This is a genomic window from Actinacidiphila epipremni (assembly GCF_012034175.1).
Classification (GTDB): domain Bacteria; phylum Actinomycetota; class Actinomycetes; order Streptomycetales; family Streptomycetaceae; genus Actinacidiphila; species Actinacidiphila epipremni.
On record NZ_JAATEJ010000017.1, the window covers coordinates 112,270 to 167,813 of the forward strand.

Below are 55,544 nucleotides of genomic sequence, written 5' to 3' on the forward strand. Positions count from 1 at the left end.
TGCCGGCCCGAACCGCCCCCTCCAGGGCTGATGGCTCCTGACCGAGTGTCAGTGATGCGTGCCTGGAGGTGAGCCGGTGGGGTTTCCCGCAACCGTCCCGCTCTCCTCGCCTCGGGCCGCGACGAGAACGGATGCCGTGAGATGAACTGCTACGAATGCGACGCCCAAGGGCACAGCACCCCGGCGGTGGCCGTCTGCCGGACCTGCGGGGCGGCGACCTGCGCCGCCCACGGCCAGAGCTCCCCGCTGCTGCTGGACCGCGCGAACGGCCTCGGCGTCGCCACGCTGCGGCGCCCCGCGCGCCAGATCCACTGCGCGACCTGCGCCTCCGCCCGGACCGCCGGCTAGGACCGGCCCCGGCGACCGGCCCCCCACGACGCCCCCAATGGCGGCGCCCCCGCCGGTGCCTCCCTCACCCGTACGGCGCAGGCACCGCCCACGGCCCCGGGCCCGGGCTCACGCCGGGCTGCCCTTCGCGCCGCCCGATGACGCCCGGCGCTGGTTCAGCCGCCCCGACGCGCGGTCGTTCAGCGCGGCGGCCCACGACCTGGCCCTGCGCAGCACCGGGTGCAGCCCGCGGTCCGCCGCCGCCTCCACATCCCGGCCCGCGGCCTGTGCGGCGGCCTCGCCGTCCGGGGGAGCGGTGGGCAGGGCGCGGGCGGCCAGGGCGCCGACGCGCGCGGTGAGCCGGGGCGCCACACCGTGGCCGAGGTCCGCGGCCCGCGCCGCGGGGGTGAGCACGACCCGGATCCTGCGGCGCTCCAGCGAGCTGACGACCCGCTCGGCAGCCCGGCGCGCGTCCATCGACAGCAGCGGGCTGCCCGCCGCCGCCGAGAACCAGCCGAACTCCTTCTCCCGCTGCCCGCCGAACTCGGCCGCCAGATGTGAGCCGGTCCGCATCAGCCCCGGATGCACCGCGGTCACGCTCACACCGCTGCCGGCCAGCTCCGCGTGCAGCCCCTCGGCCAGGGCGGCGACCGCGGACTTCGCGCACGAGTACGGCAGCAGGTGCGGAGCCGCGACCAGCCCGCCCACCGAGCCGATCAGCCCCAGCCGGCCGCCCGCCGGGCTGCGCCGCAACCACGGCAGGGCCTCCAGGCTGGTGTGCACCGCGCCCATGAAGATCGTCTCGGCCGCCGCCGCGAAGTCCTCGGGGCCGAGCGCGTCCAGCGGCGCCACCTGGATGATCCCGGCGTTCGCCACCGCCACGTCGAGGCCGCCGTGGGCGGCTGCCGCCTCCCGCATCAGGGCCGTCACCTGCCCGCGGTCGGTGACATCGCACCGCACCGCCCGCACCGACCCCTCGGGGTGGTCGCGCAGCAGCTGCCCGCGGGCCCGCTCCAGCTCCTCCTCGTCCCGCGCGGCGATCGTCACCGCGCAGCCCCGGGCGAGCAGCCGGTCGGCGACGAGCAGCCCGAGGCCGCGCGAGCCGCCGGTCACCACGGCGGAAAGCCCCTTCAGGCTCCGGTCCCCCTTCGGGGCGAACAGGCCGTCCATGACCACTCCTCTCCGTCACGCGTCCGCCACGTCCCCGGCGACCGCTCCGTCACGCCTGCGCCAGGCCCGAGGCGACCGCTCCGTCACACCTGCGCCACGTCCGTGGCCACCGCTCCGTCACGCGTACGCCGGGTCCTCCACGACCGCGCGGCGCACCCGCTCGCAGGTCGCCGACAGCAGCCGCGAGACGTGCATCTGCGAGATGCCGAGCGCGTCGGCGATCTCGGCCTGCTTCATGTCCTGGAAGTACCGCATGAACAGGATCTGCCGCTCCCGCCGCGGCAGCGCGTACATCTGCGGCCGGACCGCCTCGCGGTCCACCACCGCCTGGTACGCGTCGTCGGTCTGGCCGAGCGCGTCCTGGAGCACCGCGTCGGCGCCCGGTCCCAGCGGCGCGTCGAGGGACAGCGCCGAATAGCCCTGGAGGGCACCGAGCCCGGCCCGTACGTCGTCGTGCGACAGCCCCGTGCGCTCGGCGATCGCCTCAACCGGCGCGCGGTCGCCGATCTCCTGGCACACCGCGCGCACCTTCGCCCGCGCCTCCTGGACACCGCGCGGCACATGCACACTCCAGGAGCAGTCCCGGAAGTGCCGCTTGAGCTCGCCGTCGATGGTCGGCACCGCGTAGGTGGCGAACGCCTTGCCCTGGTCGGGGTCGAACCGGTTCACCGCCTTGACCAGGCCGAGCGCGGCGACCTGCCGCAGGTCCTCCAGCGACTCCCCGCGGTCGCGGTAGCGGCGGGCGAGCCGGTCCGACATCGGCATCCACGCCCGCACCAGGCGGTCGCACAGCGCATGGCGCTCCGGCGCGGACTGCGCCGACCGCAGCCGGCGGAACAACTCGTCGGAGTCGGCGGGCTCGTCGTGCCGGCGGCTGCGGCGGGCACCTGCGGTACGTACGGCAGACGGGGACATGGCACTCGCTTCACCAGGAGGTTGCGGGGGAGGCGGCACTCTCGGTCGCAGGCCGGGCGGAACGTCCGACGTCACCGCCGTGCCTGCTGTCCCAAGCACAATCCCGCGCCTGCCCTGCCTCACCTGCCCCAAACCGCCGACAGCGCGAAGACCGCCCGAATGGCCGTACGCCCGGCGGGGCCGGGTTGCGCCGGTCCGCCGGTTTGGCCGCGCCGGGAGCGGTTACCCGCCCCGGGACACCGATGTCCCCGCGACCTACGGGAGACGTAGACGTACCGGAGACGTACCAGAACCGAGGAGCGAACGATGAGTTCTGCCACAAGCGAGCGGACCCAGGCCGCCCGGCTGCCCGACGGGGACGTGATCGCCGTCCTGCTCACGCAGCACGCGAGGATCCGCGACCTGTTCGCCACCGTCCAGAACACCCGCGGCGACACGCGCAAGAAGGCCTTCGACGAACTGCGCGCGACGCTCGCCGTCCACGAGGTGGCCGAGGAGCTGGTCGTGCGGCCGGTCGCCAAGGACACCGCGGGCAAGCGGGAGGCGGACGCCCGCAACCACGAGGAGGCCGAGGCCGCCGAGGTGCTCAAGCGGCTGGAGAAGATGGACGTCGACAGCGCGGAGTTCGCGAGCGCGCTGGCGGAGTTCGAGAAGGCCGTCGGCGACCACGCCGACCACGAGGAGACCGAGGAGTTCCCGGCGATCATGCGGGACTGCTCGCAGGAGCAGCGCCGCACCATGGGCGAGCGGCTGCAGGCCATCGAGCGGATGGCGCCCACGCATCCGCACCCCACCGCCGCAGGCAAGCCCGCCGCCCTCGCCCTGACCGGGCCCTTCGCCTCGATGATGGACAAGGTCCGCGACGCCGTGAGCCGCTGAGCCCCCCGCGCGGCCGGCCCGCGCCGGCCCCGCGTACGGGAGAACGGCACGGCGCGTACGTCCGCCGCCTGGCGGGTACCCGGAGCACGCGGCAGCGGTGAGCCGCGCCGCACGGCCCCGACGACACGGCGGCCCTGGGGCAGGCCGCACAGGGAGTACGCCATGCAGCACAACGAGATGATCGGAAAAGTCCAGGCACTCGCCGGGCTGCCCGACCGCGGGTCGGCCGAGCGCGCCACCGGCGCGGTGCTGCGCACGCTCGGCGAGCGGATCGCCCCGGGACTGGCCGAGCACGTCGCCGCGCAACTGCCCCCCGACCTCGGGGCGCACCTGCGGGCGGCGGCCCGGGACGCCGCGTACGACGGCCGCGCCCGGTCGGCGGGGGAGCGGTTCGGCCTGACGTCCTTCGCCGGCCGGGTCTCCGGCCGCGCCGAGGTGCCGGACGACACGGCCGTACGCGACAGCACCGCCGTCCTGGAGGTCCTGGACGGGGCGCTGTCGCCGGAGCTGATGGACAAGGTCGCCGCCGACCTCTCGGCCGACCTCGGGGAGTTGCTGCCCTCCGGGCGGGCGGCCGGCCCGGCCTGACCGCCGCCCCCGCGGCCCCAGGAGCGCCGCCGACCTGGCCGTACGCGCCCGTCCGGGGGAAATGCCGGGGCCGGGGATTCCCGGCGGGTATCCGGGGCACCCGGCAACGGCCGGTCTCCCCCCGACCGGCCGGTCCGTTCCGCGCCCGCGCTGCCAGGGCGCGGAACCGCGGCCTTCCGCCCCCGCGGCCCCTCGCTCGCGAGCGGTCGCGGGGGCTTCCACGCGTCCACGACCACCGTGTTCACGAACCACGAGGAGCAGCCCGTGAGCGGCACCGCCCACCAGCGCAACGACATCCCCGGAGCACCCGGAGCCGAGCCGCCGACCGTGGAGGAGCCGACGTCGCCGCGCGAGCCCCTGCCACCCAAGCCCGACCAGAGCGGCCCGGCGACCGTGAGCCCCACCGGGCAGCCCACCGGCGCCGACCAGGCCGACGTCGCCCAGCGCGGCGGGTACCTGACGACGGCCCAGGGCGCCCGGCTGTACGACACCGACCACTCGCTCAAGGCCGGGCCGCGCGGCCCGGTGCTGCTCCAGGACCACCACCTGCGGGAGAAGATCACCCACTTCGACCACGAGCGCATCCCCGAGCGCGTGGTGCACGCCCGCGGCGCCGCCGCCCACGGCGTCTTCGAGTCCTACGGCACCGCCGCCCGCATCACCCGCGCCGCCTTCCTCGCCGAGGGCGCCCGCACCCCGGTCTTCGTGCGGTTCTCCACCGTGCTGGGCTCGCGCGGCTCGGCCGACACCGTGCGCGACACCCGCGGCTTCGCCACGAAGTTCTACACCGACGAGGGCGTCTTCGACCTGGTCGGCAACAACATCCCGGTGTTCTTCATCCAGGACGCCATCAAGTTCCCCGACGTCATCCACGCCGGCAAGCCGCATCCGGACCGGGAGATCCCGCAGGCGCAGAGCGCCCACGACACGTTCTGGGACTTCGTCACCCTGCACACCGAGGCGACCTTCCACACCCTCTGGAACATGTCCGACCGTGGCATCCCGCGCTCCTTCCGGATGATGGAGGGCTTCGGCGTCCACACCTTCCGGCTGGTGGACGCCGAGGGCGCCACCACGCTGGTGAAGTTCCACTGGAAGCCGCGGCTCGGCGTGCACTCCCTGGTGTGGGAGGAGGCGCAGATCACCTCCGGCGTCGACCCGGACTTCCACCGCCGCGACCTCGCCGACGCCATCGAGGCCGGCGCGCACCCGCAGTGGGAGCTCGGCGTGCAGACCTTCCCCGACAACGAGGAGCAGATGTTCGAGGGCATCGACCTGCTCGACCCGACGAAGATCGTGCCCGAGGAACTGGCCCCGGTGCAGCCGGTCGGCCTGCTCACCCTCGACGCCAACCCGTCGAACTACTTCGCCGAGACCGAGCAGGTCGCCTTCCACGTCGGCAACCTCGTCCCCGGTATCGACGTCACCAACGACGCGCTCATGCAGGGCCGGCTGTTCAGCTACATCGACACCCAGATCACCCGGCTCGGCGGCCCCAACTTCCCGCAGCTGCCCATCAACCGCACCCACGCGCCGGTCAACGACATGCTGCGCGACGGCATGCACCAGACCGCCGTGCACCGCGGTGTCGCCCCCTACCGGCCCAACTCGCTCGACGGCGGCTGCCCCTTCCTGGCCGGCGCCGGCACCGGCGCCTACATCGAGGCGCCCGTGGAGGTCCCGGCCGCCCGCAAGGTCCGCGACGCCGCCGCGTCCTTCGACGACCACTACAGCCAGGCCCGGCTGTTCTGGCGCAGCATGAGCGCCCCCGAACGCGAGCACATCGCCGCCGCGTACACCTTCGAGCTGGGCAAGTGCTACGAGAACGCGATCAAGGAGCGCGGCCTGAAGGTGCTGGCGAACATCGACGGCGAGCTGTGCCGCACCGTCGCCGCCGAGCTCGGCCTGCCCGTGCCCGAGCCGACCGTCGAGCTCGCCGACCCCGACCCGAGCCCGGCGCTGTCGCAGATCGGCAAGCAGTGGCCGGTGGACGGCCGGGTCGTCGGCATCGTCGTCACCGACCCCGCGCAGGACGTCTCCGAGGCCCGGCAGGCGGTCCTGGCGGCCGGCATGGTGCCGCTGGTGATCGCGCCCACGGGCGGCGAGGGCGTGCAGCGCACCTTCGCCACCGCGCGCTCGATCGAATACGACGCCCTGGTGCTCGCCGGGGCCCCGCAGCCGGCCGCCGACGGGTACGGGGCGCGCGACGCGAAGGTCTCCGACGACGCCGAGGCCGTCACGGACATCGACTCGCGGGTCCTGCTGCTGGTCACCGAGGCGTTCCGGCACGGCAAGGCCATCGCCGCGTACGGCGGCGGCGACGCGGTGCTCGAAGCGGTCGGCTTCACCTCCGCCGACGCCGGTGTCGTCGGCGCGGCCGGCGGCGGCGACGCCGTGGAGCAGCTGGTCGGGCTGCTGCGCGGCCACCGGGTCTGGGACCGCTTCCCGCCGGCCCTCGGCGGCTGACCGCCCGGCACCCCGCAGCGGCGCCGCGCCCCCGTCCCACCATCCGGGACGGGGGCGCGGCTTCTGCGTGCCCAGGACCCGTCCTAGCACGTCACGGCGGGTTCCGCGCAGCCCGGCGGGCCGATGGGATGGACAGCCGGCTTCAAGGTGTAAACGCAGCTGAGCCGGGAAATCGGATGAGAGCGCACCTTGTCGGGACCACGGCGGGTGCGGCTCGCACCGCCAGGACGCCGGCGGTGCCCCCGTACCGTCAGGACCGCGGCGGTGCGTCCACCGTCGGGAAGACGGCGGTGCCCCGTACCGCCCCATGGCGCGGCGGTGCGCGTCCCCGTGCGCACACCTTTCCGCACACCTTTCCGCACATTCCTGCGTACACCTTCCCGCACACCGTCAGGACCGCGGCGGTGTCACTCCGGCCGGCCCCTCGCGCGCGTGCCCACACCGCGCCGAGCACCGGGCCCCCGCCGGAGGTCTGCCCGATCACGTTCGAAAGGGCCGTTCCATGTCCTTCGACCCGCCCTCCTGCCCGTGGAGCAGCGTCCTGGTGACCGGTGGCGCCGGCTTCCTCGGCTCCCACCTGTGCGAGCGCCTGCTGGACCAGGGCGCCTCGGTCGACTGCGCGGACAACTTCCTGACCGGCTCGCACGCCAACCTGGCCCACCTCGCCGGCCGGCCCGGCTTCCGGGTGCTGGAGTGCGACCTCGCGCGGCCCGGCGCGGACGCCGAGCTGCCGGGACCGTACGACCTGGTGCTGCACTTCGCGTGCCCGGCCTCGCCCGCCGACTACCTGGCGCACCCGCTGGAGACCCTGGACGTCGGCAGCCTCGGCACCCGCAACGCGCTGCGGGTGGCCGAACGCGACGGCGCCCGGTTCGTGCTCGCCTCCACCTCCGAGGTGTACGGCGACCCGCAGGAGCACCCGCAGACCGAGGGCTACTGGGGCAATGTCAACCCGGTCGGCCCGCGCAGCGTGTACGACGAGGCGAAGCGGTTCGGTGAGGCGCTGACCACCGCCCACGCCAGGGCCCGCGGCACCGACACCGGCATCGTCAGGCTGTTCAACTCCTACGGCCCCCGCATGCGCGCCCGCGACGGCCGGGTCGTGCCCACCTTCGTGTGCCAGGCGCTCGCCGGCGAGCCGCTGACCGTCAGCGGCGACGGCTCCCAGACCCGCTCGCTGTGCTACGTCGACGACACCGTCGACGGCGTGCTGACCGTCGCCGCCTCCCGCGCGGTGCGCCCGGTCAACATCGGCGGCACCGAGGAGGTCACCGTCCTCGACCTCGCCCGCCGGATCATCGAGCTGACCGGCTCGCCGTCCACCGTGGAGTTCACCGAGCGCCCCGAGGACGACCCGGGGCGCCGGCTGCCCGACATCACCACCGCCCGCGAACTGCTGGGCTGGCAGCCGCACGTGCCGTGGTCGGAGGGCATCAAGCGCACCATCGAGCACTTCGCCGCCAAGCCGCCGGCGACCGCCTGACCCCGCACCGCAGATCCCCGCACCGCCTGACCCCGCACCGCAGATCCCCGCACCCCTTCAGGAAGGGAGCACCCGCGCATGCGCGTCCTGGGCATCAACGCGATCTTCCACGACCCGTCCGCCGCCCTCGTCGTGGACGGGCACCCGGTCGCCGCCGCCGAGGAGGAACGGTTCAGCCGCCGCAAGCACGGCAAGCGGCCCGTGCCGTTCTCCGCGTGGGAACTGCCCGGCGCCGCCGCCCGCTGGTGCCTGGAGCACGCCGGGATCACCCCCGCCGACCTGGACGCCGTCGCCTACTCCTACGACCCCGCGCTCGCCCTGCCCGCCGGGGAACTGGGCCTGGCGGACCCGTACGACACGATCCGGCAGGACTACGCGCGGCTGGCGCCCGGCTTCCTCGCCGAGGAGCTGCCGGGCCTGGACCCCGGCAAGGTCCGCTTCGTCCCGCACCACGTCGCGCACGCCGCCTCCGCGGGACCCGCCTCGCCCTACCCCGACTGCGCCGTCCTCGTCCTCGACGGGCGCGGCGAGAGCGCCTCGCACCTGGCCGGCCACTACCGCGAGCGCGCCCTGGACGTCCTGCACACCCAGCCGCTGCCCGACTCGCTCGGGCTGTTCTACGAGGACCTGACGCAGCACCTGGGCTTCCTGCGCAGCAGCGACGAGTTCAAGGTGATGGCCCTGGCCTCCTACGGCACGCCCCGCTACGCCGCCGACCTGCGCGCCTTCGTCCACCCCACCGGCGACGGCGGATTCCGCGCCCGGCCCGTGCCGTGGGCCGGGCTCGTCCCCGCGCGCGAGCCCGGCCGGCCCTGGACGCAGGCGCACGCCGACCTCGCCGCGAGCGCCCAGCAGTGCCTGGAGGAGACGCTGCTCGACCTCGCCCGGCACCTGCACGGCCGCACCCGCGAGCCGGTGCTCGCGATGGCCGGCGGTGTCGCGCTCAACTGCGTGGCCAACACCCGCATCTGGCGCGAGACCCCGTTCGAGCGGGTGTGGGTGCAGCCGGCCGCCGGCGACGCCGGCACCGCGCTGGGCGCCGCCCTGCACGTCGCGGGCGAGAAGGAGCCCACCACCGCCATGCCGACCGCCGCGCTCGGCCGCGGCTGGAGCGACGCCGAGCTGCGCACCGCCCTGGAGACCGCCCGGCTGCCGTACGAGGAGCCCGCCGACATCGCCGAGACCGTCGCCGAGGCGCTGGCCAGGGACGAGGTCGTCGCCTGGTACCAGGGCCGCAGCGAGTACGGGCCGCGCGCCCTGGGCCACCGCTCGCTGCTGGCCCACCCCGGCCGCGAGGAGAACCTGGCCCGGCTCAACGCCGTCAAGGGCCGCGAGGAGTTCCGCCCGGTCGCCCCCATGGTGCTCGCCGAACGCGCCGCCGAGATCTTCGACGGGCCGCTGCCCAGCCCGCACATGCTGTTCGTGCACGGCGTACGCGACGGCTGGCACGCGCGCATCCCCGCCGTCGTCCACGTCGACGGCACCGCCCGCATCCAGACCGTCGCCGGCTCCGACGAACCCCTCGTCGCCCGCATGCTCGCCGCGTTCGAGCGCCGCACCGGGCTGCCCGTCGTGGTCAACACCAGCCTCAACACCGCCGGGCGGCCCATGGTCGACAGCCCGCGCGACGCCCTGGAGTGCTTCGGCTCCGCCCCGGTGGACCTGCTCGCCCTCGGCCCGTTCGTGCTGCGCCGCGACGCCGCCTTCGCCGGGCCGGAAAGGGCCGCGGAAGCGAGCCGCGCGACGGAAGGGGAGCGGTCATGAGCCGCAAGGGCAAAGGCAAGGGCAGGCGCAACACCGCCGGCCACCGCAACGCCGCCGGCAACGGCCGCGGGCCCGGCATCCCCTGGGCCGGCGACTACACCGTCGTCATCCCCACCCTCGGCCGCCCGTGCCTGGCCGACTGCCTCGCCGCGCTCGACGCCTGCCGCGGCCCGCGCCCCCGCGAGGTCGTGGTCGTCGCCGACGTCCCGCCCGCCGGGATACCGCAGGTCGAGGCGGCCGTACGCGGCAGCGCCGGCGGCCTCGCCGACCGCGTCCGCGTGGTGTGCGGCGGCGGACGCGGCCCCGCCGCCGCCCGCAACACCGGCGCCCGCGACGCCAGGACCCCGTGGATCGCCTTCCTCGACGACGACGTCCGCGTCACCGCCGCATGGGCCGAGGACCTCGCCGCCGACCTCGCCGCCGCGGGCCCCGGCACCGGCGGCGTCCAGGGCCGGCTGCACGTCCCGCTGCCCGCCGACCGCCGCCCCACCGACTGGGAGCGCGGCACCGCGGGACTGGAGCACGCCGCCTGGGCCACCGCCGACATGGCCTACCGCACCGCCGCGCTGCGCCAGACCGGCGGCTTCGACGAGCGCTTCCCGCGCGCCTTCCGGGAGGACGCCGACCTCGCGCTGCGGGTGCTGGACGCCGGCTGGCGCCTGGAGCGCGGCACCCGCCGCACCGTCCACCCGGTACGCCCCACCGGCCGCTGGACGTCGCTGCGCGTCCAGCGCGGCAACGCCGACGACGCCCTCATGACCCGGCTGCACGGCCGCGACTGGTGGACCCGCGCCCGCGCCCCGCGCGGACGCCTCCCCGGCCACGCCGCCGTCGGCCTGGCCGCGGCCTGCGCCCTGCTGCTCGCCGCCGCCGGCCGCCCCCGGCCCGCCGCGGCCCTGGCCGGGCTGTGGGCGGCCGGCACCGCCGAATTCGCCTGGCGGCGCATCGCGCCCGGGCCCCGTACCAAGGACGAGGTCGCCACCATGCTGCTGACCAGCGCCGCCATCCCGCCGGCCGCCCTCGCGCACTGGGCCGCCGGGTACGTACGGCACCGCCGTGCGGGCGCCTGGAGCGCCGGCGGGACCGGCGCCACCGGCCGCCGCGGGCCGCGCACCGCCGCCGGGCCGCCGGCCCGGGCCGAGGCCGCACCCGAGGGCGCGTCATGACCGCGCCCGCCACCGGCGCCCCCACGCCCCGGCTCGCCGACCCGCAGGTGCGCGCGGTGCTGCTGGACCGCGACGGCACCCTCGTCCACGACGTGCCCTACAACGGCGACCCCGAGCGCGTACGCCCCATGCCCGGCGCCGCCGAGGCGATATGCGAACTGCGGGCCGCCGGGCTGCTGCTCGGCGTGGTCAGCAACCAGTCCGGCATCGGGCGCGGCCTGCTGACCGCCCGCCAGGTCGCCCGCGTCAACGCCCGGGTCGACGCGCTGCTCGGCCCGTTCGACGTGTGGGAGGTCTGCCCGCACCTGCCCGGCGACGGCTGCGCGTGCCGCAAGCCCCGCCCCGGGCTCGTCCTGCGGGCCGCCCGCGGCCTCGGCGTCGGCCCCGACCGGTGCGTGGTCGTCGGCGACATCGGCGCCGACCTCGGCTGCGCCCGCGCCGCCGGCGCCCGCGCCGGCCTGGTCCCCACCCCCGTCACCCGCCCCGAGGAGTACGCCGGCGAGCCCACCGCCCCCGACCTGCTCACCGCCGCACGGCGGATACTCGCCGGGGGATGGGCTGCATGACCCTCCCCCCGCCCACCGCCGCGCCGGCCACCCTCACCGCGCCGGGCGAGCCGCCGCGCGCCGTGCCCGCCGGCGCCCGGGTGCTCGTCACCCGGCTGGACAGCTTCGGCGATGTCCTGCTCGCCGGGCCCGCGCTGCGCGCCGTCGCCGAGCACGCCGGCCATGTCACCCTGCTGTGCGGGCCGCAGGGCCGGGCCGCCGCCGACCTGCTGCCCGGCGTCGACGACGTGCTCACCTGGGCCGCGCCCTGGGAGGGCACCGCACCGCCTGACGTCGCCGAGTCCGGCTTCGCCGACCTCACCGCCGACCTGCGCGCGGCCGGCTACGACGCCGCGCTGGTCCTGACCTCCTTCCACCAGAGCCCGCTGCCCACCGCGCTGATGCTGCGGCTGGCCGGCGTGCCCTACATCGGCGCCGACAGCGTCGACCACCCGGGCCGGCTGCTCGACGTACGCCACCGGCGCGCCGAGGGCCGGCACGAGGCCGAGGCCGCGCTCGACACCGCCGCCGCCATGGGCTTCACCCCCGGCCGCTTCGACGACGGGCGGCTGCGCGTCCTGCCGCTGCCCGCCACCGGCCACCTCACCGGCCGCGGCCCCTACGTCGTCGTGCACCCCGGCGCGAGCGCCCCCGCCCGCACCTGGCCCGCCGAGCGCTGGCGCGAGACCGTCGCGCTGCTCGCCGACAACGACCACCGCGTCGTCGTCACCGGCGGCCCCGCCGAGGCCGCGCTCACCCGGCAGGTCGCCGGCACCGACGCCGTCGACCTCGGCGGCCGGACCGACGCCCGGCAGCTGGCCGGCGTACTGCTCATGGCCGACGCCGTGGTGTGCGGCAACACCGGCCCCGCCCACCTGGCCGCCGCCGTCGGCAGCCCCGTCGCCTCGCTGTTCGCCCCCGTCGTCCCCGCCGAGCGCTGGCGCCCGTACGGCGTGCCCCTGGTACTGCTCGGCGACCAGCAGGCGGCCTGCGCCGGCACCCGCGCCCGGCACTGCCCCCTCGCCGGGCACCCCTGCCTGAACGGCGTCACCGCCGAGGACGTGCTGCGCGCCGTCCGCAAGCTCATCGAGGAGGCCCGGTGAAGATCCTGGTCTGGCACGTCCACGGCTCCTGGCTGACCGCCTTCCTCCAGGGCCCGCACGACTACCTGCTGCCGGTCACCCCCGACCGCGGCCCCGACGGCCTCGGCCGCGCCCGCACCTGGGACTGGCCCGCGACCGCCCGCGAGACCACCCCCGAGCAGCTGCGCACCGCCGGCATCGACCTCGTCGTGCTGCAGCGCCCGCACGAGATCGCCCTCACCGAGCAGTGGACCGGCCGCCGCCCCGGCCGGGACCTGGCCGCCGTGTACGTCGAGCACAACAGCCCGGACGCCACCCCCACCGGCACCCGCCACCCGCTCGCCGGCCGCGACGACATCCCGCTCGTCCACGTCACCCACTTCAACCGGCTCATGTGGGACAACGGCCGCGCCCCCACCGCCGTCATCGAGCACGGCATCCCCGACCCCGGCCCGCGCTGCACCGGGGAACTGCCGCGCGCCGCCGTCGTCGTCAACGACCCCGTACGGCGCGGCCGGGTGACCGGCACCGACCTGCTGCCCGGCTTCGCCGCCCATGTGCCGCTCGACGTGTTCGGCATGAACACCGGCCGCCTGGCCGCGGACGGCGACCGGATCCGCACCCACGACCTGCCGCAGCACGCGCTCCACCGCGAGATGGCCCGCCGCCGGCTGTACCTGCACCCGGTGCGCTGGACCTCGCTCGGCCTGTCGCTGCTCGAAGCGATGCTGCTGGCCATGCCCGTGGTGGCACTGGACACCACCGAGGTCCGCGAGGCCGTCCCCGACGGCGCCGGCACCGTGTCCAACCGCCCCGACGTGCTGCACGCCGCCGTCCGCGACCTGGCCGCGGACCGGGACCGCGCCCGCCGCACCGGCGAGCAGGCCAGGGCGGCGGCACTGGCCCGCTACGGGCTGCCGAGGTTCCTGGACGACTGGGAGCTGATGATCAAGGAGGTCAAGCGATGAACAGGACCACCACCGTCGCGCCGCTGCGCGTGGCCATGGTCTCCGAGCACGCCAGCCCGCTCGCGGCACTCGGCGGACCCGACGCCGGCGGGCAGAACGTGTACGTGGCCCGGCTCGCCGCGCGCCTGGCCGCCCTCGGCCACGAGGTCGTCGTGCACACCCGCCGCGACGACCCCGACCTGCCCGACCGGGTCGCGACCCCCGAGGGCTTCACCGTCGCCCATGTGCCGGCCGGCCCGCCCGAGCCGGTCCCCAAGGACGACCTCGCCGGCTACATGCCCGCCTTCGGCGACCACCTCGCCGCGCAATGGGCCGCCGACCGGCCGGACGTGGCCCACGCCCACTTCTGGATGTCCGGCACCGCCGCGCTGCGCGGCGCCCGCGGCCTCGACGTGCCCGTCGTGCAGACCTACCACGCCCTCGGCACCGTCAAGCGCCGCCACCAGGGCGCGGCCGACACCAGCCCGCCGCAGCGCATCGCCACCGAGGCCGAGATCGGCCGCCGCTGCCGCCGGGTGCTGGCCACCTGCGCCGACGAGGCCGCCGAACTCGCCGCGATGGGCGTGCCAGAGGAGCGGGTCCGCATCGTGCCCTGCGGCGTCGACCCCGAGCACTTCACCCCCTCCGCCGGGCGCGCGGGCCCGCGCCCGCTGCGGCTGCTGTCGGTGGGCCGGCTGGTGCCCCGCAAGGGCTTCGACCGGGTGATCCGGGCCCTGGCGTCCGTGCCCGGCGTCGAACTGGTCATCGCCGGCGGCCCCGCCCCCGACGCGCTGCACACCGACCCCGCGGGCGAGCGGCTGCGCAAGCTCGCCGCGGAACACGGCATCGCCGACCGGGTGCGGCTGCTCGGCGCCGTCCCGCACGCCGACATGCCCGTCCTGATGTCCGAGGCCGACCTGCTGCTGTCCACGCCGGTCTACGAGCCGTTCGGCATCGCGCCGCTGGAGGCGATGGCCTGCGGCACGCCCGTCGTCGCCACCGCCGTCGGCGGCCAGCTCGACACCGTCGTCGACGGCGTCACCGGGCAGCTGCTGCCGCCCGACGCCGGCGACGACGTCCTCGCCGACGCGATCCGCACGCTGCTCGCCGACCCCGCCCGCCGGGCACGCTACGGCGCCGCCGGGCGCGAGCGGGTGCTGCGCCAGTTCACCTGGGCGGCAGTCGCCGAGCGGATCGCCCGCACCTACGCCGAGGTCCTTTCCCTCGCCCCGATGGGAGCCGCCCGATGAAGACGGAGACCGACCTGCGGCACTGCGACGACCTGACGGCCGCGCTCGCCGACTTCCGCACCTCGTGCGGCACCGTCCACGGCTGGGGCACCGAGCTCGCCGCCCGCCTCACCGCGGGCGCCCGGCTGCTGGCCGCGGGCAACGGCGGCAGCGCCGCCCAGGCCCAGCACCTGACCGCCGAACTCGTCGGCCGCTACCGCGACGAGCGCCCCGCGTACTCCGCGCTCGCGCTGCACGCCGACACCTCCTCCACCACCGCGATCGCCAACGACTACGGCGTCCAGGAGGTCTTCGCCCGCCAGGTCGCCGCGCACGGCCGCCCCGGCGACGTCCTGATGCTGCTGTCCACGAGCGGCGCGAGCGCCAACCTGCTGGCCGCGGCCGGCGCCGCCCGCACCGCCGGCCTCGACGTCTGGGCCCTCACCGGCCCCGACCCGAACCCCCTGGCCGCCGCCGCGGACAGCGCCCTGTGCGTGCGCGCGCAGACCTCGGCGACGGTGCAGGAGCTGCACCTGGTGGCGGTGCACATGCTCTGCGAGGCGTTCGACCAGGCGGTGGGGGAGTACGCGCCGGCGCTCCTGCGAGGCGCCGGGCGCAAGCGGCCGGAGCCCGGGGCGGACGGGGGCGGACGGTGAGCCGGCCGCTGGTCGTCGTCGGGGACGCGCTGCTCGACCAGGACCTCGGCGGGCGGTCCGAGCGGCTGGCGCCCGACGCGCCCGTACCCGTCGTCGAGGACCTGCAGCGCACCCACCGGCCCGGCGGTGCCGCGCTCGCCGCGTGCCTGGCCGCCGCGGACGGGCGGGACGTCACCCTCGTCACCGCGCTCGGCGGGGACGAGGCGTCCGGGGTGCTGCGCGAACTGCTCGGCGGGCGGGTGCGGCTCGTCGAACTGCCGCTGGACGGGGCGCTGTCCCGCAAGACGCGGGTCCTGGCGGGCGGGCGCCCGCTGGTCCGGCTCGACGACGGCGACGGCCGCGCGGCAGAACCGGGCCGCGCCCAGGCCGCGGCCGTCGCCGCACTCGACAGCGCCTGCGCCGTACTCGTCGCCGACTACGGGCGGGGCACCGCCGACCGGCTGCGGGACGCACTCGCCCGCACCGCGGCCGGCCGCCCCCTCGTGTGGGACCCGCACCCGCGCGGCGGCCCGCCGGTCGCCGGCACCGCGCTGGCCACACCCTCCGCGGCCGAGGCCCGCGACTTCGCGGCGAAGCTGCGCACCGAGGCGGGCGAGGCCGAGGACACCGCCGGCACCCGGCGCGCTTCCGAGGACGCCCGCGCCCTCGTCCACGCCTGGCGCACCGGCTCGGTCGCCGTCACCGTCGGCGAGCGCGGCGCGCTGCTCTCGCACGGCGCCGAGCCCCTGCTGGTGCCCGCCCCCTGGCGCGCCGACGGCGACCCCTGCGGCGCCGGCGACCGGTTCGCCGCCGCGGCCACCGGCCTGCTCGCCGACGGGGCGCTGCCCGAGGCCGCCGTCCAGGGCGCGGTGTGGGCCGCCACCCGCTACGTCGACGACGGCGGCGCCGCGGCCCTGCGCCTGGCCGGCGCCGCCGCGCCGCCGCGCCCGGCCCAGCCCGTCGACGCCCGCGAACTCGCCGAGCGGGTACGGGCCCGCGGCGGCACCGTCGTCGCCGCCGGGGGCTGCTTCGACCTGCTGCACGCCGGCCATGTGGCGCTGCTGGAGAACGCCCGCCGGGCCGGCGACTGCCTGGTGGTCTGCCTCAACTCCGACGCCTCCGTCGCCCGCCGCAAGGGCCCCACCCGCCCCCTCGTCCCCGCCGCCGACCGCGCCCGCGTCCTCAGCGCCCTCGGCTGCGTCGACGCCGTGGCCGTCTTCGACGAGGACGCCCCCGACAACCTCCTGCGCGCCCTGCGCCCCGACATCTGGGCCAAGGGCTCCGACTACGGCCTCGCCGACCTCCCCGAAGCCGCCCTCGTCGAGAGCTGGGGCGGTCGCGTCATGCTCTTCCCCTACCTCGACGGCCGCTCCACCACCGGCCTCACCGCCCGCGCCGCCCAGGCCACCTCCCCATGAGCGCAACCCTTGCGTCGCCGCCCGCCCAACGGGGCCCGGCCCCGAAGGCCCGGCCGGGGGTCCCCCCGATCAGCGCCGGGGGCCGCGGAGACCACCTGGCCCCGAGGCGGGACGGCCAGGGCGACGGTGAGCCGCCGAACCCTCCCCCCACGGGAGTCCGGCGTAGTGGTTCGGTGCCGCGCGGGCCGGCAGGATCAGCACCGGCCGGGGAGACGGGGCCGCGGGGCGGCGGTGGACGGCCCTGCGTATTGGTGTTGCGGGCACTCGGACTGGGGGACCTGCTGGCCGGGGTGCCGGCGCTCCGGGGGCTGCGGCGGGCGTTCCCGGCGCATGAGGTGGTCCTTGCGGCGCCCGGCGGGTTGCGGGAGGCGGTGGCGGCGGTCGACGCCGTGGACCGGCTCTTCCCTGCGGAGGCTCCCGCGCGCGGGGTGCCGTCGCTGCGGGCATGGACGGAGGCGCCGCCCGACGTCGCGGTGGACCTGCACGGCAACGGTCCCGCCAGCCGTGACGCGCTCGCGGCGCTGCGGCCCGGGCGACTGCTGGCGTTCGCCGGGCCGCACGCCCCCGGCGAACCTCAACCGCGCTGGCGGCCCGACGAGCACGAACGGGCCCGCTGGTGCCGCCTGCTGGAGGTGTACGGCATCGCGGCCGACCCCGCGGACCTGCGGCTGCCCCCGCCGGCCGAGCCGTCCCCGGCACCGGGCGCCGTGGTCGTCCACCCGGGGGCGAACGCCGCCGCGCGCCGCTGGCCCGCGGAGCGCTACGCCGCCGTCGTGGCAGAACTCCGCGCCTCGGGACGCGACGTCGTCATCAGCGGCGGACCCGGCGACGAGGAGCAGGTCGCCGACCTCGCCGCCCGCACCGGCGTCCCCGTGCACCAGAACCTGCCCTACCAGCGGTTCGCCGCCCTGATCGCCCACGCCAGTGCCCTGCTCAGCGCCGACACCGGCCCCGCCCACCTGGCCGTCGCCTACGCCACCCCGTCCGTAACGCTGTTCGGGCCCGTCGCCCCCGCCCTCTGGGGACCACCGCCCGACGCCCGACACCTGGCCCTCCACCACCCGTCCCCACCCGCCGACCCCAACGCCCCCACACCCGACCCCACCCTCCTCCGCATCACCCCCAACGAGGTAACCACCGCACTCACCACCCTGCCCCCACCCACCCCCGCCCCCCACCCACCGCCCCCAACCTCCCAAACCGGCACCTGAACGCCGCCCCCACGAGGCCCCCCACCCGTCATCGCGGACTCCCACCCCCACCAGCGGCCAGCCACCCGACGACATCAGCAGGGATCGGACCCCCGCCCACCCCCACCGGCGGTCAGAGGCCCGACAAGAGCGGGTACCCCACCCACCCCCACCCCCACCGGCGGTCAGACGCCCGGCGAGAGCGGGAGGGACCGGGCCCCCACCCACCCCCGCCCCCACCGGCGGTCAGACGCCCGGCGAGAGCGGGAGGGACCGGACCCACCCACCCCCACCCCCACCAGCGGCCAGAGGCCCGACGAGAGCGGGAGGGACCGGACCCACCCACCCCCACCCCCACCCCCCACCGGCGGTCAGAGGTCCGACGAGAGCGGGAGGGGCTGATTCGGGGGGTGCCCCCGCAGGACTGCGCACGACAAGAGGTCACCGGGGACGCAGCGAGGTCATGGTGCGCAGTCCGAGGAGGTGCCCCCCGAAGCGGCCCCGACCCCACCACCACCCCCCGCACGGCAGACACCCGAACCCTCACCCTCAAGTCGAGAGTGAGGGTGAGACTCCACTCCAGCAGCGCAACCCCGCAGCCCACCTCACCACTCCCGCCCCAACCGCGCCGCCGCCTCCAACATCAGCGCATGCACAAACGCCTGCGGCACATTCCCCCGCATCTCCCGCTGCGCCGTGTCGTACTCCTCCGCATACAGCCCCGCCGGACCGCACGCCGCCCGATTGCGCTCGAACCACCGGTGAGCCGCCGCCGTCCTGCCCCGCTGGTGCTCGGCCATCGCGACCACGAAGCCGCACATCACGAAAGCCCCCTCGGCATGCGCGAGCGGCCGGTCGTCGTGCCGGAAGCGGTACGCGAAGTGATCATCCGTCAGCTCCGCCAGATACGCCTCCAGCGTCGCCGCGCTGCGCGGGTCGCCGGCCGGGACGGCACCGCGCAGCGCCGGGAACAGCAGCGCCGCGTCCGTACGCGGATCGCCGGGCGCTCGCTGCCAGCGGCCCGACGGGTGCAGCCCGCCCCGGTCGGTCGCGGCGACGATCGCGTCCGCGAGCGCTTCCCAGCGGGCCGACTGCCGGGCGGGCGCGGCGCCGGAGCCGGCGAGCGCCCGCAGGCCGGCCGCGCACACCAGCCGGCTGTGCGTCCACCGCGCCGGCGCGAGCTCCCAGATCCCCGCGTCCGGCTCCCGCCAGCGCCGCTCCACCGCCTCCGCCGCGGTGAGCGCGGCCCGCCACGCGTCGGCGTCGAGCCGGTCGTGCCGGGCCGCCGCGGCGAACAGCAGCAGGCACTCGCCGAAGGCGTCCAGCTGGAACTGCCCGCTCACCTGGTTGCCCACCAGGTCGAAGCCGCCCGGATAACCGGGCAGCTCCAGCCGCCGCTGGTCCGGGATCGGCCGCCCGTCCACGGTGTACGCCGGCCGCAGCCCCGCCCCGTCGCCGGCCAGCCGCGCGGTGACGAACCGCACCGCGTCGTCCAGCAGCGGGTACCCGCCCGCGGCGGCCACCGCCTGGCCGGCGTAGCACTGGTCGCGCACCCACACGTAGCGGTAGTCGTAGTTGCGGCCCTCCTCGGCCCGCTCGGGCAGGCTCGTGGTCGCCGCCGCGACCATGCCGCCCGCCGAGCCGGTGAGCCCGCGCATCACCGCGTACGCGTGCCGGGCGTCCCGCGGCGCCAGTACGTCGCTGAGCTCCGGCACCGCCTCCCGCCACGCGGTGCTGGTCGCCTCCCACGCCTGCCCGGGGTCCGGCGGGGCGTCCTCCAGGGGCCGGTCGGAGATCTCCAGCACGAGGTTGTACGTCGCCCCGGCCCGGGCCGTCAGCTCCAGCTCAAGGCGCCGGCCGCCGCCGGTGGGGCGCGCCCGCCCCACCGCGCCCGACCAGCGCAGCCACAGCCCGCCGGCCCTGCCGTGCCAGACCCCGTGCCCGTCCTGCCGCAGCTCCCGCCGCAGCTCCCGCAGCGGCCCACCGCCGAAGTCCGCGGCCGGCTCCAGCAGCACGCGCAGCGGCGCCGGCCGCTCCGCCGGCAGCACCTGGCGCAGCAGCACCGTGCGGTGCGGGTCGCCGGGGAAGGCCAGCGCCTCCCGGCACTCGACGACGCCGTGGTCCTGCGTGACCCAGCGGCTGTGCCAGATGAGCGAGCGGTCCTCGTAGTAGCCGCCCCACACGTACCGGCCCGCGGGCGCGAGCGCGTAACCGCCCCGGCCGCCGATCAGCGAGGAGAAGACCGCGCCGGAGTCCCAGCGCGGCGCGCACATCCACACGTACTCGCCCCGCGGCCCGAGCAGCGCACCGCGCTCCCCGTCGGCGACCAGCGCATAATCCCGCAGCGTCCGCGGCTCGAACGGCCCCGGCCCGCCCGCCTGCCGCTCGCCCCCCTGGGCCCCCTCGCCCCCCTCGGCCGGCTCGTCCGCGCCGCCGCCGCTCCCGCTACCGCCGCCCACCGCGCTCCTTCCGCAGCGCGTCCAGCCGGCGCCGGGCCGGCCCCAGGGACCGCCCGCGCGGCGCGCCGCGCCAGGGGTCGGCCTTGAGCAGGTCCGCCGCCGTCGTGAGCGTCCAGCGGCGCGCCGTCAGCTCCGGGTCCGCCACGTCGTCCCACGTCACCGGCGCCGCGATCGGCGCCCCCGGCTTGGAGCGCACCGCATAGGGCGCCACCGACGTCTGCCCGTAGCCGTTGCGCTGCACGTCCAGGTAGAGCCGCCCGCGGCGGGCGTCCTTGCGGGTCTGCGTGGTGAGCGTGTCCGGGTGCCGGGCGGCCAGCAGGTCCGCGGCGTCCCGCGCGAAGGCCCGTACGTCGTCCACGTGCGCCTTGCCGTCCAGCGCGATCAGCACGTGCAGGCCCCGCGACCCGGTCGTCATCACCGTGGACGGCAGCTCCAGCTCCGCCAGCAGCCCGCGCACCCGCAGCGCCGCCTCCCGTACCGGCGCGAAGTCGCCGTCCGGCGGGTCGAGGTCGATGACCAGCCGGTCGGGGTGGTCGGCGCGGTCCGCGCGGGACAGGAAGCGGTGCAGCGTCACGCACGCCTGGTCGGCGAGGTAGACCAGCGTCGCGGTGTCGTCGCAGATCGTGTAGGTGACCGTGCCGCCCTCCTTGGGCAGCTCCGCCCGGTGCACCCACTCCGGGGTGTGCTCGGGCGTGTCCTTCTGCATGAAGCCGTGGTCCTGGATGCCGCCGGGGTGCCGCTCCAGCATCAGCGGCCGGCCCCGCAGCTGCGGCAGCATGCGGCCGGCCGCCTCGCGGTAGTACGCCGCGAGGTCCGCCTTCGTCAGGCCGTCGTCGGGGAAGAGCACCTTGCCGGGCCGGTTGATCCGCACGCTGCGGCCACCGGCCCGTACCGTCTCGTGCGGCGGGTCGCTGCTCATCGCTCAGCGCCTCCTCGGGGTCTTCTCGCGGGTCACCTCGGCGGCCGGCTTGTCCTCGCGCAGGCCCAGGTAGCGGGGGTGGCGCAGCCGGCCGTCGCGGGTCCACTCGGTGAAGGCGACCTGCGCGACCAGCTCGGGCCGCACCCAGTGGGCGCCGCCCTCGCGCACCGGCTCCCCGAACGGCGAGCGGGCCTCCTCCAGCGCGTCCAGCCGCCCGCGCAGCTCCCGCAGGGTGCGCGTGTCGTAGCCGGTGCCGACCTTGCCGGCGTACCGCAGCCGGCCGCCCTCGTGGTAGCCGAGCAGCAGCGCGCCGAAGCCGATCCGGCTGCCGGCCGGCTCGGTGAAGCCGCCCACCACCAGCTCCTGCCCGGCCGCGCACTTCAGCTTCAGCCAGTTCGGCGACCTGCGGTGCGCGTACGGCGCCGACGCCCGCTTGGCGATCAGCCCCTCCCAGCCCCAGCCGCACGCCTGGTCCAGCAGCTCCTGCCCGCCGTGGTTGCGGTGCGGGGTGAAGCGCAGCGGCGCGGTGAAGTCCAGCGCGTCGCGCAGCAGTGCCTTGCGGGTGCGCTGCGGCAGCCCGGTGGTGTCCACCCCGCCCAGCCGCAGCAGGTCGAACAGGTAGTAGGTGACGGTGACGCCGCTGGCCCGTACCGCCGCCGGGTTGGTCAGGCCGCTGCGCTGCTGGAGCAGCGCGAAGTCGGTACGTCCGCGGTGCAGCGCCACGACCTCGCCGTCCACGACGAAGTCCCGGCACGCCTGCCCGGCCAGCGCGCCGGCCGCCTCGGGGTAGGTGGCGTTCAGCCGCTGCCCGGTGCGCGACCACAGCTCGACGTGCCCGGCCGCGTCACGCGAGGCCAGCATGCGGATGCCGTCCAGCTTGCGCTCGAAGATCCAGCCCTCGCCGAAGCTGCGCACATCGCTGGGCTGCGCGAGCATCGGCGCCCCCGGATCGGGCCCGGCCGGCCGCAGCAGGCCGCGCTCGCGCACGCCGAGCCGGTCCAGCAGGCGGGGGCTCACGAAGCGGGCCCGTCACTGGACCAGGTGGCCGCCTCGCCGGCCTCGGCCGCCGCCCGGATCTGCGCCAGCGTCCGCCCGCTGAGCGCGGACCTCGCCCGCCGCGGGTCGGGCGTGGCGCGCCGGTCGGCCTGCCCGTCCGCGCGCTTGACCAGCAGCCACGCCTCCCGCTCGCCCTCCCGGCCGCGGATCCGGGTCAGCGAGTAGCCGCCGTGCAGCTTGTGGCCGGCCAGCCGGAAGGACACATGGCCCTTCTCGACCGCGTCGGCGACCGTCACCGGCCGGCCGCGCCGGTCCTCGGTGACGTTCTGGTACGTGCCCTCGTCCCACACGATGACCGCGCCGGCGCCGTACTCGCCCGCCGCGATGGTGCCCTCGAAGTCGCGGTAGTCCAGCGGGTGGTCCTCGGTGGGCATCGCGAGCCGCTTGTCGTGCGGGTCGTCGGAGGGGCCCTTGGGGATCGCCCAGGACTTGAGCACCCCGTCCGCTTCGAGGCGGAAGTCGAAGTGCATGGACGAGGCGTCGTGGATCTGCACCACGAAGGACGGCCTGCCGCCCTTCCCGCTGCCCGCCTCGCCGTCCCCCCGGGGTTCGCGCGTCCTGGAGAAGTCCCGCCGGCGGTGGTATTCGCCCAGCGCTTCCTTGGCGGCCATGGCCCGGCTCCTCTCGTCGTGCTCCCGGGTGGCTTCCCCGGCGCGTACCCGGACCGCCCGCGGCTATCCCTGCGGCCGGCCCGCCCCGGGACCGGCCCCGGAGCGTGGGCCGTCCGGGTGAGCTGCGGCGGTCGCCGCGCGCCGGGCAGGAATGCGGCGGTGCCCATCGGGTAGTCGGCGGACAGAGCGTCGGCTCACGCAAGGACAGGAGGCCCGTATGAGCGGCACACCGTCGTCCGAGCGGCCCGCGGCAGCGCTCTTCGACGTCGACGGGACGCTGATGGACACCGTCCACCTGCACACCGTCGCGTGGTGGGAGGCGCTGCGGCAGAGCGGCAGGACCGTGGCGTCGGCCGACATCCAGCGGGCCGTCGGCATGGGCAGCGACCATCTGCTCGACGCGCTGGCCGGCGAGGACCGCGACCGCGCGGGGGACCAGGGCCTGAAGGCCGCGCACGACACCCTCTACGCCGAGTTCTGGTCGCGGCTGGCCCCGCTGGAGCGGGCCGCCGACCTGGTACGGGCCTGCGCCGGCCGCGGCCTGCGGGTCGTGCTGGCCTCCTCCGCCTCCGGGCGGGAGGCGGAGGTGATGGTCAGGGCGCTGGGCGCGGGGGAGGCGGTGCACGCCGTCACCACCGCGGACGACGTCGCCTCCAGCAAGCCCGCGCCCGACGTGGTGCAGCGGGCCCTGGAGCAGGCGGACGTCCCGCCCGGGCGGGCGGTCTTCGTCGGCGACGCCGTATGGGACCTGGAGTCCGCCCGCAAGGCCGGGGTGACCGGCGTCGGCGTCCTGACCGGCGGCGGCTACTCGCGCGAGGAGCTGCTCCAGGCCGGCGCCACCCGCGTCTACCGCTCGCCCGCCGACCTGCTCGACCACCTCGACGACAGCCCGATCGGCGCCCTGGCCGCCGGCCGCGAGCCCCGCTGAGGGCTCCGCCCGGCACGCCCGCCGCCGCACGTACCCCACAGGAAAGGAGCCGGCACCATGCCTGCTGGATCCAGCAGCAAACGCGAACGGCAGTACGAGCACATCAAGGACAGCGCGAAGGACCGCGGCGCGTCCGAGGGCCGCGCGAAGGAGATCGCCGCCCGCACGGTGAACAAGGAGCGGGCCCGCAGCGGCGAGTCCCGCACGTCGAGCAGGACCTCGACGAAGGACCCGAAGTCCGCCTCCGAGCGCGGCGGCCAGCGCTCCCACCGCGGGGCGCAGGGCCCGACCCGGGACCAGCTGTACGAGGAGGCCAAGAAGAAGAACGTCGAGGGCCGCTCGCAGATGAACAAGGAGCAGCTGCGCCGCGCCGTCGGCCGCTGATCCGTCCGTTGGGCCGTCCGCGCGCCGGCCGGTGCGTCCGGGCCGCCGTCACGCCCCGTGCGTGGCGGCGGCCCTGGCGTGCAGCAGTTCCAGCGCGTCGAGCAGGACGGCCCGGTGGTACCACGACAGCCATACGGCCACGTCGGCGGCCAGCGCTTGCAGGGCCGCGGGGACGCCCGGCGCCGGCGCCGCGTCCGGCGCGGCCTGCTGGACCGACAGGGCGCCGGCGCACGGGACGCCGGGGGCCGCGACCGGGACGGCGTGCACGGTGTGCGGGCCGGCGGGCAGCGTGGCGTCCGGGCCGGGAGCGCCGCCCGGGTCGGGGGCCGACTCGACGTCGGTGACCGGCAGCCCGCCCTCGCAGGCCCGCGCGACGGCGGAGGTGGCGCTCACCACGTGGGCGTAGGCGTCGCAATAGGTGGCGCTGAGCCCGCGGTGGGCCTCCAGAACCAGGGCGCCGCCCTGGGCGCGGTCGGTGAGGTGCAGGGCCCCGGCGTCGGCGCCGGTACGCTCCACCGCCTCGTCGACGGCGGCCTGGAGCGCCTTGCCGCGCTCGTCCGGCCGGCAGCCCCGGGCGGTGAGGAAGGGCGCCGCGGGCGGCGGGACCCGGCGGCGGCCGGCGAACCACGGGCCGGCGTCCGGCGGCGGGGGAGCGGTGACCACGGCGGAGGCCAGCACCCGCAGCGGCACGTTGTGCGCCTGCGACACCTGGCGCAGCAGCGCGAACGCCGCCCGCGGCTCCGGCAGGCCGTAGCGGGCCAGCACGACGCCCTGCGCGACATCGATGAGGCCGTGCGAGCGCGCCCTGGCCCGCAGGCCGTAGATCTCCGCGCGCAGCCCGGCCAGCGTGCCCTCCGGCTGCGGCTGCGGCTGCGGCTCGGCGTGCGTGGCGGGCGCCGCGCCGGGGGCGAGGGCGGCGAGCGCCTCGGCGACCGTGGTGTGCACCCGGACGCCGGGCAGCAGCGTACGGGCCAGGGCCTCGCGGATCTGCGGGTCGGGCGCCGCGGCGGCGACAGTCACGCCGGCCGCCCGCCGGGTCGCCGCGTCCAGCGCCGCCGCGGCCGGGACGCCGAGCAGCGTCACGTCCGCGAGGTCCAGCACGAGCGGCTGGCCGAGCGCGCGGGCGGCCTCGACATGCCGCGGCAGCTCCCGCGCGATCGCGGCGGCCCGCGAACCGTCCAGCGCCCCGGCCAGCCGCACCAGCTGCACGCCCTGCGTACGGAAGCCCGCGACCGGGTCCGCCGCGGCGCCCGGCACGGCCGCCGTCGTGGCGCCCGGGGCGGTGGCGGCGGTGGTCGTGGCCGGGGGATCGGGTGTCGCGGGCATGGGCTGAAGGGATGTGCCGGTCCTTGCGTGTCGCGGATTCAAGGCAGACCCCAGCCGTAGATGCGCACGCCGGCCGCTGCCTGACCGCTGACGCGTTACCGCTGCCACTCTTCCTGCCCCGCGCCACCCGAGGCAAGCGGACACGACGCCGCACGGACCCGGCACCCCGCGAACGGCGCCACCCCGGCGCCCCGGCGCCTGCGGTCCGCCGCGCGGCGTCATGCGCCGGCTCGCGTGCCCCGTCCGTAACGCCGTCCGCCCGGCCGGGAGCGCGGGGACCGGCGCCCGGGCGGAACCGCCCCGCCCGGCACGACGGGACGCAGCACGACGGCACCCGGCACGGCCGGACCGCCCGGCGGGGCGAACCCCGCCGGGCGGTCCCGGAGCCGTGCCGGGCCGGCGTCAGCCGGCCCCGTGGCGGTCGCCGTCCGGCGCTTCCTCGCCGTCCGGCGTCTCCTCGTCGTGCCGGGCCCGCGCCGAATGGCGGGTCTCGCTCGGCTGGGGCTCGTGCCACGAGCCGGCGCGCCGCTGCGGTGCCCGTGAGGGCGCGTTGCGGCGCGCCACCGCCCGGGCCCCCCACCAGAAGGCGAGGAGCAGCACCGCCACGATGACGATGCCGAACACCACGGCCCACGCGGTGATGGCCGAGGACGCCAGCTCCGTGGTCGTCCGTACAGCTGCGATCATCCCGATTCGCCTCCCTTCCGGGCGTCGTGCTCCAGGTCGCTCACGGCCGCATCAGCACCTTGATGGCGCCGTCCTCCTTCTTCTGGAACATCGCGTACGCGTCCGGCGCCTCGTCCAGCGGCACGTGGTGCGTGGCGAAGTCGTCGACGCCCAGCGGGTCGTCGTCGGTGAGCAGCGGCAGGATGTCGTCCGTCCAGCGGCGGACGTTCGCCTGGCCCATGCGCAGCTGCACCTGCTTGTCGAACATCGTCAGCAGCGGCAGCGGGTCGGCCGCGCCCCCGTAGATGCCGCTGACCGAGATCGTGCCGCCGCGCCGCACCAGCGCGATGGCCAGGTCCAGCGCCGCCATCCGGTCGACGCCGGCCACCTGCATGAGCTTCTCCGCCCAGGCGTCGGGCAGCAGGCCCGCGGCGGTCTGCGCCAGCCGGGCGGCCTGGCTGCCGTGCGCCTCGGTGCCGACCGCGTCGATCACGCCGTCCGGGCCGCGCCCGTCCGTGAGGTCCTTGACGGCCTTGACCAGGTCCTCGCGCTTGTCGTGGTCGCGCAGGTCCAGCACGGTCACGCCGTCGGCCCGGGCCCGCTCCAGGCGCTCGGGCACCAGGTCGACGCCGATGACCGTCTCCACGCCGAGGTGCCTGGCGATCCGGCAGCTCATCGCGCCGATCGGGCCGAGCCCGAGCACCACCAGGCTGCCGCCCTCGGGCACTTCGGCGTACTGCACCGCCTGCCAGGCGGTGGGCAGCACGTCGGAGAGGTAGACGAAGCGGTCGTCGTCCGGGCCGTGCGGCACCTTGATCGGCCCGAACTGCGCCTGGGGCACCCGCAGGTACTCCGCCTGCGCGCCGGGCACCGCCCCGTACAGCTTGGTGTAGCCGAACAGCTGCGCGCCCATGCCGTGCTCGGTGACCTGCGTGGTCTCGCACTGCGTGTACAGCCCGCGGCTGCACATCCAGCACGAGCCGCAGGCGATCTGGAAGGGGACGACGACGCGGTCGCCGGGCCTGAGGGAGGTCACCGCGGAGCCGGTCTCCTCCACGATGCCCATCGGCTCGTGCCCGAGGATGTCGCCCGGGGTCATGAACGGGGTCAGCACCTCGTACAGGTGCAGGTCGGAGCCGCACAGCCCCGACGAGGTGATCCGGATGACGGCGTCGGTGTCCTGCTCGATGCGTGGGTCGGGGACGTGCTCCACCCGTACGTCCCGCTTGCCGTGCCAAACGTTGGCGCGCATTCCTTTGCACCTGCCTTCCGGACGTGCGTGTGCTGCGTGGCCACGGCCGTGCCCGTCCGCCGCGCGGACGTCAGGCGGCCTCCCGGACCGGCTGCCCCGCCAGCCCGCGGCGAAACTGACCGTTTCGTGGCGTTTTGCCCGATCGGTGCCGGAAAGGCTCCTGGACGTGATGCCCGGACGCGCTCACGATCCGCCCACCCCGACCCGGAGGCAGCCATGGCCGTACGCCACCAACTCGTCAAGCGCCCCCGCGAGGACGTGTGGTCGGTGCTCGCCGACCGGCGCGCCTACGCGCAGTGGGTCGCCGGCACGAAGGCGTCGCGGGGCGGCGAGGGCGAGTGGCCCGCCGTGGGGTCGAGCCTGGAGTACGACGTGAAGGTCGGCCCGTGGTCGATGTCCGGCAGCACCGTCGTGCGCGAGCAGGAACGCCCCTCGCGGCTCGCGCTGGAGGTCGACAGCGGACCGCTGGGCACCGCGCGGGTGGACATCGAGATACGCCCCTGGGGCGAGGACAGCCTGGTCATCGTCGACGAGCACCCGCTCACCGGCATCAGCGGCAGCGCGCACAACGTGGCGGTGGACGCGGTGCTGCACATGCGGCACCGCCGGATGCTCGCCCGGCTCGCCCAGGTCGTCGAGCACACGGGCGACGACCGCGACGACCGCACCGACCGCACCGGCCGCACCGGCCGCGGCGGCGGCCGGCGGCCGGCCAGGCCCGGTGCCGAGGGCGCGGTGTGCGAGCGCCCGGCGCGACCGCCGGGACGCGACACGCCGGGAGGCGGCGGTGACCGCGATGCCTGACGCCGTCGTCATCGGCGCGGGCCCCAACGGCCTGGTGGCGGCGAACGTCCTGGCCGACGCGGGCTGGAGCGTCGAGGTCCTGGAGGCGCAGGACGAGCCGGGCGGCGCCGTCCGCAGCGACCGCGGGGTGGACCCGGACTTCGTCTCGGACGTCTTCAGCGCCTTCTACCCCATGGCCGCCGCGTCGCCCGTGCTGGCCGCCCTCGACCTGGACCGCGAGGGCCTGCGCTGGAGCCACGCCCCGCACGTGCTCGCCCACCCGCTGCCCGACGGGCGCTGCGCGGTCCTCGACCGCGGCCTCGACGCCACCGCCGCGAGCGCCGACTCCTTCGCCGAGGGCGACGGCGCCGCGTGGCGCGAGTGGTACGCCCTGTGGCAGCGGGTCGGCGGCAGCCTGCTGGACTGCCTGTTCACCCCGTTCCCGCCGGTACGCGCCGGGGTACGGCTGGCCGCGCGGCTGCGTGCGGCCGGGGCGCTGCGGTTCGCCCGGATGGGGGTGCTGCCGGCCCGCAGGCTCGGCGAGGAGCAGTTCGCCGGCGAAGGCGCCCGGCTGCTGCTCGCGGGCAACGCGCTGCACGCCGACCTGGCGCCCGAGACCGCGGGCAGCGGCATCTTCGGCTGGCTGATGTCGATGCTGGCCCAGGACGTCGGCTTCCCCGTGCCCGTCGGCGGCGCGGGCATGATCACCACCGCGCTGGCCGGGCGGCTGGAGCGCCGGGGCGGCACACTACGCTGCGGCACACCGGCCGAGCGGGTCGTCGTGCGCTCCGGCCGGGCCGTCGCGGTCCGCACCGCCGGCGGCGAGGAGATCCCGGCCCGCCGCGCGGTCCTGGCCGCGCTGCCCGCGCCGCTGCTCTACGAGCGGATGCTGCGCCGGTGCGACCTGCCCGCCGGGCTGCTGTGCGAACTGCGCCGCTTCCAGTGGGACTTCTCCACCTTCAAGGTCGACTGGGCGCTCGACGGGCCCGTGCCGTGGACCGCGCCCGCCGCCCGGCAGGCCGGCACCCTCCACCTCGCCGACAGCGTCGACGACCTGACCCGCTTCGCCGCGCAACTGGCCACCCGCCATGTGCCGGACCGGCCCTTCTCGCTGTTCGGCCAGATGACGACCGCCGACCCGACGCGCTCGCCCGCCGGCACCCAGTCCGCGTGGGCGTACACCCATGTGCCCCAGGTCGTCGCGGGCGACGCGGGGGAGGACGGCATCACCGGCAGCTGGGACCTCGCGCAGCAGAACGCCATGGCCGACCGGATCGAGGCGTACGTCGAGCGGTACGCGCCGGGCTTCCGCGCGCTGATCCGCGGCCGGCGCATCCTCGCCCCGCCCACCCTCCAGCAGTTGGACGCCGGACTCCAGGGCGGCGCGGTCAACGGCGGCACCACCGCGCTCCACCAGGAGCTGGTCTTCCGCCCGGTCCCCGGCCTCGGCCGCCCGGAGACACCCGTACGCGCCCTCTACCTGGCCTCGTCCTCCGCCCACCCCGGCGGCGCGGTCCACGGCGCCCCCGGCGCCAACGCGGCCCGCGCGGCCCTGTCCCTGCCACCGGTCAACGCGGCCCTCAGCCGCGCCCAGCGCGCCCTCGCCGGCGGATGAGCCGACGGCCGGGCCAGATGAACCAGATGCACGAACGGGGTGCACGAGCCCAGGTGAACCAGCCCCGCGCACGAATCCCGTCCCGCGCGGTCCCATGCCGGGAAGCGCACGGGGTACCCGAGACGACGCAGGCCGGCACACGCCGAGAGCCGGCCGGATCCTCCGAGGAGGTCTGCCCATGGAAGCGCCCGACGACTCGCACATGACCCCCGACCTGCCGCCCCGGGTCGGCACCCCCGACCTCGCGGGGCAGGCGGGTCCCCGCTCCGCCGACCCGCCGCCGTACCGGGACCAGCCCGAGACCGCGCGCGGCCCCGCCCGCCGCAGGCCCCCGGTCCGCCCGGGCCGCGCCCACGGAAAAGCCCCGCGGGGCTCCGTCGGCTGACGAAGCCCCGCGGGGCCGGCGGGCGGTCACCGTCGGCTCACCATCGGTACCAACGGCGCCGGCCGCCTCCCTCCGCGGCTCTGAAGACGAACCCCAGCACCCAGATCACCAGCACCACCGCGGCGATCCACCACAGCACCTTCACCGCGAAGCCGATCCCGAACAGGACCACGGCCAGCAGCAGGACAAGAAGCAAAGCAGCCACTGTCAACACCTCCGCGGAGCCGTATGCCCCCGGTCGGGCAGTGAATGCCACCGCGATCCGCCCCGGTGGAATCGCGGCTTCCGGGCGGTTCTCCGCCCCGTACGGGGTAGCCGCCCGATGACATGGACGAAAGAGGTGAACGCCCGTGAAGACGGTGTCCGCGTCAACCACGTCGACGGCACTCGCGCTGCTGCGCCGCGCGCTGCCCGACCCCGCCGGCCCCGGGCGCGTGCTCGCGCTCATGGGCCGGATCGAGCAGGCCCGGTCGCTGGACGGCCCGGCCGAGGCGCTGCGCAGCGCGGTCCGGGCGGTCCCGCTCGGCAAGGGCCGGGACCTGCTGCACGGCCGATGGCTGGGCCACCCCGTGCACCCCGTGCTCATCGAGGTGCCGGTCGGGGCGTGGATCTCCTCGGCGGTGCTGGACTGGACGCCGGGCGGCCGGCGTGGCGCCGGGCTGCTCATCGCGGTGGGCCTGGGCGGCGCGGTCCCCGCCGCGCTCGCCGGGCTCGTCGACTGGGCCGAACTGGAGCGCGAGCAGGCCCGGGTCGGCCTGCTGCACGCCACCCTCAACGTCGGGGCCCTCGGCTGGTACGCCGCCTCCCTCAAGGCCCGGCTGACCGGCCACCCCTTCCGCGGCCGGGCCTACGCGCTCGCCGGGCTGTGCACCATGGGCGCCGCCGCGGCGGCGGGCGGCCACCTCGCCTACCGCCAGGCGTCCGGCGCCAACCACGCCGAGGCCGTGCCGCACCTCGTCCCGCCGGGCTGGCACCCGGTCGGGCCGGTCGACGCGCTCCCGCAGGGCCGGCCGGTGCGCCGCATGGTCGGCGAGGTGGCGCTCGCGGTGGTCCGCGACGGCGACGGCTCCTGCCGGGTGCTCGCCGACCAGTGCAGCCACGACGGCGGGCCGCTGTCGGAGGGCGAGGTCGAGGACGGCTGCCTGCACTGCCCCTGGCACGGCAGCGCCTTCCGCCTCGCCGACGGCTGGAACGCCGCCGGCCCCGCGACCGCGCCCCAGCCGGTCTTCGACACCCGCGTCCAGGACGGCCAGCTGCACGTACGGCTCAGGGACCCGCACCCCGCGCCGCACTGAGCCCGCGCGGGCCCGCGACCAGGACCGTACGCCCCGATCACCCGTTTCGCGCGCTTCGACCGGTACGGCCCGGGGTAGGCGTAGCCCCGCGCGCGACATCCGAGGTCCACGAGGTCAGGGGCAGGACATGGACGACGACGCGGGCCGGGCCCTGCAGGACGCCCTGGACCGGCTGGCGCTGCTGTCCGCCGCGACCGCGGCGCTGGCCAGCACGCTGGACGCCGACACCGGCATGCGGCGGGTCAGCCGCACCCTGGTGCCCCAGCTCGGGGACTGGTGCGCCATCCACGCGCTCGACGGCGGCGCCGTCCGGCAGGTGTGCCTGGTGCACCGCGACCCCGCCCGGCTCGCCGGACCGGACACCGCCGAGCCGCAGCCGGCCGCCCCGCCCACCGGCCGCGGCCCCCTCGCCCGGGTGCTGCGCGGCGAGGGCCCGCTGCTCGTGCCGCGCTCGCAGTTCCCGGCCCCCGGGGCGGGCGACGAACCGGCCCCCTACCACGCCTTCGACACCGGGACGCTGCTGGCCGCGCCGCTGCTGGTGCGCGGCGAGGTGCTCGGCGCGCTGCTGCTGGGACGCGGCGGCGACCGGGCGCCCTTCGAGGCCGACCACCTGCCCCTGGTGCAGGACCTCGCCCACCGCCTCGGCCTGACCCTCGACAACGCCCGGCTGCACCACGAGACCCAGCGCATCGCCGAGCGCCTGCAACGCTCCCTGCTGCCGCAGGTCCCCGACATCGCCCCGCTCGGCCTCGCCGCCGGCTACCAGCCCTCGCAGACCACCGCCGAGGTCGGCGGCGACTGGTACGACTGCTTCGTGCTCCCGCAGGGCGACACCGCCCTGATCATCGGCGACGTCACCGGCCACGACCTGCAGGCCACCGTCACCATGAGCCAGCTGCGCAACATGCTGCGCGGCGTCGCCTGCGACCGGCAGGAACCGGCCGGGAAGATCCTCGCCCGGCTGGACCGCGCCAACCACACCCTCTACCCGACGACCACCGCGACCTGCGTCTACGCCCTGCTCAAGGGCGGCCGGCGCGGACCCTGGGCGCTGGAGTGGTCACGGGCCGGCCACCCGCCGCCGCTGCTGGTCGAGGCCGGCGGCGACAGCCGCTACCTGGACGACGCCGGCGGCCTCCCGCTCGGCGTGAGCGCCGACATCTCCCGCGCCGAGGCCCGCGCCCCGCTGCCGCCCGGCTCCACCCTGCTGCTCTACACCGACGGCCTGGTCGAACGCCGCGGCGAGGTCCTGGACCGCGGCATGACCCGGCTGCGCCGCGAACTCGCCTCCCGCGCCGCCGAACCGGTCGAAACGCTGGTGGAGCACCTGCTGCACGGCATGGGGGCCGACGCCGACGACGACATCGCCCTGCTGGCCCTGCGCGTCCCCTGACACCCGCCCCAGGCCGGAAGGGACCAACGGCCCACGTCCCGGGCCCGGACCGCCCGTGCGCGGACGGCCGGCAGCGACCAGACTGGAAGCAGGCCCGGCCCCGCCGGCGACCTCGCGACCCGGGCCCGCACGGCAGGGGCCACCCGCGGCAGCGAGGAGGAAACCGCCATGAAAGCACTCGTCTTCGACGGTCCCGGCAGGTCCGACTGGCGCGACACCCCGGACCCCGGCATCCAGGACGCCGCCGACGCGATCGTCCGCGTCGAGGCGACCACCATCTGCGGCACCGACCTGCACATCCTGGCCGGCGACGTGCCGGAGGTGGCACCCGGCACGGTGCTCGGCCACGAGGCGGTCGGCGAGGTCGTGGAGGTCGGCGCCGCCGTCCGCGGCATCCGGCCCGGCGACCGGGTCCTGGTCTCCTGCATCAGCGCCTGCGGCCGGTGCCGGTACTGCAAGGAGAGCGCCTACGGGCAGTGCGTCGGAGGCGGCGGCTGGATCCTCGGCCACCTGATCGACGGCACCCAGGCCGAATACGTCCGGGTGCCCTTCGCCGACATGTCGCTGCACCCGCTGCCCGGCGCGGTGCCCGCGAAGGAGGCCGTGCTGCTGTCCGACATCTTCCCCACCTCCTACGAGGTGGGCGTGCTCAATGGCGGGGTGCGTCCCGGCGACACCGTCGCCGTGGTCGGCTGCGGGCCGGTGGGCCTGGCCGCGATCGCCACCGCGCAGTTCTTCGCCCCCGCCCGGATCATCGCCGTGGACCTGGCCGCCGTCCGGCTGGAGGCCGCCAAGCGCCTGGGCGCCGAGGCCACCGCCACCGTGCAGGAGAGCGAGGCGCTGGTCGCCGACCTCACCGGCGGCGCCGGGGCCGACGTGGTGATCGAGGCGGTCGGCGCGCCCGAGAGCTTCGAGCTGTGCACCCGGATGGTGCGCCCCGGCGGCCGGCTCGCCAACGTGGGCGTGCACGGCAGGCCGGCGACGCTGCACCTGGAGCACCTGTGGTCCAGGAACCTCACGATCCGCACCGGGCTCGTCGACACGTACTCCACCCCCACCCTGCTGCGTATGCTCACCGACCGCCGGCTGCCCGCCGACGCCCTGGTCACCCACACCTTCGAGCTCGGCCGCATGGAGGAGGCGTACGAGATCTTCGCCCGCGCCGCCGACACCGGCGCCCTGAAGGTCGTGCTCGGCGAACCGGAGCACGAGGCCGTCGCCCTGCACACCGGCGAGAGGACGTGATCGCGTGCCGGACGACACCGCCCCGGTCGGCGACATCGGCCGCCGGCTGGCACTGCGCCGCCGGGAACTGGGCCTGAGCCGCGCGCAGGTGGCGCAGCGGGCCGGGATCGTCCCGGAATACCTCCAGTACGTCGAGGAGCAGCCGCTCGCCTCGCCGGGACCCACCTTCCTGCTGCGCGTCGCCGACGCGCTGGAGACCACCGTGCCCCGCCTGCACGGCTCGGACACCGGACTGCCGCCCGGCCTCGGCCAGGCCGCGCAGAGCCCCCGGCTGACCGAGCTGGACACCGCCGAGTGCCTGCGGCTGCTGTCCGACCACGGGATCGGCCGGCTCGCGGTGACCGGCGAGGAAGGGCCCGCGGTCGTACCCGTCAACTACGGCGTGTCGGACGGCGCCGTCGTCTTCCGCACCGCCCCGGGCGCCACCCCGGCGCTCGCCGTGGGCAAGAAGGTCGCCTTCGAGGTGGACCGGGTCGACGAAGCGCTCAGCGAGGGCTGGAGCGTGCTGGTCGTCGGCACCGCGTCCGCCGTCACCGACCCCGAGGCCGTCCGCGGCCTGCGGGAACCGGACCTCACCGCGCCCTGGGCCGGCGGCGAGCGGCTGCTGTGGGTGCGGATCGCCCCCGAGCGCGTCACCGGCCGCCGCATCCTGGCCGGCTGAAGCCGAAGGGCCCCTGCCGGCAGGGACCCTTCGGCCGCCGGGGACGGGCTGAACGGCCCTACGGCAGGCGCACCCCGGCGGCGCACTGTGGATACGGCAGCACAAGCACCGGACCTGAGGAGCCCTCTATGAGCCAGACGAACGCAAGCGTGGTGGCGGGCGTCAGCACCGTCCGGCCGGACCTCAACGGACCGGTGATCGCGTGGGCGGCGGACGAGGCGGCGGCCCGCGGGCTGCCGCTGCACATCGTCCACGCCCAGGAATGGCCGCGCGGCACCTCGCCGCAGGCCGGCCCCGACCACCCGGCCCACGTCTGGTCCCGGCACTTCAGGGCCGGCGGCGAGGCGCTGCTGCGCACCGCGCACAGCGCCGCGTCGGCCCGCCAGCCGGGCGTGGCCGTCACCACCGAACTGGCCGTGGGCCGGCCGGTACGCGTGCTGCGCGAGGCCGCCGACACGGCGGGCTTCCTGGTCCTCGGCGCCCGCCGGCTCACCGGCGTCGAGGGCGCCTTCGCCGGCAGCGGCAAGGGCCACGCCCTGCTCGGCCACCTGCGCTGCCCGGTGGCCCTGGTGCCCGAGGCCGCCGACATCCCCGACGACGCGCCCGTCGTCGTCGGCGTCGACGGGTCGCCCGCCTCGACGGCCGCCCTCGACCTCGCCTTCGCCGAGGCCGACGCGGCCAAGACCTCCCTGGTCGTGATCGCCGTCCGCAACCCCAGGGACTACGCGTGGGCCGAATACCAGGAGGACACCGACCTGCTGGTGGCGGAGCAACTGGCCGGCCACCGGCGGCGCTACCCCGACACCGAGGTGCGCCAGGAGATCCTCGGCGGCGACCCGGCGCTGATGCTCGCCACCGCCGCCCGCGGCGCCCGCTGCCTGGTCGTCGGCAGCAGGGGCCGCGGCGGATTCCGCGGACTGCTGCTGGGCTCCACCGGCCGGGCCCTGGTCCACCGCACCGACTGCCCGCTGCTCGTGGCACCGCAGCCCCACGACGCGTGACGAAGCCCCCAGGAGGCCCGACGATGTTGAAGCACCGAACCGTCAGCGACCTGATGACCCACGCGGTCGTCCGCGTCCGCCCGGACACGCCCTTCAAGGAGATCGTGAAGAAGCTCGCCGACCACGACATCACCGCGGTGCCCGTCGTGGACGACGAGGACCACCCGGTCGGCGTCGTCTCGGAGGCAGACCTGCTGCGCCGGCAGGCCGGGCTGCCGGAGCCGGCCGGGCTCCCCGCGCTGCTGGACGCGCCGCCGTCCGAGCCGGTGCGCCAGGGCACCACCGCGGACGCCCTGATGAGCGCGCCCGCCGTGGTCGGACGGCCGCAGTGGTCGGTGGTGGAGGCCGCCCGCGCCATGGACCAGGCCGGGATCAAGCGCCTGCCGGTCGTGGACGACACCGGCCGGCTGGTCGGCATCGTCAGCCGCGCCGACCTGCTGCGGGTCTTCCTGCGCCGCGACCACCTCATCCGCGAGGAGATCAGCGGCGACGTCCTGGACCGCACGCTCGGCATCACCTCCGACGAGGTGGGCGTCGAGGTCACCGACGGCCGTGTGCGGCTGCACGGCACCGTGGAGCGGCCCAGCCTGGTGCCCGTCGTCAAGCGGCTGTGCGAAGGCGTCGACGGGGTCGTCGAGGTCACCGGCACGCTCGGCCACCGCACCGACGAGGCCACCGCCGTCGGCCGCACCGCCCCCGGCCGGCTGCTGCCCTGAGGCGCATGCCCGCGAAGCGTGCGGAGGGGCTCCCGGCCGGGAGCCCCTCCGCACGCATCCGTACGTCCGGTGTACGGGCCGTCAGCGCGGCAGCACGGCCACCGGGCAGTGCGCGTGGTGCAGCACCGCGTGCGTGACCCGGCCGAGCCCCGCGCCCAGCGCGTGCGCCGGCCGCCTGGCCCCCATCACGACCAGGTCGGCCGCCGACGACGCCTCCACCAGGGACCCGGCGACCGACCCGGAGCGCAGCACGTCCTCCTCGACGGCGAGCCCGGGGAACTCGTCGCGGACCGGGCCGACCGTACGGCGGGTCGCCTCCGCCTCGGACCGGGCGATGGCGCTGACGTCGTCGACGGCGGCGGCCATGCTCCCGACGTTCTCCAGGAACTTCCACACGCTGACCACCCGCAGCTGCGCGCCGTGCGCGACGGCGGTACGCGCGGCGAACCGCAGCGCCCCCCGGTCGCCGTCGTCCCGGACGGCGGCCACGACCGCCCCGGTCCGCGGCGCGGGGACCTCCCGCACCACGATCACCGGCCCGCGGCTGCGGGCGGCCACCCGCAGCCCCACGGAGCCGAGCATCAGCGAGGCGAAACCGCCCCGCCCGCGCGACCCGACGACCAGCGTGTCCTGCGGCTGCGCGGTCTCCAGCAGGCTCTCGGCGGAGCCGCCCTTGCTCAGCACCGTCGAGACCGGCAGCTGCGGGAAGTGCTCGGCCACCGCCGTCTCGGCGCGGTCGAGCAGCCGCCGGCCCTCCTCGAAGACCGCCACGGCCTCCTCAGCCGTCCAGTACCCCTGCCGTTCGTCGCCCACGCCGTGCACCACCGTCAGCGGCCGGCCGCGGGCCGACGCCTCCGCCGCGGCCCACAGCACCGCCTCCGTCGCCTGCCCGGAGCCGTCCGTGCCGGCCACCACCGGCCCCAGGCCGTCCTCGCTCGGCACCGTCGCGTCCATGTCGCCGCCTCCACTTCGGTCGGTTGCGGTCGGTTCCCCCGAGAGAGCACCTGCACTTCCATGGTCGCCGCGGCCCCCCGGCCGCCGGTGGGGCCGAACGGCCCCCGCACGGCGGCGTCCGGCCCGCGGCCGGCTCCGGGGCCCGCACGGCCGCCGGCGTCAGTCGTGCGCGACGACGGCGACCGGGCAGTCCGCGTGGTGCACCGCCCCGTGGGTGGCCGAGCCGATGCGCACCCCCAGCGGCGCGTGCCGCCGCCGGCGGCCCACCACGAGCAGCCCGGCCCGGCCGCCCGCCGCCACCAGGCGCTCGGCGACCGGGCCCTCCACGAGGTCGTCGATCACATGGACGTGCTCGAACCTCGCCCGGAAGGGGTCGACGAGCGCCGCGAACTCCGCCGCCTTCTCCGCGTGCAGCCGCCGCTTCAGGTCCGGGCTGAAGGCCGGCACCGTGTAGCCGTACGCCCGGTGCAGGTCCCATACGTGCACCACCCGCAGCGCCGCGCCGCGGACCGCCGCCTCCTCGAAGGCGAACGCCAGCAGCGCATCGCACGGCCGGCCGAGATCGACCCCGACGACGACCTCGCCGCCGCCCCGCGCCCCGGCCCGCTCCGGCTCGGGACCGGGCTCCCGGACCAGGACCACCGGCCGGTCGCAGCGGGCCACCACATGCAGGCCCACCGAGCCGTAGAAGTAGCCGCCGCCGGAGCCGGCCCGGCTGGAGCCGAGGACGACCATCACCGCCGACGAGGCGGCCAGCGCCAGCTCCCTCACCGGCGTCCCGGCGACCTGCCCGGCCGCCACCGCCAGCCCCGGATGGCGGTCCTCCACCAGCCGTGCGGCCTCCCGGGCCCGGCCCTCCTCCCACATCCGCAGGCCCTCGGGCCCGGGGGAGAACTGCACATTGCTCACCGGGGCCCGCCACACGTTGAGCAGACGCACGTCCGCGCCCCGCCGGGCCGCCTCGTCGCCCGCCCACTGCGCCGCCGCCATGCTCGCCGGGGAGCCGTCGACACCGACGACCAGTTCCTCCGCCATCGCTGGATCACCTGCCCTGGAGCGTCGTGACGGACGGGAAGCACTCCCTCTCCCACTCTCACGCTCGCGCCGCGCCACCGCACGCGCTAGGGCCGAAAGGGACATTCCGCCCGGAGGTGTGCCCGCCCCGGCCGGGCGCCGTACGGCGGCGGCCCGCCCGTACCGCGGTTACCGTGGCCGGTGGGGGCGCGGTCCGGGGCATGCGACAGGCGAGGGAGAGGCAGCAGTGGGCGACGCCGACGGCAGCCACCACGCGCACCCGCCGCGCCTGGAGCTGGACCGGCTCCTGGACGAGCTGCAGGTCCGCCTGGACGTCGCGCGCGGCACCCAGAACCGCATCCGCGGCCTGCTGGAAGCGGTGCTGTCGGTCGGCCGCGAACTGGACCTGACCCACGTACTGCGCCGGATCGTGGAGTCCGCCGTGGACCTGGTCGACGCCGGGTACGGCGCGCTCGGCGTCGTCGAGGGCGGCCGGCTGACGGAGTTCCTGACCGTGGGCGTGACCGAGGAGCAGGCCCGGGCGATCGGGCCGCTGCCCGCCGGCCACGGCATCCTCGGCGAGCTCATCCGCCACCCCGTGCCGCTGCGCCTGGACGAGATCGGCGAGCACCCGGCGTCGTACGGCTTCCCGCCGGGCCATCCGGCGATGCGCAGCTTCCTGGGGCTGCCCATCCGGGTGCGCGAGGAGGTCTTCGGCAACCTGTACCTGACGCAGAAGCGCGGCGGCGGCCCGTTCGACGACCAGGACGAGACGGTGCTCGCGACGCTCGCCGTGGCCGCCGGGGTGGCCATCGAGAACGCCCGGCTCTACCAGGCCGCGCGCGAGCGGCAGCGCTGGATCGAGGCCGACGCCGACATCGTCGCCGGCCTGCTGTCCGGGCTGGACCAGGAGGAGGTCCTGGAGCGGATCGTCCGGCACGCCAGGACCATCGCGGGCGCCGACCTCGGGGTGATCGGCCTGCCCGAGGGGGACGGCGCCGACCTCAGGGTGATGATCGCCGTCGGCACCCGCGCCGGCGACCACCGCGGTCTCGTGCTGCCCCGCGAGGGGTCCTTCATGGGCGCGGCCATGGCCGCGAAGGAGCCCCTCATCACCGCCGAGGTGCAAAAGGACCCCAGGGCCCGCGCCGGACCGCCGCGCTTCGGCGGGCTCGGGCCCGCGGTCGCGGTCCCCATGGTCACCGCCGAGGGGGTGCGCGGCGCCGTGCTGCTGGCCCGCGAGGAGGGCGCGGTCCCTTTCACCGAGGCCGAGACGGCACCCCTGCTGGCCTTCGCCGGCCAGGCCGCGCTCGCCCTGCGCCTGGCCGAGCGGCGCCGGTCGGCCGAGCAGCTGACCGTGCTGGAGGACCGCGACCGGATCGCCCGCGATCTGCACGACCTCGCCATCCAGCGGCTGTTCGCCACCGGGATGACGCTGCAGAGCACACTGCGCTTCGTGGACCACCCGGAGGCGAGCGAGCGGCTGCTGCGGGCGGTGGACGACCTGGACGAGACCATCAAGATCATCCGCTCCACGATCTTCGGCCTGCGGGCCAGGGACACCGAGCGCCGGCCGCAGGGCCTGCGCACGCGGGCCGCCGCGGAGGTCGAGAAGGCCGCGGGCGCGCTCGGGTTCACCCCCGCCCTGCACATGGAGGGCCTGCTCGACACCGAGGTGCCGGCGGCCACCACCGACGACGCGCTCGCCGTGCTGACCGAGGCGCTGTCCAACACCGCCCGGCACGCCGGCGCCACGGCCGCCCAGGTCACCCTGGCGGCGTCCGGCGGATGGCTCACCGTCACCGTCACCGACGACGGGCGGGGGATCCCGGCCGGGGCGCGGCGCCGCGGCCTGCGCAACCTCGCCACCCGGGCCGAATGCCTCGGCGGCCGGTTCGAGGTGGCCGGCGGCCCGCGCGGCGGCACCCGGCTGACCTGGCGCGTACCGCTCGAACCGGGACGGTCGTGACGGCCCGTCCCGCCCGGCTGCCGGCCGGGCCCGGCGGTCAGCCCCTGGTCTCCAGGACGTCGCCCACCGACCGGCGCGGTGTCGCCCGCCCCTCGGGGCCGTAACCGAAGCGGACCAGCATCTGCACCCGCAGGTCGCCCTCGCGCGGATCGCGCAGCGCCCAGCGCAGCTCCGGCCATTCCACGGCCTGGCTGAAGAGGGACGCCCGCACCCCGCGGTCGGTGGCCACCAGCAGCGCCCGCTCCAGGGCCTGCCCGGCGCGCAGCCAGTCGGCGGGGGAGTCGCCCTTGGTCCCGAGGACCGCCACGGCCGGCCGCCGCTCGTACGCCTCCGGCGACCGCGAGCCCAGCCCCAGGCCCGCGGTGAAGTCGCGCACCGGCACCCGCCCGGTGCTGTCCCGGGCGCCCAGCGCGGCGGTGGGGATCCCGTCGTCCGCCCCATCGTGCACCCACGCCCGGCTCTCCGCCTCCCGCCCGGGGTCGACATGGCCCTGGTACTCGCCCTCGGCGGTCAGGCCGAGGATCCGCTCGACCTCCGGCGCGCCGGGGAAGACCAGGACGGCGTCCTCGGCGGCCACCGCCGCCACGACGTCGTCGCGGATCGCGTACGGCACCGGCCGGCGGTCGAAGGGGAAGCGGCTGCTGTGCCGGTGCCACACCGCGTCGTACAGCTCCGCGGCCGGGTCGTGCGCCCCGTCCCCGCGCGGCCCGGCGAGCCGTACCGAGGCCAGGCAGCCCGGCTCGGCGGGCCTGGGCAGCAGATGCACCACCGGCTCCCAGCCGAAGTGCGCCACCGCGACCCGCAGGTTGAACAGCGCCGCGCCCGCCGAGATGTGGACGGCCCGGTCGTCGGGGTCGGTGTGGCGCAGCGCCCGCTCCGGGGCGGCGTGGACCTCGACCGTCTCGGTGACCGGGTCCAGCCGGAACCGCCACGGCTGCGTGTTGTGGATCGAGGGCGCGGCCACCGCCGCGGAGATCAGCTTCTCCAGGGTCGCGCCGTCCAGCGCCGTCGTCGTCATGGCCGCCTCCTTCGCTCGCCGCCAGGCGTCCCACTTCCAGGGTCGCATCGCGGGCGAGCCGGTGCGCGGGGCCACAGGTCACCGGTCGAGGGGCCGAACGGCCCGCGTTACGGGCCCCCGGCGCGGCCCGGCAAGTCACCGCGCACGGTCCGCGGGCACGGTACGGGGGCGCCCGCGGGCCGGTACCCGCGGACGCCCCCGTACCGCCGCACAGCCGGTCAGCGGTGGCCGGGCCCCTCCTCGGCGGCGCCGCCCTGCGTGGCGATGACAGCCGCCTGCACCCGCCGCTCCACGCCGAGCTTGCCCAGCAGCCGGGAGACGTTGTTCTTGACGGTCTTCTCCGACAGGTACAGCCGCTCGCCGATCTGGCGGTTGGTCAGCCCCTCGCCGATCAGCCCCAGGATCTCCCGCTCCCGCGGCGACAGCGCGGACAGCGCCTGCTGCTCCGGTCCCGCCGACCGCTCGCCGCCGCCGCGCAGGGTGCTCATCAGGCGCGCGGTCGTGGCCGGGTCGAGCAGCGACTGGCCGGTGGCGACGGTACGCACGGCGGTCACCAGGTCGGAGCCCTTGATCTGCTTCAGCACATAGCCGGCGGCACCCGCCATGATCGCGTCCAGCAGCGCGTCGTCGTCGTCGAACGACGTCAGCATCAGGCACGCCAGGTCCGGCATCGCCGAGCGCAGCTCACGGCAGACCGTGATGCCGTCGCCGTCCGGCAGCCGCACGTCCAGCACCGCGACGTCCGGGCGCAGGGCCGGGCCGCGGGCCAGCGCGTGGTCGGCGGTGCCCGCCTCGCCGACGACCTCGATGTCGGGCTCGCCGTCCAGCAGGTCGTGCACCCCCCGCCGGACGACCTCGTGGTCGTCGAGCAGGAACACCCGGATCGGCGACTGCGCGGAGAATTCCCGTGGCCGGCCCATTGTCGCTTCTCCTCCACCTGACGTACGGGCGGCCGTACCAGCCGCCTCCGCTCCGATCATCGCCTCCGCGGCCCGGCGGGCACCAGGGCCGAACGGACCTCATCGCGGCCCTCGTCGCACACGGCCCCCGTGCCGGGGCGGCCCGGGCCCTTCGGCCCGGGCGGTGTCCCGGACGGCCCTGGCCGGCCGGCGCCCGGCAGGCGCACGCTGGAAGGGACCGAGCAACCAAGCGCCGGGAGGCGGGTGCGCTCATGAACAAGCCACTGACCGTCGGCGTCGACGGATCCGACGCCAGCCTGCGGGCCCTGGACTGGGCCGTCGCCGAGGCCGCGCGGCAGGACCTGCCGCTGCGCGTGCTGCACGCGTCGCTGTGGGACCAGTACGCCCTGCCGCCCCCCGGGCTCGGCACGAGCCGCGGCGCGCACCGGGTGCTGGCCGAGAACATCGTGGGGTCGGCCCGCGAGCGGGTGGCCCGGCTGGGCCCGGCCGTGCCGTGCACCGCGGAGGCCGTCACCGACGACGCCGTCGGCGCGCTGCTGCGGGCGGCGCCCGAGGCGTACGCGCTCGTCGTCGGCAACCGCGGGCGCGGCGAGCTCACCGACATGCTGCTGGGCTCCACCGGCCTGACGGTGGCCGGCCAGGCGCCCTGCCCGGTCGTCGTGGTCCGCGGCGGCGACGCCAACGTCGCCGGGGAGTACGGCCGGGTCACCCTGGGCGTCGGCGGTAAGGGCGAGTCGGCCGCCGCGGTCCGGTTCGCCTTCCGTACGGCGCAGGCGCGCGGCGCCGGGCTCGACGCCCTGCACGCCTGGCGCACCCCCGACGGGGACGCCGACCGGGAGGCCGGCCAGGAGGAGGCCGGGCGGACCCTCGACGAGGCGCTGGATGACGCGCGCCGCGGCCACCCGCGGGTCACCGTGCGCACCGGCACCGTCGAGGCCAAGGCCAGGACGCCGCTGCTGGAGGCGTCGGCGTCCAGCGACCTGCTGGTGGTGGGCGCGCACCGCCGCGACGGCGCGATCGGCCTGCACCTCGGGCCGGTCAGCCACGCCCTGCTGCACCATGCGGCCTGCCCGGTCGCGGTCGTGCCCGACGAGACCTGACCCGTCCGTACGCCCACCGGCCCCCGGCCCGCCCGGCCGGGGGCCGGGGCCCCGTCAGCCCCAGAGCGCCTGGGCGAAGGCGGTGCCGGCGAAGGCCGCGCCGAGGCCGGCGACGATGCTGCCGACGACGTTGGCGGCGGCGAAGAACCCGGCGCCGTCCTCGGCGAGCCGCAGCGTCTCGTAGGAGAAGGTCGAATACGTCGTCAAGGCCCCGCACAGCCCGGTGCCCAGCAGCAGTTGGACGTGCGCGGACGGGCCGGCCGCCGACCCGGTGACCAGGCCCAGGACGAAGCAGCCCACGACGTTGACGGTGAAGGTGCCCCACGGGAAGACCGTGTCGTGCCGGGACTGCACGGCCCGGTCGGTCAGGTACCGCATCGGGGCGCCGACCATGGCGCCGGCGACGACCAGCAGCCAGTTCACCGGGCGCCCTCCCCGTCCGCGTCGTAGCGGATCACCTCGACCCGGTCGAGCGTCACCATCCCGGCCCCGGGCAGCTCGTCGAGCTGCGGCAGGAAGGCGCGGACGCGCTCCTCGCTGTCGACCACGACGACCGCGACCGGCAGGTCCTCGCTGAGCGAGAGCAGCCGGGTGGTGTGGATGAGGGACGAGGCCCCGTAGCCCTCGCAGCCGCGGAAGACCGACGCGCCGGCCAGGCCCGCCGCGTGCGCCCGGTGCACGATCTCGGTGAACACCGGCTTGTGGTGCCACATGTCGTTCTCGCTGACGTAGACCGTCAGCCGGAGCGCGGTGCCGGTCGTTTTCATCGCTGCCTCCCTGTGGCGACCCGGGCGACCAGCCGGCGGGTCAGGTTCGCCGCCGCCCACACGGCCGCGAGCGCGGTCACCGCCGTGGCGGCGAGGTAGGTCAGGCCGAGGCCCGGGTGCCCGGTGTCGGCCAGCTTGCGTATGTCCACCGTGTAGGTGGAGAAGGTCGTGAAGCCGCCGAGCACACCGGTACCGAAGAACGGCCGGACCAGCCGGTGGGCCGCCCACAGGTCGGTGATGACGACCATGAACACCCCGATGACCGCGCAGCCGGCCGCGTTGACGACGAAGGTGGTGGCCGGGAAGGTCCCGGCGGCCGTCGGCCACAGCAGGCCGGCCCCGTAGCGGGCCATGGCGCCGAGCGCGCCGCCCACCGACACCACCGCGACCACCGGCCACTGCGCACGCAGCTGCTCGCGGCGCTGTGCCGGGATGTGCAGGTCGATGTCGGGGTCGACCGGTTCCGCCGACGCCGCCGGCTCGACCGGCTCGGCCGGTTCGTTCGCCGCGCGGGCGCGGGTCTCTCCCAAGACGTCCTCCCTACTCGCCGGAAGTCCCCCGCCCATGCCGGACGGACGAGGGATGCGTAGCCGCAAGTAGGGACCGTTGGCAGCCGCCAGGCCGCGGTTCGGGTACGGCGGGCCCCACCGCCGCGCGGCCGGGCTTTCGCCGACCGCAGGTCTCCCACGATACAGGTGCGCCGGTACGGCCGCCGGGCGGGGGAGTCGAGCCGGGCGCTTCCCGGGGCGACGTTGTCAACAACTTTGGTGAGGCATACCTTACTTGCGGCAAGGATGCCGTCCCCGTCCCTGTTCCGCCCGTCCCCGATCCATCCCGCCCCTGTTCCGCCCGTCGCCGTCCGCCGGCGGGCGCCCGCTCGCGAGGAGTACCGCATGCCGTCCATCCAGGAGGAGTTGCGCCTGCGCACCCGCCGGACCCGCCCGCTGGTCCGGGTCCGCACCGCGGAGGTCGTGTCGGCCACCGAGCTGACCCGGCGGATCCGCCGGGTGGTGGTGGGCGGCGCGGACCTGCGCGGCCTGGAGGAGGACGCGCTGCCCGCAGACGCCTGGAAGTTCCTGCTGCCGCCGCCGGGCCGGCGCCGGGTCGACCTGCCCCGCACCGGCGACGACGGGATGCCCGGCTACGCGCCCGGCGCCGTACCGCCGGTGCTGCGCGCCCTCACCGTACGGGCGTACGACCCGGCCGCCGCCGAGCTCACCGTGGACGTCCTGCTGCACGGCGACACCCCGGCGAGCGCATGGGCCCGCCGCGCCCAGCCGGGTGACACGGTGGGGCTCGCCGGACCGCGGCACGAGTTCTTCGCCTCGCCCGAGGCGGACTGGCACCTGCTGGCCGGCGACCTGGCGGCGCTGCCGGCGATCGCAGCGATCCTGGAGTCGCTGCCGGACCGCACGCGGGTCCTGGCGCTGCTGGAGGTGGAGGACGAGGGCGACCACATCGACCTCGCCGCACCGGCCGGCGCCGAGGTGGTGTGGCTGCACCGGCACGGCGCCTCCGCCGCCGCCAACGGCCTGCTGGACAAGGCGGTCCGGGAGATCGACCGCCCGTTCGCCGCCGCGCAGGCGTGGATCGGCGCGGAGGCCGGCGCGGTCCGCGCGGTACGCCGCCACCTGCTGGACGAATGGGGCCTGCCGCGACCGCAGGTGCACGCCGCCGCGTACTGGAAGCAGTCGCTCACCAGCGACGAGCGCGACATCGAGGTGATCGCGGCCTACCAGGCGGCCGTCGCCGCCGGCGGCGACCCCGACGACCCGGCGCTGACCACCGACGCCGACCTCGCGTAACGGCGCCTCGCCGCGGCGGGCGGCCCCCAGCGCCCGCCGTCCGCGGGGCCGGCCTCAGCGCTTCGGCTCGTCGCCCTCCCCGCCCTCGCCGGGGGTCGCCAGGCCCTTCCCCGGCTCGAAGGCATCCCGCCGACCGCCGTGCTGGGAGCCCTCCAGCGTCGTGACCGCCGGGTGGTGCAGGTCGAACGCCGGGGACTCGGAGCGGATCCGCGGCATGGTGAGGAAGTTGTGCCGCGGCGCAGGGCACGGCGTCGCCCACTCCAGGGACCGGCCGTAGCCCCACGGGTCGTCCACCTCGACCTTCTTGCCGTACTTCGCGGTCTTCCAGACGTTGTAGAGGAACGGCAGCGTGGACAGGCCCAGCAGGAAGGAGCCGATGGACGACACCGTGTTGAGGGTCGTGTAGCCGTCGGCGGCCAGGTAGTCGGCGTAGCGGCGCGGCATGCCCTCGGCGCCCAGCCAGTGCTGGACCAGGAAGGTGGTGTGGAAGCCGACGAAGAGCGTCCAGAAGTGGATCTTGCCGAGCCGCTCGTCGAGCATCTTGCCGGTCATCTTCGGCCACCAGAAGTAGAAGCCGGCGAAGGTCGCGAACACGATCGTGCCGAACAGCACGTAGTGGAAGTGGGCGACAACGAAGTAGGAGTCGGTGACATGGAAGTCCAGCGGCGGCGCGGCCAGGATGACACCGGTCAGGCCGCCGAACAGGAAGGTGACCAGGAAGCCGATCGACCACAGCATCGGCGTCTCGAACGACAGCGAGCCGTGCCACATCGTGCCGATCCAGTTGAAGAACTTCACGCCGGTCGGCACCGCGATCAGGAACGTCATGAAGGAGAAGAACGGCAGCAGCACCATGCCGGTGGCGAACATGTGGTGCGCCCACACGGTCACCGACAGGCCCGCGATGGCGATGGTCGCGCCCACCAGGCCGACGTAGCCGAAGATCGGCTTGCGGGAGAAGACCGGCAGGATCTCGGTCACCACCCCGAAGAACGGCAGCGCCACGATGTAGACCTCGGGGTGGCCGAAGAACCAGAACAGGTGCTGCCACAGGATCGACCCGCCGTTGGCCGGGTCGAAGACATGCGCGCCGAACCGCCGGTCGGCCTCCAGGCACAGCAGCGCCGCGGCCAGGACCGGGAAGGCCAGCAGCACCAGCACCGAGGTCAGCAGGATGTTCCACACGAAGATCGGCATCCGGAACATCGTCATGCCGGGGGCGCGCATGCAGATGATGGTGGCGATGAAGTTGACCGCGCCGAGGATGGTGCCGAAACCGGCCAGCGCCAGGCCCATGACCCACATGTCGGCGCCGATGCTGGGCGTGTGGATCTGGGCGTTGAGCGGCGCGTACGCCGTCCACCCGAAGTCGGCGCCGCCCTCGGGCGTCAGGAAGCTGCCGGCCACGATGAGGCCGCCGAGCAGGAACAGCCAGTACGAGAACATGTTCAGCCGCGGGAAGGCCACGTCCGGTGCCCCGATCTGCAGCGGCATCACGGCGTTGGCGAACCCGGCGAAGGTCGGGGTGGCGAACAGCAGCAGCATCACCGTGCCGTGCATGGTGAACAGCTGGTTGTACTGCTCGTTGGACAGGAACTGCAGGCCGGGCCGGGCCAGTTCGGCCCGCATCAGCAGTGCGAGCACACCGGCGAAGAGGAAGAAGCCGAACGACGTGATCAGGTAGAGGTGCCCGATCTTCTTGTGGTCGGTCGTGCTCAGCCAGTCCGCCAGGATCTTCCCCGGCGACCGCTCCCGTACCGGCGTGCGAGCCCGTGCCGCCTCCTCGGTCCTGACCGCCATTCCCACACTCCACGATTCGCAGGGACAAACCCTGCCGGGGTGCCCCCGATCCGCGGCGGCAAACGCGCGGGCCGGGGGAGCGGGCCCGGATTCCACTCCTGGTCAGTAACCGTCCGATCCTCATGTCATCGCAGGAAGCCGCCGTCCGGCGGCCCGCCCCCCGGCTGCTCAGGGGTGCATATGCGCTCCCTTGAGGATCTTGTCCACCGCGTTGCGCGGCCCGTGGACGGCGATCCCCACGAGGTCGAGGAGGTCCCCGCGCACCGCCCGCACCGCCGCGCGGTTGTCCCGGTCGTTGCCGGTACGGAACAGGTCGGAGGTGAACACCGCCACCGGCAGCGCCCGCGACAGCGCCCGGCCGTGCGCGGCCGTCAGCGTCTCCCTGCTCCCCTCGAACACCAGCACCGGCTGGCGGAACATCGGCAGGTACGCCGTGCCGTCGGCGTCCGCGTACGGCTCGCCGACCACCTCGGCCGCGACCGTGCCGAGCCCGCTGACCAGGAAGGCGGTCACGTTCAGCCGCTGCCAGACCTCCAGGTCGTCCCGCAGCAGCACGGCGATCTTGGTGTCGAAGCGCACCGGCGCGCCCCCGGCCCCGTCCGCGGGAAGGGTCCCGCCGGCGGTCCCCGGCGCGCTCACGGTCGCGGTTCCGGTGGCGGTTACGGTCGCGGTCGCGGTTGCGGTGGCAGTCTCGTGCTCGGTTCTCATGCCCCCCAGGCTGCGGCGCGCCCGCCACCGGTGTCTTGTACGTTCTTTGCGTGACGCCCCGGCAGGAGATCTCCGCGTGGCGCCCGCAGGTCGCGGGTGTCGTGGAGGTCTTCCACGCCCACTTCACCGAGCACGCCTACCCGATGCACGTCCACGACGCCTGGACGCTGCTGATCGTCGACGACGGCGCCGTCCGCTACGACCTGGACCGCTACGAGCGCGGCACCCCGACCGACACCGTGAGCCTGCTCCCGCCCCAGGTCCCGCACAACGGCTCGCCCGCCACCGCGCACGGCTTCCGCAAGCGCGTGCTCTACCTCGACATGACGCAGCTCGACGAGCGGTTCATCGGCCCCGCGGTGGACGGCCCCGACCTCGCCGACCCGCTGCTGCGCCGCCGCGTCGCCCAGCTGCACCAGGCGCTCGCCCGCCGCGGCGACGAGCTGGAGGCGGAGAGCAGGCTTGCCCTCGTCAGCGAACGGCTGCGGGGATGCCTGCGGCCCCGGCTCGCCCGCGGTCCCGCCGGGCCGGACCGCGGTGTCGCCCAGGAGCTGCGCGACCTCCTCGACGCCCGGGTGCGCGACGGCGTGACCCTGAAGGACGCGGCGCGGCTGGTCCACGCCCACCCCGCGCACCTGGTGCGGGCCTTCAGCGGTGCCTTCGGCATCGCCCCGCACCAGTACCTGATGGCCCGCCGGGTGGACCTCGCCCGCCGCCTGCTGCTGGCCGGCCGGCCGCCGGGCGAGGTGGCGGGCGCCGTCGGCTTCTACGACCAGTCCCACCTCACCCGCCACTTCAAGCGCGTCGTCGGCATCGCCCCGGGCCGCTACGCCCGCACCGGTACCGCCCACTGATCCCGGCGGCCCGCGCGGGCCGCCGCGAGCGGCCGATGGCGTAGCATGCGTTCTGTTAACAGAACGGGAGGCGGTGTGCCGGAGACACTGGGGTCGCGGCTGAGACGGCTGCGGGACGCGCGCGGGTGCTCGCTGTCGGAGCTGGCGCGGCGCAGCGGCGTCGGCAAGGGCACCATCTCCGAGCTGGAGAACGACCGGCGCGGTGCCCGGCTCGACACGCTCTTCGCCCTCACGACCGCGCTGGACGCCCCGCTCGGCGCCCTGCTGCCGGACGAGTCGCCGCCGGCCGCGGCGCCCGCCCGGGGCGACTCGGTGGCCGCGGTGCTGCTCACCAGCTGGCCGCTGGGGGACCGGCTGGTCGAGGTCTACCGGGCCGCGCTCGCCCCGGCGGTGCAGGACTCGGCCCCGCACGCCGCCGGCGTCGAGGAGACCGTCACGGTGGTCAGGGGCGCGGTCCGGGTCGGCGCCGCCGGCCGCACCCGCGAGCTGGCCGAGGGCGACAGCCACCGCTACCCGGGCGACCTGCCGCACCGGTTCCAGGCACTCGGCGGCCCGGCGGACGTCGTCCTGCTCATGCACTACCCCCGGCGGGATGCCACCCGAGACCTCCCCTGAGAACACCGGCAAGACCGACGCGATCCCGCGACCCGCGAGGAAGGAACCGACCGGAATGCTTGACGAGCACCAGTTGCCCGAGCGGAGCCGTATCGTCCAGCAGCACCTCGCCGACGCCGGGCTGACCGCCCGGGTCCGGCAGCTGCCCGACTCCACGCGCACCGCCGCCGAAGCCGCCGCGGCCCTCGGCTGCGAGGTCGGCGCGATCGCCAGCAGCCTGCTCTTCCTGGCCGACGGCGCCCCGCTGCTGGTGATGACCAGCGGCCGGCACCGCGCCGACCCGGCCCTGCTCGCGGCAGCCGCAGGCGCCGGGACGGTCGCGATGGCCACCGCGAAGCAGGTCCGTACGATCACCGGCCAGGCCATCGGCGGCGTCTCCCCGGTCGGCCACCCGGCGCGCCTGCGCACCCTGGTCGACGAGGCGCTCCGCCCCTACGGCACGCTCTGGGCCGCGGCCGGCACCCCGCACACGGTGGTGCCCCTGACCTTCGCCGAACTGGTCGCCCTCACCGACGGCACGGTCGTCCGGGTCGCCGCGGACTGACCGCGCACCGACCGTGGACCGACCCGGGGGCAGGCGCCGGGCAGTCGCGGGCCGTTCACCCGGACGCGGTATGGCACCGCGACTCCGCAGTGGCTAAGGTTAGGCTTACCTAAGTCGCAAAGGAGACTCTGTGCCCAGGACCGTCGCGCCCTGCGAACCCACCGCCGCGGAGCAGGTCCGCAGCATCCTCGCGACCGCCGGCTCCGCCGCCGTGACCGCCAACGGAGCCCATGAGGACTTCATGGCGGGCGTCGTCGCCGAGTTCGGCGAGGCCCTGCGGCTGCGGGTCCCCGCCGACAGCCACACCGCCGCGGAAGCCGCCTGCGGCCCGGCGGTCGGCGTACCGGCGGCGCTGGAGTGGACCGACCTGGCGCCCGTCCCGGTACGCGACCGGGTCCGCGCCCAGGTGCGGATCGTCGGCCGGCTGCACGCGCCCGAGCCCGCCATGCAGGCCGGCGCCGTACGGCTGCGGGTGGACGTGCGCGGTGTCGCCCTCGACGCCGGCGGGACCCGCCGCCTGGTGGCCCCCGCCGACCTGCTCGCCGCCCGGCCCGACCCGATGGCCACCGCCGAGGCGCGGCTGCTGCTGCACCTGGCCGAGGAGCACCGCGAGCATGTCGAGGCGCTGGCCCGGCTGCTGACGGTCCGCCGGCTGATCGACGTCACCCGGGTCACCCCGCTCGCCCTCGACCGCTACGGCATCGTGCTGCGCCTGCACCGCCCGGACGGCCACAGCGACGCCCGGCTGCCCTTCGCCCGCCCGCTCGCCGACCCCGACGAGCTCGGCCACCACATCCACGACCTGCTCGCCCGCGCCCACCACCGGCACCACCGCTCGGCCTGACCCACCCGCCGCCGGCCCCCGGGACCCCGCCGCCGCACCCCGCCGTCCAGGAAACTTGACCATTTCATTACTATGGAGTCAGTCCTGGTGTCCGAGGTCGAGTCGAGGGGTCCCTCATGGGCGGGTTGAGCCACACACGCAAGGTCGCACTGCCAGGAGTCGGGACGCGGGTCGATCTCGACACCGAGGCCGGGCACCACGTGTCGGTCGTCGTGCACCTGGACGGCCGCCGCACGATCGGCATCCACGACCCCGAGGACGAGGACAGCTGCAAGGAGACCGTCACCCTCGCCCCGCCGGAGGCCGCGGCCCTGGCCGAGGTCCTGGTCCCGGACTCGCTGCGCGCGGTGCGCCAGCAGGTGGAGATCGACCTGGTCACCGAGCGCATCCCGGTCTCCAAGCACAGCCCCTACGCCGGCCGGCCGCTCGGCGACACCCAGGCGCGCACCCGTACCGGCGCGTCCATCGTCGCCGTGCTGCGCCGCACCGGCGCCTTCCCCTCACCGACCCCGGACTTCCGCTTCGCCATCGGCGACGTCCTGGTCGTCGTCGGAACGCGCGAGGGCGTCAACGCCGTCGCCACGCTGATCGCGGGAGGGTAACCGGGTGCAGGACACGTCACTGCTCATCGAACTCGGCGCCATCGTCCTCACCCTCGGCATCCTCGGACGCCTGGCCGGCCGGATCGGCTTCTCGCCCATCCCGCTCTACCTGCTGGCCGGCCTCGCCTTCGGCCACGGCGGGCTGCTGCCGCTCGGCGCCAGCGAGGACTTCGTGGCCACCGGCGCCGAGATCGGCGTCATCCTGCTCCTGCTGCTCCTCGGCCTCGAATACAGCGCGTCCGAGCTGGTCAGCAGCCTCAAGACGCAGTATCCGTCCGGCGCGGTCGACTTCGTCTTCAACGCGCTGCCCGGCGCCGCCGCCGCGCTGCTGCTCGGCTGGGGCCCCACCGCGGCCGTCGCGCTGGCCGGCGTCACCTGGATCTCCTCCTCCGGCGTGATCGCCAAGGTCCTCGGCGACCTCGGCCGGCTCGGCAACCGCGAGACCCCGGTGATCCTCGGCGTACTGGTCATGGAAGACCTCGCCATGGCCGTCTACCTGCCCATCCTCACCGCCCTGCTGTCCGGGGTGGGCCTGGCCGGCGGCAGCCTGACCCTGCTGATCTCGCTCGGCACCGTCGCCGCGGTCCTCTACGTCGCGCTGCGGCACGGCCGGATCATCAGCCGCGCGGTGTCCTCCGACAACGCCGAGATGCTGCTGCTGGTCGTGCTGGGCCTGGCGCTGCTGGTCGCCGGCGTCGCCCAGCAGCTGCAGGTCTCCGCCGCGGTCGGCGCCTTCCTGGTCGGCATCGCGCTGTCCGGCGAGGTCGCCGAGGGCGCCAGCAGCCTGCTCAGCCCGCTGCGGGACCTCTTCGCGGCGGTCTTCTTCGTCTTCTTCGGGCTGAGCACCGACCCCGCCGACATCCCCTCGGTCCTGGTGCCCGCCCTGCTGCTGGCCGTGGCGACCACCCTCACCAAGGTCGCCACCGGCTACCTCGCCGCCCGGCGCGCCCGCATCAAGCCCGCGGGGCGCTGGCGGGCCGGCGGCGCCCTGGTCGCCCGGGGCGAGTTCTCCATCGTCATCGCCGGGCTCGCCGAGGGCGTCAACCCGCGCATCGGGCCGCTGGCGACCGCGTACGTCCTGCTGCTGGTCCTGCTCGGGCCCGTCGCCGCCCGCTTCACCGAGCCCGTCGCCCGGCACCTGACCGCGAAGCTCCCGCGCCGAGGCGGCACCGCGCCTCCGCCGCCGGCCGCGGACCCGCTGCCCGGCGCCGCGCCGGCGCCCGTCGAAGCCGGGCAGGACACCTGACGGCACCACTGGGGGATGCCGGTCACCCGGATGGTCGATATGCTCGGATAAGTCCCCTTTGGGGTGCGGTGCGCCCGCAGGGCGCCCGGCGCCGGGCCCACCGTCCATCCCGTGCAGCTTCGAGCTCAAAGGATCGACAGCATGCCATTCATCCACGCGAAAGACGGAACCCCGATCCACTACAAGGACTGGGGGACGGGCCGGCCCGTCGTCTTCAGCCACGGCTGGCCGCTCAACGGCGACGCCTGGGACCCGCAGATGAAGCTGGTCGCGGACCACGGCTTCCGGGCCGTCGCCCACGACCGCCGCGGCCACGGCCGCTCCGGCCAGACCTGGGACGGCAACGACCTGGACACCTACGCCGACGACCTGGCCGCCCTGTTCGAGGAGCTGGACCTGCGCGACGCGATCCTGGTCGGCCACTCCACCGGTGGCGGCGAGGTGGCCCGCTACATCGGCCGGCACGGCACGGACCGGGTGTCCAAGGCGGTGCTGCAGAGCGCGATCCCGCCGCTGATGCTCAAGACCGACGCCAACCCCGAGGGCCTGCCGGTCGATGTCTTCGACCAGCTGAGGGCGAACGTCGCCGCCGACCGCTCGCAGTTCTGGAAGGACCTCAGCGAGCCCTTCTACGGGGCCAACCGCGCGGGCAACAAGGTCTCCCAGGGCGTCCGTGACGCCTTCTGGCTGTGGAGCATGCAGGTCGGGATCAAGGCCGCCTACGACTGCATCAAGGCGTTCTCGGAGACCGACCTGACCGAGGACCTGAGGAAGTTCGACGTCCCCACCCTGATCATCCACGGCGACGACGACCAGATCGTGCCCATCGTGGCCGCCGCGGAGAAGTCCTCGAAGATCGTCGAGGACGCGACCTTGAAGGTCCTCCCGGGCGCCCCCCACGGCCTGGCCATGGTCCCGCCGTTCAACGACACCTTCAACGACGAGCTGCTGGCCTTCCTCAAGGACTGACCGCCCGCCCGCAGTGCCCCGGGCCCTTCCTCGCAATCCACCGGACCCGCGCGCCCCGGCAGGCTACTGTACGGATACGCCGCGCGACCCACGGTCAACCGAGGAGGACCCCTGTGGCATCACCCTGCGACCCCCAGCACGCTCCCGCCGGCGACGTGGGGGCGGCGCTGATGATGATCGACTCCAGGCTGCGGGCCCTCTACGAGAACAAGACCGAGGTCGACGCCGAGGAGGAGGAGCTCTTCGACCAGTTCGCCGCCTCGCTCGGCCCGGGCGGGGCGAGCGCCGTCCTGGACGGCGCCTGCACGCTCATCTACATGTTCATGCGGTGGCTGCGGATGGCCTACGAGGACCACGACAAGGACCCCATCGAATACGTCGTGCCCCATCTCGTGTCCACCATGACCATGATGCGCACCGTCCCTCCCGAGACCGTCCCCACCATGACCGCCCTGGTCGTCGCCGCCGGCACCGGCCTGAGCCCGAGCCTGTGGCGCAAGCAGTACGGGTTCTGGACCAAGGAGGAGATGCGCCCGCTGGAGGCCACCGCCTTCCTGCTCGCCGAGCACATCAACCGGCTCACCGAGGACCGGGAGTTCGCCACCCGGATGATCGCCGACGCGCTGACCCGCGCCGACGAGAGCTGACACCCCGTCCGGTCCCGGTCGGGGGCGCCGGGTAGCATCGGCGGCCATGGGGCGGGGATGGCGCATGGGCGCCGCGACAGGGGTCGCGCTGGTCGCGGCGGTGTGCGCGTCGGGACCGGAACGCGCGGCGGCGGTCCGTACGGCGGTGGACGTCCGCCCGCTGCCCGCCGACCGCTACCGCTCCACCGCCGCGGACGACCGGCGGTCCCAGCAGGCCACGGCGCTGCTGGTCCGGCAGTGCATGGCAGGCCGCGGCCACCCCGGCTTCCCGCTCGACCCGCAGATGCCCGGCACCAGCCTCGGCCTCACCGCGGTCGCCACCGACTACGGCGTCCTCGACCCGGCCGCCGCCCGCCGCTGGGGCTACGGCTGGGACCCGGCCGTCGCCGCCGCCGACCGGCCGAAGGGCCGCCGGATGACCGGCGACGAGTTCACCGACTGGGCCTCCTGCACCAGGCAGGCGAGCACGCGGCTGCTGCGCGGCGTCGACGTCCAGGGCGGCCTGGTCCGCCCGGCGAGCCGCGCGGTCGAAATCGGCAAGCAGGCCGAGGCCGACCCGCGGCTGCGCGCGGCCTGGGACGCGTGGTCCCGGTGCATGGCCGCGGAGGGCTTCCCCGGCTACCCCGACCCCGTCGCCGCGTACTCCGACCCCGCCTGGTCCCGCGGCAG

At 76.0% G+C, this 55,544-nt stretch carries 56 protein-coding genes and 1 riboswitch (2 of these 57 only partly in view); of the genes, 37 read left to right on the top strand and 19 right to left on the bottom strand.

Annotation, left to right across the window (positions count from 1 at the left end; translation table 11 throughout):
• Positions 1-47, top strand: a riboswitch (Fluoride riboswitch); it begins 38 nt to the left of the window's first position.
• A 94-nt stretch (positions 48-141) separates the two neighbouring features.
• Positions 142-348 (top strand): DUF2180 family protein, encoded by a 207-nt coding sequence (locus tag HCN08_RS20730; protein WP_167984670.1) that lies wholly within the window; start codon positions 142-144, stop codon positions 346-348.
• 108 nt (positions 349-456) lie between these two features.
• Here HCN08_RS20730 and HCN08_RS20735 read toward each other — a convergent pair whose 3' ends face one another.
• Both HCN08_RS20735 and HCN08_RS20740 read right to left on the bottom strand, forming a co-directional pair.
• The gene (locus HCN08_RS20735) at positions 457-1,497 is read right to left on the bottom strand and encodes an SDR family NAD(P)-dependent oxidoreductase (RefSeq protein ID WP_167984671.1); all 1,041 of its coding nucleotides are present in this window, start codon (positions 1,495-1,497) and stop codon (positions 457-459) included.
• 117 nt (positions 1,498-1,614) lie between these two features.
• Positions 1,615-2,412 (bottom strand): SigB/SigF/SigG family RNA polymerase sigma factor, encoded by a 798-nt coding sequence (locus HCN08_RS20740; protein WP_167984672.1) that lies wholly within the window; start codon positions 2,410-2,412, stop codon positions 1,615-1,617.
• A gap of 306 nt (positions 2,413-2,718) precedes the next feature.
• Here HCN08_RS20740 and HCN08_RS20745 point away from each other — a divergent pair, with 306 nt between their 5' ends.
• The 13 genes from HCN08_RS20745 to HCN08_RS20805 all read left to right on the top strand — a co-directional run bounded on the left by HCN08_RS20745 (position 2,719) and on the right by HCN08_RS20805 (position 17,825).
• The gene (locus HCN08_RS20745; RefSeq protein ID WP_167984673.1) at positions 2,719-3,291 is read left to right on the top strand and encodes a hemerythrin domain-containing protein; all 573 of its coding nucleotides are present in this window, start codon (positions 2,719-2,721) and stop codon (positions 3,289-3,291) included.
• Positions 3,292-3,453: 162 nt separating this feature from the next.
• A complete protein-coding gene (locus HCN08_RS20750) occupies positions 3,454-3,879 on the top strand; it encodes a DUF2267 domain-containing protein (RefSeq protein ID WP_167984674.1) in 426 nt (141 codons plus the stop codon).
• A gap of 264 nt (positions 3,880-4,143) precedes the next feature.
• The gene (locus HCN08_RS20755; RefSeq protein WP_322974588.1) at positions 4,144-6,345 is read left to right on the top strand and encodes a catalase; all 2,202 of its coding nucleotides are present in this window, start codon (positions 4,144-4,146) and stop codon (positions 6,343-6,345) included.
• 502 nt (positions 6,346-6,847) lie between these two features.
• Positions 6,848-7,828 carry an NAD-dependent epimerase/dehydratase family protein gene (locus HCN08_RS20760; protein ID WP_167984676.1) on the top strand — a complete coding sequence of 327 codons (981 nt, stop codon included), beginning with the start codon at positions 6,848-6,850 and terminating at the stop codon, positions 7,826-7,828.
• A gap of 78 nt (positions 7,829-7,906) precedes the next feature.
• A complete protein-coding gene (locus HCN08_RS20765; RefSeq protein WP_167984677.1) occupies positions 7,907-9,592 on the top strand; it encodes a carbamoyltransferase family protein in 1,686 nt (561 codons plus the stop codon).
• Positions 9,589-10,758, top strand: a complete 1,170-nt coding sequence (locus HCN08_RS20770; protein WP_167984678.1) for a glycosyltransferase family 2 protein — start codon at positions 9,589-9,591, stop codon at positions 10,756-10,758. Before HCN08_RS20765 ends, HCN08_RS20770 begins: the two co-directional genes overlap by 4 nt.
• Positions 10,755-11,324: a D-glycero-alpha-D-manno-heptose-1,7-bisphosphate 7-phosphatase gene (locus HCN08_RS20775; protein WP_167984679.1), complete on the top strand. Its 570-nt coding sequence runs from the start codon at positions 10,755-10,757 to the stop codon at positions 11,322-11,324. The genes HCN08_RS20770 and HCN08_RS20775 overlap by 4 nt, the downstream gene beginning before the upstream one ends.
• Positions 11,321-12,406: a glycosyltransferase family 9 protein gene (locus HCN08_RS20780; RefSeq protein WP_167984680.1), complete on the top strand. Its 1,086-nt coding sequence runs from the start codon at positions 11,321-11,323 to the stop codon at positions 12,404-12,406. The genes HCN08_RS20775 and HCN08_RS20780 overlap by 4 nt, the downstream gene beginning before the upstream one ends.
• Complete coding sequence (locus tag HCN08_RS20785) at positions 12,403-13,353, top strand: glycosyltransferase (protein WP_167984681.1); 951 nt, start codon at positions 12,403-12,405, stop codon at positions 13,351-13,353. The genes HCN08_RS20780 and HCN08_RS20785 overlap by 4 nt, the downstream gene beginning before the upstream one ends.
• Before the next feature lie 23 nt (positions 13,354-13,376).
• Positions 13,377-14,582 (top strand): glycosyltransferase, encoded by a 1,206-nt coding sequence (locus HCN08_RS20790; protein ID WP_407648852.1) that lies wholly within the window; start codon positions 13,377-13,379, stop codon positions 14,580-14,582.
• Complete coding sequence (locus HCN08_RS20795; RefSeq protein WP_167984683.1) at positions 14,579-15,217, top strand: D-sedoheptulose-7-phosphate isomerase; 639 nt, start codon at positions 14,579-14,581, stop codon at positions 15,215-15,217. The genes HCN08_RS20790 and HCN08_RS20795 overlap by 4 nt, the downstream gene beginning before the upstream one ends.
• Entirely contained in the window at positions 15,214-16,614 is a 1,401-nt protein-coding gene (locus HCN08_RS20800) for a PfkB family carbohydrate kinase (protein WP_167984684.1), read from the top strand. Before HCN08_RS20795 ends, HCN08_RS20800 begins: the two co-directional genes overlap by 4 nt.
• A 254-nt stretch (positions 16,615-16,868) precedes the next feature.
• Positions 16,869-17,825, top strand: coding sequence for a glycosyltransferase family 9 protein (locus tag HCN08_RS20805; RefSeq protein WP_407648847.1), 957 nt, complete (start codon positions 16,869-16,871; stop codon positions 17,823-17,825).
• Positions 17,826-18,409: 584 nt separating this feature from the next.
• Here the strand turns inward: HCN08_RS20805 and HCN08_RS20810 are convergent.
• The 4 genes from HCN08_RS20810 to HCN08_RS20825 form a co-directional block, all read right to left on the bottom strand.
• Entirely contained in the window at positions 18,410-20,149 is a 1,740-nt protein-coding gene (locus tag HCN08_RS20810) for a glycoside hydrolase family 15 protein (protein ID WP_240970293.1), read from the bottom strand.
• 100 nt (positions 20,150-20,249) lie between these two features.
• Entirely contained in the window at positions 20,250-21,182 is a 933-nt protein-coding gene (gene ligD / locus HCN08_RS20815) for a non-homologous end-joining DNA ligase (RefSeq protein WP_167984686.1), read from the bottom strand.
• A 3-nt stretch (positions 21,183-21,185) separates the two neighbouring features.
• Positions 21,186-22,199 carry a non-homologous end-joining DNA ligase gene (ligD, locus tag HCN08_RS20820; protein WP_407648848.1) on the bottom strand — a complete coding sequence of 338 codons (1,014 nt, stop codon included), beginning with the start codon at positions 22,197-22,199 and terminating at the stop codon, positions 21,186-21,188.
• Complete coding sequence (locus tag HCN08_RS20825) at positions 22,196-22,849, bottom strand: DNA polymerase ligase N-terminal domain-containing protein (protein WP_167984687.1); 654 nt, start codon at positions 22,847-22,849, stop codon at positions 22,196-22,198. Before HCN08_RS20825 ends, ligD (HCN08_RS20820) begins: the two co-directional genes overlap by 4 nt.
• Before the next feature lie 217 nt (positions 22,850-23,066).
• On the opposite strand from HCN08_RS20825, the gene HCN08_RS20830 reads away from it, so the two are divergent.
• Positions 23,067-23,777, top strand: coding sequence for an HAD family hydrolase (locus HCN08_RS20830; RefSeq protein WP_167984688.1), 711 nt, complete (start codon positions 23,067-23,069; stop codon positions 23,775-23,777).
• Positions 23,778-23,834: 57 nt separating this feature from the next.
• Positions 23,835-24,161, top strand: a complete 327-nt coding sequence (locus HCN08_RS20835) for a plasmid stabilization protein (RefSeq protein WP_167984689.1) — start codon at positions 23,835-23,837, stop codon at positions 24,159-24,161.
• Between the two features lie 48 nt (positions 24,162-24,209).
• On the opposite strand, the gene HCN08_RS20840 is transcribed toward HCN08_RS20835, so the two are convergent.
• The 3 genes from HCN08_RS20840 to HCN08_RS20850 form a co-directional block, all read right to left on the bottom strand.
• Complete coding sequence (locus HCN08_RS20840; RefSeq protein ID WP_167984690.1) at positions 24,210-25,487, bottom strand: ANTAR domain-containing protein; 1,278 nt, start codon at positions 25,485-25,487, stop codon at positions 24,210-24,212.
• 402 nt (positions 25,488-25,889) lie between these two features.
• Positions 25,890-26,174 carry a DUF6479 family protein gene (locus tag HCN08_RS20845; RefSeq protein ID WP_167984592.1) on the bottom strand — a complete coding sequence of 95 codons (285 nt, stop codon included), beginning with the start codon at positions 26,172-26,174 and terminating at the stop codon, positions 25,890-25,892.
• A 40-nt stretch (positions 26,175-26,214) separates the two neighbouring features.
• On the bottom strand, positions 26,215-27,405 hold the full coding sequence (locus HCN08_RS20850) for a zinc-dependent alcohol dehydrogenase (protein ID WP_167984691.1): 1,191 nt from the start codon (positions 27,403-27,405) through the stop codon (positions 26,215-26,217).
• 216 nt (positions 27,406-27,621) lie between these two features.
• Here HCN08_RS20850 and HCN08_RS20855 point away from each other — a divergent pair, with 216 nt between their 5' ends.
• The 3 genes from HCN08_RS20855 to HCN08_RS20865 all read left to right on the top strand — a co-directional run bounded on the left by HCN08_RS20855 (position 27,622) and on the right by HCN08_RS20865 (position 30,188).
• Positions 27,622-28,209: an SRPBCC family protein gene (locus HCN08_RS20855; protein ID WP_167984692.1), complete on the top strand. Its 588-nt coding sequence runs from the start codon at positions 27,622-27,624 to the stop codon at positions 28,207-28,209.
• A complete protein-coding gene (locus HCN08_RS20860) occupies positions 28,202-29,803 on the top strand; it encodes a phytoene desaturase family protein (RefSeq protein ID WP_167984740.1) in 1,602 nt (533 codons plus the stop codon). Before HCN08_RS20855 ends, HCN08_RS20860 begins: the two co-directional genes overlap by 8 nt.
• Positions 29,804-29,981: 178 nt before the next feature.
• A complete protein-coding gene (locus HCN08_RS20865) occupies positions 29,982-30,188 on the top strand; it encodes a hypothetical protein (protein WP_167984693.1) in 207 nt (68 codons plus the stop codon).
• Positions 30,189-30,225: 37 nt separating this feature from the next.
• Here the strand turns inward: HCN08_RS20865 and HCN08_RS20870 are convergent, their stop codons facing one another.
• Positions 30,226-30,393 carry a hydrophobic protein gene (locus HCN08_RS20870; protein ID WP_167984694.1) on the bottom strand — a complete coding sequence of 56 codons (168 nt, stop codon included), beginning with the start codon at positions 30,391-30,393 and terminating at the stop codon, positions 30,226-30,228.
• Positions 30,394-30,538: 145 nt separating this feature from the next.
• On the opposite strand from HCN08_RS20870, the gene HCN08_RS20875 reads away from it, so the two are divergent.
• From HCN08_RS20875 to HCN08_RS20900, 6 genes are all read left to right on the top strand, one after another.
• Positions 30,539-31,483 carry a Rieske 2Fe-2S domain-containing protein gene (locus HCN08_RS20875; RefSeq protein WP_407648850.1) on the top strand — a complete coding sequence of 315 codons (945 nt, stop codon included), beginning with the start codon at positions 30,539-30,541 and terminating at the stop codon, positions 31,481-31,483.
• Positions 31,484-31,610: 127 nt separating this feature from the next.
• Entirely contained in the window at positions 31,611-32,876 is a 1,266-nt protein-coding gene (locus tag HCN08_RS20880) for a PP2C family protein-serine/threonine phosphatase (protein WP_167984695.1), read from the top strand.
• Positions 32,877-33,044: 168 nt separating this feature from the next.
• The gene (locus tag HCN08_RS20885) at positions 33,045-34,121 is read left to right on the top strand and encodes a zinc-dependent alcohol dehydrogenase family protein (protein ID WP_167984696.1); all 1,077 of its coding nucleotides are present in this window, start codon (positions 33,045-33,047) and stop codon (positions 34,119-34,121) included.
• A 4-nt stretch (positions 34,122-34,125) separates the two neighbouring features.
• Entirely contained in the window at positions 34,126-34,782 is a 657-nt protein-coding gene (locus tag HCN08_RS20890; RefSeq protein ID WP_167984697.1) for a pyridoxamine 5'-phosphate oxidase family protein, read from the top strand.
• 128 nt (positions 34,783-34,910) lie between these two features.
• Positions 34,911-35,783, top strand: a complete 873-nt coding sequence (locus HCN08_RS20895; protein ID WP_167984698.1) for a universal stress protein — start codon at positions 34,911-34,913, stop codon at positions 35,781-35,783.
• 26 nt (positions 35,784-35,809) lie between these two features.
• Positions 35,810-36,499: a CBS domain-containing protein gene (locus tag HCN08_RS20900; protein WP_167984742.1), complete on the top strand. Its 690-nt coding sequence runs from the start codon at positions 35,810-35,812 to the stop codon at positions 36,497-36,499.
• A gap of 81 nt (positions 36,500-36,580) precedes the next feature.
• On the opposite strand, the gene HCN08_RS20905 is transcribed toward HCN08_RS20900, so the two are convergent.
• Complete coding sequence (locus HCN08_RS20905) at positions 36,581-37,453, bottom strand: universal stress protein (RefSeq protein ID WP_167984699.1); 873 nt, start codon at positions 37,451-37,453, stop codon at positions 36,581-36,583.
• Between the two features lie 159 nt (positions 37,454-37,612).
• Entirely contained in the window at positions 37,613-38,488 is an 876-nt protein-coding gene (locus HCN08_RS20910; protein ID WP_167984700.1) for a universal stress protein, read from the bottom strand.
• Positions 38,489-38,714: 226 nt separating this feature from the next.
• Here HCN08_RS20910 and HCN08_RS20915 point away from each other — a divergent pair, with 226 nt between their 5' ends.
• Entirely contained in the window at positions 38,715-40,436 is a 1,722-nt protein-coding gene (locus HCN08_RS20915; protein ID WP_322974590.1) for a GAF domain-containing sensor histidine kinase, read from the top strand.
• Positions 40,437-40,473: 37 nt separating this feature from the next.
• Here the strand turns inward: HCN08_RS20915 and HCN08_RS20920 are convergent, their stop codons facing one another.
• Complete coding sequence (locus HCN08_RS20920) at positions 40,474-41,454, bottom strand: Acg family FMN-binding oxidoreductase (RefSeq protein ID WP_167984702.1); 981 nt, start codon at positions 41,452-41,454, stop codon at positions 40,474-40,476.
• A 218-nt stretch (positions 41,455-41,672) separates the two neighbouring features.
• Positions 41,673-42,374, bottom strand: a complete 702-nt coding sequence (locus HCN08_RS20925; RefSeq protein ID WP_167984703.1) for a response regulator — start codon at positions 42,372-42,374, stop codon at positions 41,673-41,675.
• Positions 42,375-42,625: 251 nt separating this feature from the next.
• On the opposite strand from HCN08_RS20925, the gene HCN08_RS20930 reads away from it, so the two are divergent.
• Positions 42,626-43,474, top strand: coding sequence for a universal stress protein (locus HCN08_RS20930; protein ID WP_167984704.1), 849 nt, complete (start codon positions 42,626-42,628; stop codon positions 43,472-43,474).
• A gap of 54 nt (positions 43,475-43,528) precedes the next feature.
• Here the strand turns inward: HCN08_RS20930 and crcB are convergent, their stop codons facing one another.
• From crcB to HCN08_RS20945, 3 genes are read right to left on the bottom strand one after another with little or no spacing between them, the layout of a single operon-like run.
• Positions 43,529-43,897 (bottom strand): fluoride efflux transporter CrcB, encoded by a 369-nt coding sequence (crcB, locus tag HCN08_RS20935; protein WP_167984705.1) that lies wholly within the window; start codon positions 43,895-43,897, stop codon positions 43,529-43,531.
• Entirely contained in the window at positions 43,894-44,241 is a 348-nt protein-coding gene (locus tag HCN08_RS20940; RefSeq protein ID WP_167984706.1) for a DUF190 domain-containing protein, read from the bottom strand. The genes crcB and HCN08_RS20940 overlap by 4 nt, the downstream gene beginning before the upstream one ends.
• The gene (locus HCN08_RS20945) at positions 44,238-44,771 is read right to left on the bottom strand and encodes a FluC/FEX family fluoride channel (RefSeq protein ID WP_407648851.1); all 534 of its coding nucleotides are present in this window, start codon (positions 44,769-44,771) and stop codon (positions 44,238-44,240) included. Before HCN08_RS20945 ends, HCN08_RS20940 begins: the two co-directional genes overlap by 4 nt.
• A 363-nt stretch (positions 44,772-45,134) precedes the next feature.
• Here HCN08_RS20945 and HCN08_RS20950 point away from each other — a divergent pair, with 363 nt between their 5' ends.
• Entirely contained in the window at positions 45,135-46,046 is a 912-nt protein-coding gene (locus HCN08_RS20950; protein WP_167984707.1) for a siderophore-interacting protein, read from the top strand.
• A gap of 54 nt (positions 46,047-46,100) precedes the next feature.
• Here HCN08_RS20950 and ctaD read toward each other — a convergent pair whose 3' ends face one another.
• Both ctaD and HCN08_RS20960 read right to left on the bottom strand, forming a co-directional pair.
• Positions 46,101-47,846, bottom strand: coding sequence for an aa3-type cytochrome oxidase subunit I (gene ctaD, locus HCN08_RS20955; RefSeq protein ID WP_167984708.1), 1,746 nt, complete (start codon positions 47,844-47,846; stop codon positions 46,101-46,103).
• Positions 47,847-48,014: 168 nt separating this feature from the next.
• The gene (locus tag HCN08_RS20960; RefSeq protein ID WP_167984709.1) at positions 48,015-48,554 is read right to left on the bottom strand and encodes a DUF2000 domain-containing protein; all 540 of its coding nucleotides are present in this window, start codon (positions 48,552-48,554) and stop codon (positions 48,015-48,017) included.
• A 50-nt stretch (positions 48,555-48,604) separates the two neighbouring features.
• Here HCN08_RS20960 and HCN08_RS20965 point away from each other — a divergent pair, with 50 nt between their 5' ends.
• The 9 genes from HCN08_RS20965 to HCN08_RS21005 all read left to right on the top strand — a co-directional run.
• Complete coding sequence (locus tag HCN08_RS20965; protein WP_167984710.1) at positions 48,605-49,408, top strand: helix-turn-helix transcriptional regulator; 804 nt, start codon at positions 48,605-48,607, stop codon at positions 49,406-49,408.
• Positions 49,409-49,483: 75 nt separating this feature from the next.
• Positions 49,484-50,023 carry a helix-turn-helix domain-containing protein gene (locus HCN08_RS20970; RefSeq protein WP_206319017.1) on the top strand — a complete coding sequence of 180 codons (540 nt, stop codon included), beginning with the start codon at positions 49,484-49,486 and terminating at the stop codon, positions 50,021-50,023.
• A gap of 55 nt (positions 50,024-50,078) precedes the next feature.
• The gene (locus tag HCN08_RS20975; protein WP_167984712.1) at positions 50,079-50,567 is read left to right on the top strand and encodes a YbaK/EbsC family protein; all 489 of its coding nucleotides are present in this window, start codon (positions 50,079-50,081) and stop codon (positions 50,565-50,567) included.
• A 130-nt stretch (positions 50,568-50,697) separates the two neighbouring features.
• The gene (locus HCN08_RS36640) at positions 50,698-51,411 is read left to right on the top strand and encodes a DUF2470 domain-containing protein (protein WP_167984713.1); all 714 of its coding nucleotides are present in this window, start codon (positions 50,698-50,700) and stop codon (positions 51,409-51,411) included.
• A gap of 116 nt (positions 51,412-51,527) precedes the next feature.
• Positions 51,528-52,013, top strand: coding sequence for a cation:proton antiporter regulatory subunit (locus HCN08_RS20985; RefSeq protein WP_167984714.1), 486 nt, complete (start codon positions 51,528-51,530; stop codon positions 52,011-52,013).
• Positions 52,014-52,017: 4 nt separating this feature from the next.
• Positions 52,018-53,259: a cation:proton antiporter gene (locus tag HCN08_RS20990; protein WP_167984715.1), complete on the top strand. Its 1,242-nt coding sequence runs from the start codon at positions 52,018-52,020 to the stop codon at positions 53,257-53,259.
• A gap of 141 nt (positions 53,260-53,400) precedes the next feature.
• Positions 53,401-54,228: an alpha/beta fold hydrolase gene (locus tag HCN08_RS20995; RefSeq protein WP_167984716.1), complete on the top strand. Its 828-nt coding sequence runs from the start codon at positions 53,401-53,403 to the stop codon at positions 54,226-54,228.
• Positions 54,229-54,341: 113 nt separating this feature from the next.
• On the top strand, positions 54,342-54,875 hold the full coding sequence (locus tag HCN08_RS21000) for a hypothetical protein (protein WP_167984717.1): 534 nt from the start codon (positions 54,342-54,344) through the stop codon (positions 54,873-54,875).
• Positions 54,876-54,939: 64 nt separating this feature from the next.
• On the top strand, positions 54,940-55,544 hold the 5' portion of the coding sequence (locus tag HCN08_RS21005; protein ID WP_240970276.1) for a hypothetical protein. The gene runs 217 nt beyond the window's last position; only the first 605 of its 822 coding nucleotides appear in the window; its start codon is at positions 54,940-54,942; its stop codon lies beyond the right edge, outside the window.

Bases quoted from the DNA above. Each gene is read 5' to 3' on its own strand.
- HCN08_RS20730 (WP_167984670.1), top strand. From the start codon at position 142: ATGAACTGCTACGAATGCGACGCCCAAGGGCACAGCACCCCGGCGGTG.
- HCN08_RS20735 (WP_167984671.1), bottom strand. From the start codon at position 1,497: ATGGACGGCCTGTTCGCCCCGAAGGGGGACCGGAGCCTGAAGGGGCTT.
- HCN08_RS20740 (WP_167984672.1), bottom strand. From the start codon at position 2,412: ATGTCCCCGTCTGCCGTACGTACCGCAGGTGCCCGCCGCAGCCGCCGG.
- HCN08_RS20745 (WP_167984673.1), top strand. From the start codon at position 2,719: ATGAGTTCTGCCACAAGCGAGCGGACCCAGGCCGCCCGGCTGCCCGAC.
- HCN08_RS20750 (WP_167984674.1), top strand. From the start codon at position 3,454: ATGCAGCACAACGAGATGATCGGAAAAGTCCAGGCACTCGCCGGGCTG.
- HCN08_RS20760 (WP_167984676.1), top strand. From the start codon at position 6,848: ATGTCCTTCGACCCGCCCTCCTGCCCGTGGAGCAGCGTCCTGGTGACC.
- HCN08_RS20765 (WP_167984677.1), top strand. From the start codon at position 7,907: ATGCGCGTCCTGGGCATCAACGCGATCTTCCACGACCCGTCCGCCGCC.
- HCN08_RS20770 (WP_167984678.1), top strand. From the start codon at position 9,589: ATGAGCCGCAAGGGCAAAGGCAAGGGCAGGCGCAACACCGCCGGCCAC.
- HCN08_RS20775 (WP_167984679.1), top strand. From the start codon at position 10,755: ATGACCGCGCCCGCCACCGGCGCCCCCACGCCCCGGCTCGCCGACCCG.
- HCN08_RS20780 (WP_167984680.1), top strand. From the start codon at position 11,321: ATGACCCTCCCCCCGCCCACCGCCGCGCCGGCCACCCTCACCGCGCCG.
- HCN08_RS20795 (WP_167984683.1), top strand. From the start codon at position 14,579: ATGAAGACGGAGACCGACCTGCGGCACTGCGACGACCTGACGGCCGCG.
- ligD (WP_167984686.1), bottom strand. From the start codon at position 21,182: ATGAGCAGCGACCCGCCGCACGAGACGGTACGGGCCGGTGGCCGCAGC.
- HCN08_RS20825 (WP_167984687.1), bottom strand. From the start codon at position 22,849: ATGGCCGCCAAGGAAGCGCTGGGCGAATACCACCGCCGGCGGGACTTC.
- HCN08_RS20830 (WP_167984688.1), top strand. From the start codon at position 23,067: ATGAGCGGCACACCGTCGTCCGAGCGGCCCGCGGCAGCGCTCTTCGAC.
- HCN08_RS20835 (WP_167984689.1), top strand. From the start codon at position 23,835: ATGCCTGCTGGATCCAGCAGCAAACGCGAACGGCAGTACGAGCACATC.
- HCN08_RS20840 (WP_167984690.1), bottom strand. From the start codon at position 25,487: ATGCCCGCGACACCCGATCCCCCGGCCACGACCACCGCCGCCACCGCC.
- HCN08_RS20845 (WP_167984592.1), bottom strand. From the start codon at position 26,174: ATGATCGCAGCTGTACGGACGACCACGGAGCTGGCGTCCTCGGCCATC.
- HCN08_RS20850 (WP_167984691.1), bottom strand. From the start codon at position 27,405: ATGCGCGCCAACGTTTGGCACGGCAAGCGGGACGTACGGGTGGAGCAC.
- HCN08_RS20855 (WP_167984692.1), top strand. From the start codon at position 27,622: ATGGCCGTACGCCACCAACTCGTCAAGCGCCCCCGCGAGGACGTGTGG.
- HCN08_RS20860 (WP_167984740.1), top strand. From the start codon at position 28,202: ATGCCTGACGCCGTCGTCATCGGCGCGGGCCCCAACGGCCTGGTGGCG.
- HCN08_RS20865 (WP_167984693.1), top strand. From the start codon at position 29,982: ATGGAAGCGCCCGACGACTCGCACATGACCCCCGACCTGCCGCCCCGG.
- HCN08_RS20880 (WP_167984695.1), top strand. From the start codon at position 31,611: ATGGACGACGACGCGGGCCGGGCCCTGCAGGACGCCCTGGACCGGCTG.
- HCN08_RS20885 (WP_167984696.1), top strand. From the start codon at position 33,045: ATGAAAGCACTCGTCTTCGACGGTCCCGGCAGGTCCGACTGGCGCGAC.
- HCN08_RS20895 (WP_167984698.1), top strand. From the start codon at position 34,911: ATGAGCCAGACGAACGCAAGCGTGGTGGCGGGCGTCAGCACCGTCCGG.
- HCN08_RS20905 (WP_167984699.1), bottom strand. From the start codon at position 37,453: ATGGACGCGACGGTGCCGAGCGAGGACGGCCTGGGGCCGGTGGTGGCC.
- HCN08_RS20910 (WP_167984700.1), bottom strand. From the start codon at position 38,488: ATGGCGGAGGAACTGGTCGTCGGTGTCGACGGCTCCCCGGCGAGCATG.
- HCN08_RS20920 (WP_167984702.1), bottom strand. From the start codon at position 41,454: ATGACGACGACGGCGCTGGACGGCGCGACCCTGGAGAAGCTGATCTCC.
- HCN08_RS20925 (WP_167984703.1), bottom strand. From the start codon at position 42,374: ATGGGCCGGCCACGGGAATTCTCCGCGCAGTCGCCGATCCGGGTGTTC.
- HCN08_RS20930 (WP_167984704.1), top strand. From the start codon at position 42,626: ATGAACAAGCCACTGACCGTCGGCGTCGACGGATCCGACGCCAGCCTG.
- HCN08_RS20940 (WP_167984706.1), bottom strand. From the start codon at position 44,241: ATGAAAACGACCGGCACCGCGCTCCGGCTGACGGTCTACGTCAGCGAG.
- HCN08_RS20950 (WP_167984707.1), top strand. From the start codon at position 45,135: ATGCCGTCCATCCAGGAGGAGTTGCGCCTGCGCACCCGCCGGACCCGC.
- ctaD (WP_167984708.1), bottom strand. From the start codon at position 47,846: ATGGCGGTCAGGACCGAGGAGGCGGCACGGGCTCGCACGCCGGTACGG.
- HCN08_RS20960 (WP_167984709.1), bottom strand. From the start codon at position 48,554: ATGAGAACCGAGCACGAGACTGCCACCGCAACCGCGACCGCGACCGTA.
- HCN08_RS20975 (WP_167984712.1), top strand. From the start codon at position 50,079: ATGCTTGACGAGCACCAGTTGCCCGAGCGGAGCCGTATCGTCCAGCAG.
- HCN08_RS20985 (WP_167984714.1), top strand. From the start codon at position 51,528: ATGGGCGGGTTGAGCCACACACGCAAGGTCGCACTGCCAGGAGTCGGG.
- HCN08_RS20995 (WP_167984716.1), top strand. From the start codon at position 53,401: ATGCCATTCATCCACGCGAAAGACGGAACCCCGATCCACTACAAGGAC.